The following is a 55,507-nucleotide window of genomic DNA, read 5'->3' on the forward strand; positions in this document are numbered from 1 at the left end:
ATCACGGTCGGCAACAATACGATCACGCTGCCAGGGATCGGCGCCTATCTCGCGCAGGCGATTTCCGACAAGAATCTGCACGCAATTGGCTGGGTGATCCTTGCCATGACGGTCGTGATTCTTGCGTACGACCAGTTCATGTTCCGCCCGCTCGTCGCGTGGGCCGATAAATTCCGCATGGAAACCACCAGCTCGGGCAATGCGCCGGAATCGTGGCTGCTCGACCTGATCCGCCGCACCCATCTGATTCACCGTCTGCTGGTGCCGCTCGGCTGGATGTTCGCCAAGGCCGCGCGCGTCAACTTCACGTTGCCTGCGTTTGGCGGCCGCGTTTCCAGATTCCGCAGCGCGAGAAGACGTCGCGCATCGGCGACATTGTCTGGGCGGCCGTGGTGTTGCTCGCCACGGTCTATGTGGTGTACCGCGTGATCGCGTACGTGCGAACCGGCGTGTCGCTCGACGAAGTCTGGCACGTGCTCGTACTGGGGCTGATCACGCTGCTGCGGGTGGTGGTGCTGATCGCGATCGCTTCGGTGATCTGGGTGCCGATCGGCGTGCTGATCGGCCTGCGGCCGGCGCTGGCCGAGAAGGTGCAGCCGATTGCGCAGTTCCTCGCCGCGTTCCCGGCGAACCTGCTGTTCCCGGTGTTCGTCATCGCCATCGTGCGCTTTCATCTGAACCCGGACATCTGGCTGTCGCCGCTGATCGTGCTCGGCACACAGTGGTATATCCTGTTCAACGTGATTGCCGGTGCGAGTTCGTATCCGAACGACTACCGGGAAGCGGCCAAGAACTTCCACATTCGCGGCTGGCAATGGTGGCGTCAGGCGATGCTGCCGGGCATTTTCCCTTATTACGTGACTGGCGCGATCACCGCGTCGGGCGGCGCGTGGAACGCCAGCATCGTCGCGGAATTCGTTCAGTGGGGCGACACCAAGGTTGCCGCGCATGGCTTGGGCGCTTACATCGCGCAGACCACCGCAGCAGGCGACTATCCGAAGATCATTGTGGGCATTGCCGTGATGTCCCTGTTCGTGACCCTGTTCAACCGCCTGCTGTGGCGTCCGATGTTCGCCTACGCTGAAGCGAAGCTCCGGCTAGATTGAGAATTAAAGGCTAAACGCGATGCAAAATCCTAAAGCTGCTATGACCGCCGCGCCGATCCAGACCCCGCCGATGCCGCCGCGCCTCGGTGAGGAGATTCTGCGCGTCAAGGACGTGTGCCGCGGGTTCAACAAGTCGCAGGGCGAGCTGCTCGTCCTCGACGACGCGAATCTGTCGTTGCGCGAAGGGGAGATCGTCGGGTTGCTGGGCCGATCGGGCTCGGGTAAATCGACGCTGTTGCGCATCATCGCCGGTCTGATCGAGCCGACCGACGGCGAAGTCACGTATATGGGCAAGCCGCTCGACGGCCCGGCCAAGGGCGTGGCGATGGTGTTCCAGACCTTCGCGCTGTTCCCGTGGCTGACCGTGCTGCAAAACGTGGAAGCGGGACTCGAAGCACAAGGCGTCGGCGCGAGTGATCGCCGTACGCGCGCGCTGGCGGCGATCGACCTGATCGGTCTCGACGGTTTCGAAAACGCGTATCCGCGCGAGTTGTCGGGCGGCATGCGTCAGCGCGTCGGCTTTGCGCGCGCGCTGGTGGTCGACCCCACGCTGTTGCTGATGGACGAGCCGTTCTCCGCGCTCGACGTGCTGACTGCGGAAACGCTCCGTACCGATCTGATCGATCTATGGATCGAAGGCCGGCTGCCGATCAAATCGGTGCTGATGGTCACCCACAACATCGAGGAGGCGGTGTTGATGTGCGACCGCGTCCTGGTGCTTTCATCGAATCCGGGGCGGGTCGCGGCCGAATTCAAGATCGACCTGCCGCACCCGCGCAAGCGCCTTGATCCGGCCTTCCGCCAGCTCGTCGATGCGCTTTACGCGCACATGACCCGGCGCGCCGAGCCGAAGGCGCCGCCTGCCGGAAATATCCCGGGCACCGGCGTCGGCATGGTGTTGAACCATGTCTCCTCCAACGTGCTGTCGGGCCTGATCGAGACGTTGGCGGGTCCGCCCTATAACGGCCACGCCGACCTGCCGGTGCTCGCCGGCCAACTGCAGCTCGAGGCCGACGAAATCCTGCATCTGGGCGAATCCCTGCAACTGTTGCGCTTCGCCCAGCTCAGCGAGGGCGACCTCGTTCTGACGGACGCCGGCAAGCGCTTTGCCAATCTTGAGACCGACGCGCGCAAAAAGCTGTTCGCCGAACATAGCCTCAACTATGTGCCGGTGTTGGCGCTGATCAAGCGGGTGCTCGACGAGCGGCCCACACATGCCGCGCCCGCCGCACGCTTCCGCAACGAGCTCGAAGACTACATGTCGGAAGAGTATGCCGACGAGACCCTGAAGACCATCGTCTCATGGGGCCGCTACGCCGAGCTGTTCGCCTATGACGAGCAGTCGGAAACGTTCAGCCTGGAAAACCCGCATTGATTGCGTCATTCCGGGGCGCTCGCAAAGTTTGTAGGGTGGGCAAAGGCGCCCTTGCGCCGTGCCCACCATCTAGACCATCAACGTGAATGGTGGGCACGCTTCGCTTTGCCCACCCTACAAGATTCGAAATCATCAGAGCGAGATTCCGGATTCGTGCTGACGCGCGCCCCGGAATGACGCCCTTTCGGACGTCATATCACCGGCTGGAACGAATCCGTGCGCGCCATCGCCCAGGCGTCGCGGTAGCGCGGATCGTCGGTGCCGTCGATCAGCTCGCCGGGACGCAGCGCCGGATAGAGCTTTGCGAACGAGCAGACCTCGGTGGACGATGTGCGCTTCGAGAAGTGAATCGGGCGCAGATCCTGCGGGTGCTCGAGGCCCGCGGCGCCCAAAAGCTCGGCGAGCGCGTGCAGCGTCGAGTGGTGGTAGTTGTAAACCCGGTCGATCTTGTGCGGCACGTAGAGCGCGCGGTTGCGGCTCGGATCCTGTGTGGTGACCCCGGTCGGGCAGCGATCGGTGTGGCAGCTCAGGGACTGGATGCAGCCCAGCGCGAACATGAAGCCGCGCGCCGAATTGCACCAGTCGGCTCCGATCGCCATCGCGCGCGCCATGTCGAAGGCGGTCGCGATCTTGCCGGAGGCGCCGATCTTGATACGGTCGCGCGCCTTGATGCCGATCAGCGCGTTATGAACGAAACTGACGCCCTCGCGCATCGGCATGCCCAGGTGATCCATGAATTCCAGCGGCGCGGCACCGGTGCCGCCTTCGTTGCCGTCGACCACGATGAAATCGGGATAGATTCCGGTCTCCAGCATCGCCTTGCAGATCGCCAGAAACTCCCAGGGGTGGCCGATGCACAGCTTGAACCCGGCGGGCTTGCCGCCTGACAGCTTTCGCATGTTGGCGACGAATTGCATCATCTGGATCGGCGTCGAGAAGGCCCGGTGCGAGGCCGGCGAGATGCAGTCCTCGCCCATCGGCACGCCCCTGATCTTGGAAATCTCCTCGGAGACCTTGGCCGCCGGCAACACGCCGCCATGCCCGGGCTTGGCGCCCTGGCTGATCTTGAGCTCGACCATCTTGATCTGATCGTCAGCGGCAACGCGCGCGAACTCGTCCGGATTGAAGGAGCCGTCACGATTGCGGCAGCCGAAATAGCCCGAGCCGATCTCCCAGATGATGTCGCCGCCCATCTCGCGGTGATAGGGGCTGAACCCGCCCTCGCCGGTGTCATGGGCGAAGCCGCCCTTCTTCGCGCCGGCATTGAGGGCGCGCACGGCATTGGGGCTGAGCGCGCCAAAGCTCATGGCCGAGATGTTGAAGACGGACGCGGAATAGGGCCTGGTGCAATCCGGACCGCCGATGGTGATTCGGAATTTCTGGCCTGTGGTGGTCTTCGGCGCCACCGAGTGATGCATCCACTCGTAGCCATCGCGATAGACGTCTTCCTGCGTGCCGAACGGCCGCTTGTCGAGCACCATCTTGGCGCGCTGATACACCACCGCGCGGGTGTCGCGGGAGAACGGCATGCCGTCCTTCTCGCTCTCGAAGAAATATTGCCGCATCTCCGGGCGGATTTCCTCGAGCAGGAAGCGCATGTGCGCGGAGATCGGATAGTTGCGCAACACCGCGTGGCTTCTCTGCAAGAGGTCGCGGATGCCGAGCAGCGTCAGCGCGCCGAAGATCAGAAGCGGCACCAGGACGATGTGGAATATCTTCGGGTTGTGATCGAACAGGCCGATGCCGAGCAACAGCGCGGTGACCACAGCGCAGATGGTGAGGACAATGAAGCGGGGCGAGAACGGAAGCAGCAGCGTTTCCATGGCATCCCTCAGGCGATATCCGCCGCGTTATTGTTGCCGGCTGCGAGAGACGGTCCAGCGTCAGACCGATCCCGGCAGGCTATTCCGCGATCGCGGTCAGGATATGACAAGTCCTTGCAAGCGTAACGACTCCCGCGGCGCTAAATCAATCGCTCCGATGGGCAGCCCCTCTTTTTGCGGTGCAACCTGGGAATAAAACCGTCAATGAGCATATCAATGGCCATGGGGCCTCAGCTCGTGCGGGATCTTGCTCTGCTTGAGGCCTCCTTTGGCAAGCCAGTCGTCGGTGCTCTGCCGCGCCCGCTCGATATGCTCCGCCGTGCGCGAGAAATCATAGGGCGAGCCGACCAGGGGGCACAGCGGCGGGACCACGTAGTATTCGATGCCGGGGCCGAGATTCTCGAGCTCGTCGACCAGTTGACGCGCAATCAGCAACGTCAGCGCATGCAGCGCGTTGGCGAGCGCCCCGACCGGCGGTGCCTCGTTGGCGCAGGCGTGCCCGGTCGGCAGGATGATCAGACGGCGCGCGCCCTTCTGGACGGCGATGCGCACCGGCGTGTTGGAGGAGACCGCGCCGTCGGCGAGGTAGTAATCGCCATAATGGACCGGGGAGAAGGCGCCCGGGATCGCGGTCGAAGCGACAATCGCTTCCGCCGCCGGTCCCTTCGAGAACACCACACTGTCACCGGTGATGATGTCGGTGGTGACGATGTGCAGCGGAAGCTTTGCCTCTTCCAGGTTGCGATAGGGGATGTGGTCGTTGATCAGCTTGCGGATGCCGTCATGGGTAATGAGGAAGTCGCGCCGCCAGAGGAAGCCGAGCAGCGTCCACCAGGACAGCGGGAAGACGTCGTCGCGCTTCAGGCCGCGCCAGATGTTGGCGAGCCGCTCGACGCCCGCAATCGTCGGATCGCTCGCATAGAAGGCGCCGTTCAGCGCACCGACGCTGGAACCCACCACCATGTCGGCGGTGATGCCGCGCCGGGCGAGCGAATCCATCATACCGACCTGGACCGCGCCAAGGCTGCCACCGCCCGCGAATACGAAGGCAGTCTCTATCGATGGATCGACAGATGACGACAACGCGCTCACACTCCCCTGGCCGGCGCGTCGTGCTGCGCCGTTCCAGGAGCTTATAGCAGCGGGAAAATGGGCAGCGCCACTCTCACCACCGTCGTCCCGGCCAAGCGAGCCCTTGCGGGCGCGAGCCGGGACCCATAACCACAGGCCATGATCGTAGGGAAGCTCGGAGCCACAGCACGGCGCAACAACTGCCGCCTGTGGTTATGGGTCCCCGCTTTCGCGGGGACGACCGTAGAGACTACCGCTCTACGAACGCCTTTTCGATCACGAAATGGCCGGGCGTGTTGCCGGAGCCTTCGACGAAGCTGCGGGCCTCGAACATCTGCTTCAGCTCTTCCAGCATCGCCGGGCTGCCGCACATCATGATGCGGTCGATGTCGATATCGAGCGGGCCCTGGTGCAGGTCGCTGAAAAGCTGGTTGGAGGTGATGAGGTCGGTGATGCGGCCGCGATTGCGGAACGGCTCGCGCGTCACTGTCGGATAGTACAGGAGCTTCTCCGACAACAGCGGACCGAACAATTCATCGTCGCGCAGTTTTGCGACCAGCTCCTCGCCATAAGCGAGCTCGGAGACCTGGCGGCAGCCGTGCACGAGCACGATGGTCTCGAAGCGGTCGTAGACATCGGGGTCCTTGATCAGGCTGGCAAACGGCGCGAGGCCCGTGCCGGTCGACAGCAGCAACAACCGCTTGCCCGGCAACAGATTGTCGGTGATCAGCGTGCCGGTCGCCTTGCGGCCGACCAGAATCGTGTCGCCTTCTTGGATCTTCTGCAGCCGCGAAGTCAGGGGACCGTCGGCCACCTTGATCGAGAAGAACTCGAGCTCTTCTTCGTGATTGGCGCTCGCCATGCTGTAGGCGCGCAGCAGCGGCCGGCCCTCGATCTCGAGGCCGATCATGGCGAACTGTCCATTCTGGAATCGGAAGCCGGTATCGCGCGTGGCGCGGAAGCTGAACAGAGTGTCGGTCCAGTGACGCACGGCAAGAACTTTCTCTCGATAGAACGCGCTCATAACTTTTATTTTTCCGATTGGGTTAAGGTTGGAGGGATCAGATCGTCCAGCCCGAAAGAGGTAAAAACCCCTGATAATCCTTGCGATTTCGGCGTTTCATCTACGTGAATTTCTCAAATAATCAACCCCACATTCGCGTGTGGTCGGATCGATCAAATGCATGTCGCTTCAATTCGGTAAACGGTTCGAACCATGCTAATTCCCGACTGAAATGAGCAATTAACTTTCCGCATCAGACGGCCATGCAGCACATCATTCCGTGCCCGAAATCACAGACCACCGATGCCTGACGGCGAACGCATTTTCGTGAACGCGATCCGGGCCTATTGCAGGGCGCGCGGCATCGTCTGCGAGGTGAGCCAGCAGGGCTGGCTCATCGTCATGGCGCGCGGCGGCGAGCGCCGCTTCGCGTTCGGTTATGACGTGGGGCTGAACAACGCTATGGCGCACCGGATCGCCAACGACAAATCTGCGACTGCAGAGGTGCTGGCGTTCGCCGGCATCGACTGTGTCCCGCACACGCTGTTTCTCAGCCCGAAGCTCGGCGAGCATGTGGCGAGAGCGGACTCGCGCGAGGCGATGCTTGGCCTGTTGCGGCAGTATCCTGATGGTATCGTGGTCAAGCCCAATGAGGGCACGTCGGGCCGATCCGTTTGCCGCGTGAGGACCGAAGCCGAACTCGATCAAGCCGCAAGCGAAATTTTCTCCGCGCATCTGAGCCTTGCGATCTCGCCCTATGTCGAGATCGCGGAAGAGGTGCGCGTGATCCTGCTCGATGGTGCTCCGCTTGCGGTCTATCGCAAGGAGCGCATCTCGGACTGGCGACACAACCTCGATTTCGGCGCGCGCCCCGTTCTCCTTGCGGACGGAGAAGCTCGCGACGCCTGCGTGGCGGTTGCGATCAAAGCCACCGATGCGATTCGCATCCGCTTCGCGTCGATCGACGTCGTTCGGGTCGGGCAAAGCTGGCGCGTGCTTGAAGTCAATTCCGGCGTGATGATGGAGGCGCTCGGCAGGCTCCATCCCGGGTTGGTCTACCAAGCCTACGCCGCGGCGCTGGACAAGGTGTTTGAGTGATGTGATGTAGTCAGTCGTAGGGCTCACTGTATCTATCATCACCAATGGAGAAAGCATGAACGCGAATGTCAATCGGCAGATCCTGCTGGTGGAAAAGCCGGCGGGCAAACTCGGACCGGAGCATTTCAAGCTGACCAACGGCGCGATTCCGGAGCCGAAAGACGGCGAAGCGTTGTTGCGCGTGCGCTACATCTCGCTCGATGCCGCCAACCGCGCCTGGATGCATGGCGCGACATATCGCTCCGCCATCGAAGCCAACACGGTAATGGCGGGAGGTGGCATTGCCGAGGTGGTGTCGTCGAAAGCGCCGGGGCTTGCCGCGGGCGATCTCGTGTTCGGCGACACGGGTTGGCAGGATTACGCCGCCGTTCCCGCAAAGCACCTCACCCGGATGCCGAAGATCGAGCCGATGACGCATCTGCTCTCCATCTACGGCGTCGCGGGACTGACCGCCTATTTCGGCCTGCTCAAGATCGGCAAGCCCAGGAATGGCGAGACCGTGGTTGTGTCAGCCGCCGCAGGCTCGGTCGGCTCGATCGTCGGCCAGATTGCCAAGATCAAGGGGTGCCATGTGGTCGGCATCGCCGGCGGCAAGGACAAATGCCGGTGGCTCACCTCCGAGCTCGGCTTCGATGCCGCGGTCGATTACAAGGACGGCGCGATCTTCAAGGCGCTGCGCGCCGCCGCGCCCAAGGGCATCGACGTCTATTTCGACAATGTCGGCGGCGATATCCTGGAGGCCTGCCTGCCGCTGATGAACAATTATGGCCGCATCGCCTGCTGCGGCGCGATCTCGCAATATGACGGCGCACCGTCGGCGCACGGGCCGCGCGGCGTGCCAGGCCTGATCGTGGTGAAGCGCCTCGTCATGCAGGGCTTCATCGTGATGGATTTCATGGCGCAGCGCGACAAGGCGCTGGCCGACCTGCAGGCGTGGACATCGTCGGGCAAGCTGAAAGTGCAGGAGGACGTCATCGACGGTCTGGAAAACACGCCGAAAGCGCTGATCGGGCTGCTCGCCGGCGACAACCGCGGCAAGCGCATGATCAGAGTGTGACAAAGCCGTTACGCTCTCTCCCGCAGAAGACGCTTGCGGGAGAGGTGAAAAGCGGACGAAGATGCGGCCTGCGCGGGTTTTTCTTTCAGCGTTTTCCAGATTCTGATTCAGGCGAAGCGGCGGCTTCGGAAAGAAGCGGGAATGAAGATGACCCAGAACAGACAGACAGCGTTGCTTGTGTTGGCTGCCACCTTCGCCCTATCGACGCCGGCGTTCTCGCAGGCGCCAAGCCAGGCGCAGCGCGACGCAATCAAATCGAAGTGTCGCTCCGACTATATCGCGCATTGCTCCAGCATTCCGCCGGGCGGTGCGGCCTCGCTGCAATGCCTGCAACAGAACATGGCAAGCCTGTCGGCTGCTTGCGCAACCGCAGTGAAGGCCGTGGCGGCGCCTGCCGCGGCCAAGGCGGAGCCCGCCCCTGCTGCGGCGAAGGAGGAGCCGAAGGAGACCAAGTCCGAGCCGGCACCCGCACCAGCGCCTGCTGCTGCAGCGCCGGCAAACGCGGCTGCCGAGCCCGCGGCCAAAAGTCCAGCCAAGGCCGCCGTCGCAACACCAGGCAAGCCGACCAGCGCCCAGATCTCGGCGGTCCGCGCCAACTGCCGCTCGGATTATCCCAAAGTCTGCGCCGGCGTGCCAACCGGCGGCGCCGCGGCCTTGCAGTGCCTGGCGAAGAACAGAGCCAAGCTCTCGGCTGCGTGCGGTAACGCAGTTGCGGCTGCGGCGGGCGGCAGCGCGGAGCCAGCAGCGACCACCGCCGCGCCAGCTACCGCCAATGCAAACCCGGCAGCGGCTCCCGCCGCCGCAACTCCAGCCACCGCTGCGCCAGCAGCCGCTCCGGCGCTGGTGCTCCGCCCGCTGCGACCGCGCGAAGTCTTGTTCGTGATGCGCTCAGCCTGCGGCGCCGATGTACGAGCGCTCTGCGCCGGCGTGCCCGCCGGTGGCGGGCGGATTATCGAATGCCTCGCCTCGCAAGCGGCCAAGCTGTCGCCGGCGTGCCGGAACGTGCTGGGACAGTTCGCGGCGCGCTAGGGATTGCCCGCGCATCCGGCGCTGCACCTGACCGAATAAGCTGAGCCGCTCAAGCGTGGAATATTTTTCCCTCTGGCGCGGACGCCGCGCCGGAGCTAGGGTAGCATCCAGATAGTAAGTATACTGTCAATTATGGGAGGCAACCCTTGCGCATCGCGGTGATTGGCGGCGGACCCGGCGGGCTCTATTTCGCCTATCTCTGGAAGCGGCGTCACCCGGACGCCGAGGTCGATCTGTTCGAACAGAACCCGGCCGACGCGACCTGGGGCTTTGGCGTGGTGTTTTCCGACCAGGCGCTGGAGTTTCTGCGCGCCGACGATCCCGACACCGTCGACGCCATCGCGCCGCGCATGGAAAGCTGGAAGAACATCACGCTCAATCTGCGTGGCGAGAGCGTCGAGATCGACGGCGTCGGCTTCTCCTCGATCGGCCGGCTGGAGCTGCTGACGCTGCTGCAGGCGCGCGCCCGCGCGGCCGGCGTCGCCGCGCACTACGAGACGGTGGTGCAATCGGCCGATCAGTTCTCCGGTTACGACCTGATCGTCGCCGCCGACGGCCTCAATTCGCTGGTGCGCCGCACGTTCGAAAAGGAATTCGGCGCATCCGTCACGACGTCCACCAACAACTTCGCCTGGTATGGCACGACAAAAACCTTTGCAACGCTGTCGCAGACCTTTGTTGCGACCGAGCGCGGCAGCTTCAACGCCCATCACTATCGCTATTCACCCGCGATGAGCACCTTCCTGGTCGAATGCGATGCGGCAACCTGGAACGCGTACGGTTTTGCCGACATGTCAATCGAAGAATCACAGGCAATCTGCGAGCGCGTGTTTGCGAAGACACTCGACGGCCACAGGCTGGTGTCGAACAAGTCGGTGTGGCGCAATTTCCCCTGGATCTGGAATGAGCGCTGGTCGCACCGGAACATGGTGCTGATCGGCGACGCCCTACATTCGGCGCATTTCTCCATCGGCTCGGGCGCGCGGCTTGCGATCGAGGACGCCATTGCGCTCGTGAAGGCACTGGAAACGGAGGCCGATACTCAAGCGGCGCTGGCCCGCTATGAGAGCGAGCGCAAGCCGATCGTGAAGAAGCTCGTCACTGCCGCGCGCACCAGCGCCGACTGGTACGAACACTTCCCCGACCATATGAAGCTGGACCTGATGGACTTCGCCCATAGCTACATCACCCGTTCCGGGCGCATCGACGACGCGCGGCTCAGCGCAATGTCGCCGCAATTCATGGCGCGCTACGAGGCGTCGCGAAAGATGGGAGCGCATCATGGCGCATGACATCCGCGATGGTGTTCCGCAAGACTGCCCCGGCGCCCGCGAGATCGGCTTTGCGTTGCCGGAGCGCTACAATGCAAGCCGCGTTCTCTTTGACAATCTGTCCAAGGACTTCGGCGACAGGCTCGCCCTGACAGGTCCAGCCGGCACGCGAACCTATGCCGGGCTTTGCGCCGACGCCTGCCGCTGGGGCAACGGGCTCGCCTCGCTCGGCTTGAAGCGCGACGACCGCGTGCTCTTGTTCCTTGACGATACGCCCGCCTATCCGGCCGCCTTCTTCGGCGCGGTGCGCGCCGGCTTCGTGCCGCTCCTGATCAACACGCTGACGCCGCCGGATCTCCTGCAATTCTATCTCGCCGACAGCGGCGCGACGGTTGCCGTGACCGAGGCCGAGTTTTGCGCGCGCTTTGACGCGGAGGCCTGCAAAGACACAGGCTTGCGCACGCTGATCGTCGTCAATGGCGAAGTCGGCGCGCATGCGGCGCCGAACGCCATCGCAGCCGAACCCTGGCTAGCAGGCTTTGGCAGCGAACTGGCCGAGGCCGATACGCATCGCAACGAGATGGCATTCTGGATGTATTCGTCGGGCTCGACCGGCCGTCCCAAGGGTATCGTCCACCTTCAGCACGACATGGCCTATAGCGATGAAGCCTTCGCCAGGAACGTGCTGAAGCTGAAACCCGGCGACATCTGCTTCTCAGTGCCAAAGGTCTTCTTCGCCTATGGCTTCGGCAATTCCATCACCTTCCCGTTCTCGGCCGGCGCCGCCACGCTGCTGCTGCCGGGCCAGCCGAAGCCGGCCTCGATCTTCGAAGCGATCGGGCGCTTCAAGCCGACGGTCTTCTTCGGCTTGCCGACGCTCTACACATCGCTGACGAAGGCCGATGGCGCGCGAGAGGCCGATTTCTCCTCGCTGCGCATGTCGGTGTCCGCGGCCGAGGTGCTCTCCAGCGAAGTCTTCAACGGCTGGAAGCAGCTCACCGGCCTCGAAATCGTCGAAGGCCTTGGCTCGACCGAGGTGCTGCACATCTATCTCTGCAATCGCGAAGAGAAGAAGAAGCCCGGCGCCGCGGGCCTGCGCGTGCCCGGCTACGAGATTTTGCTGAAGGACAAGGACGGCCGCGAGGTCGGCGACGACGAGGAAGGCATTTTGTGGGTGCGCGGTGATTCCGCCACGCCGCTGTACTGGAACCGGCCGGACAAGTCCGCCGAGACCATCCGCGAGGACGGTTGGATTTACACTGGCGACCGCTTCGTGCGGGATGCCGAAGGCTTCCACTTCTTCCGCGGCCGCGCCGATGATCTGATCAAGATTTCTGGCCAATGGGTCTATCCGCTCGAGGTCGAGCTGTGCCTCGCCGAACATCCCGAGGTCCGTGAATGCGCCGTCTACGCCGCCGAGCTGCCGGACCGCCGCATGACGCTGAAGGCGGTGGTGGTGATGAACAACAGCGGCTTCGACGAGAGCACTGCGACGCGGCGGCTGCAGGATTACGTCAAGGCCAAGCTGCTGCCGTACAAGTACCCTCGCGAGATCAGGTTCATCGGCGAATTGCCGAAGACTGGAACGGGCAAGATCGACCGGCAAGCCGTGATGCGGATGTGACGGTACGGCGCGCCGGCAAACTCGCTGTCGTCCCCGCGAAGGCGGGGACCCATAACCACAAGCGGTTGTTGTTGGCTGCGCTGTCAGCTCCAGCCGTCGCAAAAACAACCGCCTGTGGTTATGGGTCCCGGATCGCGCTCGGCTTCGCCTCGCTTGTCCGGGACGACAGCGGAGTAATTAGCGCACCTACCCCTTCAGCCCCGTGCCGCCATAGAGCCAGGCGAGATCGCCGTACCAATCCTCCGACGACTTCGCGCCCATGATCGCGTTGCGCAGGCGGGCGTGCTCGCCGTCGGGGTGATAGATGTGCTCGCCGATCGCGCGCGACAATAATTGCACCCGCGCGGTACGCGGAAAGCGCTGCGCGCGATAGGCATCGAGCGCCGCGGCATGATCGTCTGCATGCTGCGCCAGCATGTGCGACAGGCACACCGCATCTTCCATCGCCTGGCAGGCGCCTTGCGCGAAATATTGCAGCATCGGATGTGCGGCATCGCCAAGCAGCGCGACGCGGCCATCGATCCAGCGCATCGTGGGATCGCGGTCGCACAGCACCCAGAGCCGCCAGTTCTTGCCGTGCCGGATGATGCTTTGCGCCCGCTCATGCACGTGGCGGAAGCCCTGCATCACCTCCTGCTCGGACACCGGCTTGCCGGCAACCGGCTCCGGCGCGTCATTGTGATAGGTGACGACGAGATTGAACACCTTCCAGCCCGAAAGCGGGTAATGCACGATGTGGCATTTCGGGCCGGCCCACAGCGTCGCCGCGTTCCAGCGCAGATCGTCCGGCATCTGCTCGGTCGGGATCACCGAGCGATAGGTGGTGTGACCGGAAACGCGGGGCGGTCCGTCCGCGGTGACCTGCTTGCGCACGTTCGACCACAGCCCGTCGGCGCCGATCAGGAGCGAGCCGGTGACGTGCTCGCCATTCGCAAGCCGCGCAGTCGCCGAGGAACCATCCTGGTCGTAGCCGACCACCTCGCTGGAAACGCGCAGATCGATCAAGTCACTGTCGCGGCAGGCTTTGAGGAACACGCGATGGAGATCGCCGCGATGCACGACGGCGTAAGGGTTGCCAAACCGCGCGCGAAAATTTTCCCCGAGATCGACATGGGTGATCTCTTCGGCGGTGAGCGCATCCATCAGCCGGAGCTGGTCGATATAAACGGCCATGTTGCGCGCGGCTTCGCCGACGCCGAGATAGTCGAAGGCATGAAACGCATTGGGCCCGAGCTGGATGCCGGCGCCGATCTCGCCGAGCGAGGAGGCCTTTTCCATCAGGATCGAGCGAAAGCCCTTTTGCGCGAGGCCGAGTGCAGCAGCGAGCCCGCCGATGCCGCCGCCGGCGATCAGGATCGGCCGTTCGCGCACGCCCGTCATAAGCCCGATTTCCCGAGATGTTCGAGGGCGTCCTCGGCGCGCAGCGGCACGCGGGACGCCTCGTTGTTGAGGTCGACGAGCTGCGACAGCAGCGCCATCAGCGCCTTGCGGTCGCCTGCTTTCAGGGGCTGCAGCATCCGCACCTGGGCGCGATCGACCGACGGAGCGATATCGCGCAGGATCGCCGCACCCGCTTTGGTCAGATAGAGCAGTTTCACGCGCTTGTCGCCGGGCGACGGTTTGCGCTCGATCAGCTTCTTCGCCTCCAGCCGCTCGATCACGTTGCCGAGCGTCGAGCGGTCGAAGGCGATCACGGCGGAGAGCCGCGTCGCGTCGATGCCGGGATGGGTGTGGATCGCGATCAGCGCCGCATATTGCACGGGCGTCAGGTCGAAGGCCCTGCACTCCTCGACGAAGAGCGCGACCGCGATCTGCTGCATGCGGCGGAAGAGATAGCCGGGCGCGGTATAGACCGCGTCCATGGTGATCGGCTTCGAGTTATTCGGCATCGGCCTGCTTGTCCGGAGCGGCGTCGGCAAACGCCTTCATCGCTTTCGCCGCGGCCTCTGCCTTCAACAGCCGCGGAAAGGCACTGACGTCGACGCCGAAGCGCCGCGCATTGGCAAGCTGCGGCACCAGGCAAAGATCGGCGAGCGAGGCCTTGTCGCCGAAGCAGAATGGACCGGGCTCGCCCGCGATCAATGTCTCGCAGGCCGAAAGGCCCTCGCGGTTGGCCCAGGCGGCCCAGGCCGTCACCTGGTCCGCGGGCAGGCCGAGCTCGCGCAGGCGCGTCAACACCTTGAGATTCTGAACGGGATGGGTGTCGCAGGCGATCGCCTGGGCGAACGCGCGGACTTTGGCGCGCTGCAGGGGATCTCGGGGCAGCAGCGGCGGCTCGGGATGGATCTCGTCCAGCCACTCGATGATGGCAAGGGACTGGGTCAGCACTTCGCCGGCGTCGCTTTCCAGGGCCGGCACAAGGCCCTGCGGGTTGATCGCAAGGTAGGCCGGCGCACACTGCTCTCCTTTGCGCAAATGGTGGGACAGGTGCTCGACGGCCAGCCCCTTCAGATTCAGGGCTATCCTGACCCTGTAGGATGCGCTGCTGCGGAAATAGCCATGCAGCTTCATCGGAACCTCCCCTCACGGCAAAATGTTTGCTCGTCATTCCGGGGTGATGCGCAGCATCGAACCCGGAATCTCGAGATTCCGGGTCTGGTGCTTCGCACCATCCCGGAATGACGTCATTGGATATCAGCCAGTCAGTTGACGCTATCCATATTGTCAGTATGCTGTCAATCTAGCGAAAGAACAAGCGGGAGGCCGCCATGGAAGCCGTGTTGAAGACGCCGGAGCGCGAGGCATTCTACAAGAAGATCGACGGCGAAAGCCTCGCTGCGCTGTGGAACGTGATGGGCGACATCATCACGCCGGAGCCGAAGAGCGCCTGCCGGCCGCATCTGTGGAAGTTCGACACGATCCGCGACTACATGACGGAAGCGGGCAAGCTGATCACCGCCAAGGAAGCCGAGCGGCGCGTGCTGATCCTGGAGAACCCGGGCCTGCGCGGCCAGTCGAAGGTCACGACCTCGCTGTTTGCCGGCATCCAGATGGTGATCCCCGGCGACGTCGCGCCCGCGCATCGGCACAGCCAGTCGGCGCTGCGCTTCATCCTCGAGGGCAAGGGCGCCTACACCTCCGTCGACGGCGAGCGCACTGCGATGGAGCCCGGCGACTTCGTCATCACGCCGTCGATGACCTGGCACGATCATTCCAACGAGACCAACGAGCCGATGTTCTGGCTTGACGGGCTCGACATTCCGATCGTGCAGTTCTTCGATGCTTCGTTTGCCGAGGGCTTGAAGGAAGACCAGCAGAAGATCACCAAGCCCGCCGGCGACAGCTTTGCCCGCTATGGCCGCAACCTGCTGCCGGTCGACGAGAAGCGCAATTCAAAGACCTCGCCGATCTTCAACTATCCCTATCACTACACCCGCGAGGCGCTGGAGCAGGCCCGCGCGCGCGACGAATGGGATGCATGCCACGGGCTGAAGCTGAAATTCTCCAACCCGGAGACCGGCGATTTCGCGATGCCGACTATCGGCACCTTCATCCAGCTCCTGCCCAAAGGCTTCAAGACGGCGCGCTATCGCTCGACCGATGCCACCGTGTTCGCGGCGATCGAGGGCAAGGGCCGCACCCGGATCGGCGAGAAGACCTTCGATTGGGGCCCGCGCGACCTGTTCGTGGTGCCGAGCTGGCACTGGGTCACCCACGAGGCCGACACCGACGCGGTGCTGTTCAGCTTCTCCGACCGTCCGGTGCAGCAGAAGCTCGATCTGTTCCGCGAAGACCGCGGTAACGCTTAAGCTTTACATCGCCGTCATTGCGACGGGATCGTAGGGTGGGCAAAGCGAAGCGTGCCCACCAATCAAGACGCCACTCACACGAAAGACGGTGGGCACGGCGTAAGCGCGCCTTTGCCTACCCTACGATTCTCTCGCGTACCGTCATTGCGAGGAGCGAAGCGGACGAAGCAATCCAGACAGCGTGCGCGGTCAGAGTTCCGGATTGCTTCGCTTCGCTCGCAATGACGTTCATCGCCAGTGCAAGAGCCGCGTCTCAAGCAAATTGATCAGCTTCCCGACCACGAGCCCGAACAGCGACAGGATCACAACGCCGGCGAGAAGCTGATCGGTCTGCATGAGATTGCCGGCCTGCAGCACGAAGGCGCCGATGCCGTGCTCGGCGCCGATCATCTCGGCGCTGACGACGAGCAGCAGCGCGATCGAGGTCGTGATGCGGAAGCCCGCCAGGATCGACGGCAGCGCACCGGGCCAGATCACCCGGCGCACGATGGTCGAAAACGGCACGTTAAAACTCTGCGCCATACGGATCAGATTGCGCGGCACCGCATCGACGCCGCTGTAGACCGAGATCGCGGTCGAGAAGAACACCCCGAGCGCAATGGTGGCGATCTTCGGCTCCTCGCCGATCCCGAGCCAGAGGATCAGAAGCGGCAGCAGCGCGATTTTCGGTATCGGAAACAGCGCGGAAATGAAGGTGATGCCGACGGCGCGCGCGTGATTGAAGAGCCCGATCGCAAAGCCGACGGCAATGCCGGCAATGGTGCCGAGCACCCAGCCGGTTCCGATCCGCATCAAGGATGCCGACAGATGTTGCCATAGCGCGCCAGAGACCGCGAGCTGCCAGATCGCTTTCACGATCGCAAGCGGCGTCGGCAGGAACAGCGAATTGACGAGGCCCGCGCTGCCGGCGGCCTGCCAGACCGCAAGCACGGCGAGCACCGCGACCCAGCCGGCATGGCGGCTCGCCCGCGGCGCAAAGCCGCCGCCGCGGAAGGCAACCGGCCGCACGGCTGCCTGCTGTTGCGGCTCGGCTGCGCGGTCAAGCATGCTGCACCTCGCGTTCGGCATCGATCGCTTCGTTGCGGATCAGCGACCACAGCTCGTTCTGGAGCGTCAACAACTGGCCGCGGGCGTCGATTGCGCCGCGCTCGGCGCGACTCATGGTGACCGGCACGATCTCGCGCACCCGGCCAGGCCGGCGCGACAGCACCACAATGCGGTCGGCGAGCCGCACCGCTTCCTCGAGATTATGCGTGACGTAGATCGCGCCCATCGCGCCGTCGGCAAGCAGGCGGATGAAATCCTCCAGCAGCAATTCGCGCGTTTGCGAATCCAGCGCGGACAGCGGTTCGTCCATCAACAGGATCGCCGGCCTGACTGCCAGCGCGCGGGCAATGCCGACGCGCTGGCGCATGCCGCCGGAGAGTTGCTTTGGATAGGTGCCGCGGAAATCGGAAAGCCCGGTCCGCCGCAGCGCGTCGTCGACCAGCCTACGGCGCTCGGTCGCGCTGAGCGGTGTGTGCAGCAGCGGAAACTCGACATTGGCCTCCACCGTGCACCAGGGCAGCAGCGCAAAATCCTGGAACACGAACGTCAGCGGATTGAGGCTGCCGGCAGGTGGCGCGCCCCGCGATTTCGCCACACCTGAGGTCGGCTGCAACAGCCCGCCGAGGATCGAAAGCAGCGTGCTCTTGCCGCAGCCCGACGGCCCGACAATTGCCACCACCTCGCCCGGGCTCACCGTGAACGACACGTCGTCCAGCACGTCGAGCGCGCCGAAGCGATGGTTGATATGGTCGGCGATCAGGTCCATTTGGTTTTCGTCACCTTCGCGACTCTTTCATCTCGTCATGCCCGGGCTTGACCCGGGCATCCATCAACACAAGAAGAATCCTTCCTTAGCGATGGATGGCCGGGTCAAGCCCGGCCATGACGAAGGAAACAGTGTCAATCCGCCTTCACGAAATCCTTGTCGATGACGGCGTCCGCGCCAAAACCCTTGTCGACAAAGCCCTGGCTCTGCAGCCATTTGATCTGGTTGTCGACATTCTTGACGTCGAGCTTGCCATCGGGATCGATGTAGGCGCAGTTGCCGACCACACGCTCGACCGGGAGATTGGTGTATTTCGCGATGATCTCGAGCAGCGGCTTGGTCTTGTCGTTGATGGCGGCCTTGCCGTCCTTTACCGAGGCCAGGATCACGTCGTGATATTCGCGGTCGGCGCGCGCCAGCACAGTGAGCAGCTTGGTCACCAGCGCCTTGTTGGCGAGCGTCTTGGGCGAAGCGAACACCGCGCCCAGTTGCCACGGCGTCTCGTCACCGACCCAGCCCAGAAGCTTTGCGCCACCGCTGTCCATCAGCGCGCGCGCCGTTGAAGCCGGCAACAGCGCGGCATCGACGGTCTCGCCTTTCAGGGCTGCTGCCGCATTCGAGAGCGATTGCAGCGGCACGATCTTCACGTCCGCGAGCTTGAAGCCGTATTTATCGGCGAGCAGCCCCAGAGAATAGTGGAAACTGGAGCCCACCTGCGTGACCGCGACGCGTTTTCCCGCGAGATCCTTCGGCGTCTTCAAGCCGGCCGCATAGGCTTTGTTGCTGGCGAAATAGCCGATCAGCGGATAGCCGGCCTTCTCGCGGCTCATGCCGCCGATCACCTTCAGCGCGCCCTTGCCGGCGAGATTATAGAGCCCGGCCGTGAAGGCGGTGATGCCGAAATCGACATCGCCGGAGGTGGTCGCAACCGCAATCGGCTGTGCGGCGTCGAAGAATTTCAGCTCGACGTCGAGACCGGCCTCGCGGAAATAGCCCTTCTCCTGGGCGATGAAGACCGGCGCCGACGACGACAGGCGGAGCACGCCGATTTTTGCTTTCAGCGGCTCGTCGGCCCACGCCGCGTGAGCCACCATCAATGCCAGAACACCAGCCAGCGCCGCGCGCGCCCAACCCCTCATCCGCTTCCTCCGTTTCGACTACAGGTCTTTCGACTACAGGCCTTGCGGGACGGGTTGATCCCGCCCGATGAATGCGCCCTGCTGTTTCAGGGCGCGCTGCAGCCCTTCTATCGCAATGTCGCGCGGAACCCTATTACCCGAAAGCGCAAGTGAAGCGGCCGTGCCCGCCGCCTCTCCCATCGCAAAACAGGCACCGGAAACGCGCGCCGCCGACTGGCCCTCATGGGTCATGGACGCGCAGCGCCCGGCGACCAGGAGGTTGTCGATCTTCTCAGGCACCAGCATGCGATAGGGCAGTTCATTGTAGCCGCGCGACGCAGGGATCGGCGGAAACTTGAAGATCACGTCGCCCGCGACATGCGCTTCGATCGGCCAGCCATTGACGCCGATGGAGTCCTCGAACGAGGCACAGCCGAGCACGTCGTCGCCCGAGAGCTGATAGCCGCCGACAACGCGCCGCGTCTCGCGGATGCCGAGCTGCGGCGGCAAATCGACGATGTAGGATTTTTCAAAGCCGGGCACCGTGCGCAGGAATTGGAAGGCTTCCACCGCCTGGCGGCGGCCGTCGATCTCGCCGCGGGTGAGATCGTCGGGCTCGAGCCCATTGATGGCGCTGCCGTCGCTGCGCTTGAGCTGCGTGAAATTCACCCGCCACTCGATTTGTGAACGCTGCGGCCGCACGATCGCCGCCTTGCGCGGAAACGTGTGGGTGCCCTTCGCCTCGGCCTGCTCCATCAATTGAGGAATGGTGCGCCAGGCTTCCCCAGCTTTGGCGGAATCGATGTTGTTGAGGCGGAACATCATCGAGGGGTAGAGCATGTGGCCATGGCTGTCGCCGACCTCGAACGGCGCACCGGCCCAGGCCGCGAGATCGCCGTCGCCCGAGCAATCGATGAAGATGTCGGCGCGGACCGCCTGACGACCCGCCTTGGTCTCGACGAACAGCGCATCGATGCGCGCTTCATCCTGCATCGCCACGCCTGCGCCGAGCGCGTGAAAGAGAACATCGACTTTGTGCGCGGCGAAGAGATCGTCGGCCGCGATCTTGTAGGCTGCGGTGTCATAGGCCTGCGCAAGGATCCTGCCGAGGATCAGATGCGGCTTGTTCAGGCCATCAAGCCGATCGATCCGCGCGAGCAGATCGGAAGCGATACCCTGCACAACGCGATGCATCCCGCCGTGGACATTGGCATGCAGCCCGCAGAAATTGGTGACGCCAGCGGCCGTCCCCATGCCGCCGAGGAAGCCATAGCGCTCGACGAGCAGCGTGCGCCGGCCAGCACGCGCCGCCGCAACCGCCGCGGCAATTCCCGCCGGCCCACCGCCGAGCACTGCGACTTCATATTCGCCGTAGATCGGGATTTGGCGTGTGGGTTCTTCGATCGTCTTGCTCGGCACGTTGCGGTTCCCGGTCGCTGCAGGCTACAGCCGGGTTAGGGAATTTTGGCTGCCACGCCAAGGGCAACCGCGCTGCGAAAAATCAAGCCTTCCCCCAATTCGCGGCGCGCTTTTCGGCGAATGACGCCAGCCCTTCAGAGGCTTCCTTGGTCTGCCGTTTGGCCGCGTGCATCTTCACGAGCCGCGCATAAGCGGTATCGTCGACGGCCATGCCGCCGAACGAACTTTCCATGGCGAGCGCCTTGGTTTCAGCAAGCGCCACCGGGCCGTTCGCGAGCAATTGATCGACCATTCTGGCGCCGGCTGTTTCCAGCTCGGCCAGCGGCACGACCTCATGAACCAGCCCAATGCGTCGCGCCTCTTCCGCGCCAAAGCGCTCACCGGTGAGCGCATAGCGGCGCACCTGGCGCACGCCGATGGAATCGCAGAGCTGCGGGATGATGATCGCGGCCGTCAGGCCCCAGCGCACCTCGGTGATTGAGAACAGCGCATTGTCGGCCGCGATCACCACATCGCAAGCGGAGACGATGCCGGTGCCGCCGCCGAAGCAGCCGCCCTGCACCAGCGCCACCGTCGGGATCGGCAGGCAGTTGAGCCGTTGCACCGCCTCGAAGGTGGCACGCGACACCGTCTCGTTTTCATCCGCCGATTTCGGCCGCACCGCATTGATCCATTTCAAATCCGCGCCGGCCTGGAAATGCCGGCCATTGCCTTTCAGCACCACGACGCGGAGCTGCGGCTTCTTGCCGAGCTCGTCCATGGCCGCCAGCACGCCATGGATCAGGCCGGCGTCATAGGCGTTGTTGACCTCGGGACGGTTCAACGTGACGGTTGCGACCCCGCGCGCGTCGAGGTCCCACAAGACGGGATTTGACATGAATGTTTCCTTCGCGGACGAATGCTATTCCGCGGCGTCCAGTGTGGTCTTGCCGAGCGAATTGTCGACGACGACAGGCGTCTCGAAGAAGCTGATCTCGGGTGGGCTGCCATAGCGCTCGGCGATCATCCTGCGCCATTCGGAATTATAGACGCGCTCGGCGGCCTCGCGGCTCTCCCAGAGATAGCAGCCACCACCGGTGCGGCTTTCGGCATCGAACAGGTAATATTTGCGCACCAGCCCATTGAGCCCCTGATATTTCGGCGCCGAGCCACGAAAGAGCTCCGCCGCCTTGGCGGCATCGATATCGGCCGGCAGCTTGAAGCGGACGATGGCGGTGATCATAGGTGGTCCTCCCTGTGCGCGTGACACGAGCGGTTGCGCCTTGCGCAAGTCTATCGGAAACTGGCGCGATCCTACTACCCCTGACAGGACATCCACACGATGCGGATATGCATTTTCGGCGCAGGCGCCGTCGGCAGCCACTTTGCGGTGCGTCTGGCGCTCGCCGGTCACGAGGTTTCCTGCGTGATGCGCGGGCCGCATCTGGAAGCGGTGAAATCGCGCGGCCTCACGCTGCGCGTCGGCGACGCAAGATTTAACGCGAAGGTGAGTGCGTCCGCCGATCCGGCCGCGCTGGGACCGCAGGACCTCGTCATCTCGACATTGAAGGCGACCAGCGTCGCGAGCCTTGCGAGTGGTCTCAGGCCGCTGCTGCGCGACGACACGCCCGTCGTCTTCGCCCAGAACGGCATTCCCTGGTGGTACGATATCGGCCTATCGGCCGATCATCCCGCCACGCCCGATCTTTCCTTCCTCGATCCCGGCGGCGCATTGCGTGCCGCGATCCCGAGGGAGCGCATCATGGGCGGCGTGATCTTCTCGTCGAACGAAGTGATCGAGCCCGGGGTGGTCGCAAACCTCTCGCCGGACCGCAACATGCTCGTGGTCGGCGAATGCGACGACCGCGCCAGCGACCGCATCGCGAAGCTGCGCGCGGTGCTCGAAGGCGCCTCGATCGCTTCCGCACCGCCCCCGCAGATCCGCGAGACGATCTGGGCAAAGCTCCTCACCAACATGTCGATGTCGGTACTCTGCCTTTTGACCGGACAGACGGCGCGCGCGGTGCGCGACGAGCCGGCGCTGCAGCAGGTGATCCCGCGCCTGCTCGATGAAGCCAATGCCATTGCTCAAAGCTGCATTCCCACCGTCAAGCGCGTGACGCGGTCGGGACCAGCGCCGGAGCACAAGCCCTCGATCCTGCAGGACTACGAACTCGGCCGCGCCATGGAGATCGACGTCCTGGTGCGCGCGCCGGCGGCGTTCGCTCGCGCCGCGGGGCTATCGACGCCGATGCTCGATCTGATCGCTGGGCTTGCGATGCAGAAGGCGCGGGACAAGGGACTCTACAAAGCAGGATAAGACGAAGGGCGGAAACCGAACATGCACATCAGGGACAAGGTCTGCGTCGTCACCGGCGGCGCCAGCGGCATTGGCGAAGCGACCGCGCGCGCCTTTGCGCAAGCGGGCGCCCGCGGCGTGGTGGTTGCCGATCTCAAGACCACGCGCGCGCATCTTGCCGAAGTCGCGGGTGACATCGATGGCCTCGCCGTCACCGCCGATGTCGGCCAGGAGGAAGATATCAAGGCGCTGATCGCCGCAGCCGAAGCCAAATATGGCGCGATCGACGTTTTCTTCTCCAACGCCGGCTTGTCGCGCAAGGGCCAGGAAACCGCCTCCGACGCCGACTGGGATGTGAGCTGGCGCGTGCATGTGATGAGCCACGTTTTCGCGGCGCGCGCCCTGGTGCCCAAGATGCTGGCGCGCGGCTCCGGCTATCTCGTCAACACCGCGTCCGCCGCCGGACTGCTCGCCTCGCTCAACTCGATGCCTTACGGCGTCACCAAGAATGCGGCAATCGCGCTCGCCGAGCATCTCGCGATCCAGTACGGCGATCGCGGCATCCGCGTTTCCGTGCTGTGCCCGCAATCGGTGCAGACTGGCATGACGACCCCGGGGCCGAGCGCGGCACGGGTCGACGGTGTGCTGCAGCCTCACGAAGTCGCGCGCATCGTGATCGAGGCGATGGAAGAGGAGCGCTTCCTGATCCTGTCGCATCCGACCGTACAGGGCTACTTGGAACGCAAGGCCTCGAACCGCGACCGCTGGCTTTCCGGCATGCGCCGCCTGCGCGACAGGATCTATGGTTCGCCGGGAACGGCTTGATCGACGTCTTCCACTCAGAGCGGTCGCAAGCCGAGGCGACCGAACAGCTTGCCGTCGGCCGCGTCGCCGGGATTGCCGGCAGTCAGCAGGGTGTCGCCGACGAAGATCGAATTCGCGCCGGCAAAGAAGCACAGCGCCTGCATCTCGTCGGTCATCGCCGAACGCCCTGCGGAAAGCCGAACAAACGACGTTGGCATCATGATCCGCGCAAGCGCGACGACGCGGACGAACTCGATCGGACCGATTGGATCGGAGGCAGCCAACGGCGTGCCCGGGATGGGAATCAGCATGTTGATCGGCACGCTCTCCGGCGGCTCCGGCAGATTGGCCAGCGTGACCAGCATAGCGATGCGATCTTCCTCGCTCTCGCCCATACCGAGGATGCCGCCACAGCACACTTTCATTCCGGACTGCCGGACATTCTCCAGCGTATCCAGCCGATCCGCGAAGGTCCGGGTCGAAGTCACCCTGGGATAATACCGCTCGGACGTATCGATGTTGTGGTTGTAATAGTCGAGACCGGCCGCGCCCAAACGATCGGCCTGCTCGCAATCAAGCATACCCAAGGTCATGCAAGTCTCGAGCCCCAGCGCCTTCACGGCGCCGACGATCTCCACGATGGCATCCATGTCGCGCGGTTTCGGATTGCGCCATGCCGCACCCATGCAGTAACGCGTAGCGCCGCCGGCCTTCGCCTTGCGCGCTTCGGCAACGATCGTTTCAACGTCCATCAGCTTCGAGGCGGCAAGTCCGGTCGCGTGATGCGACGACTGACTGCAATAGCCACAATCCTCGGGACAGCCCCCGGTCTTGATGTTGAGAAGGCGGCTCAATTGCACGCGATTGGGATCGAAGCGCTGCCGGTGCAGGGAGTGCGCGCGGAACAGGAGATCATTGAACGGCAGCCGATAGATGGCGCCCGCGCTCTCGCCGGTCCACCGCGCGGGCTCCTCCGCCACTGTCTGTTCCGTCACGTGAAGCATGCACTATTCTCCAGTAGTTCCGTTTTGCGGCGCGACCATTGCACGCGCCGCAGCAGGCGCCAAGTTGCATGCCGACTTTTTCGTCAATTGATTCGGATCAAATGCGCACGGCGTCGCCTGCGCGACAAGATCCGACGGCGAACGAATGTGACTCAAACGATCGCGTCGGCCAGATCCTTCATGGTCGGCACCAGGATGTCCGGCGGATACGGCGTTTCCTCAAACGGACGCGAGCGGCGGTCGATGAAGGCGGCGCGCATGCCTGCCGATTTCGCGCCGATACAATCGAAGGCGTGATTGGCGACGAACAGGATCTGATCCATTTTTAGCCCGAGCAGTTCGGCCGCCTTGGTGTAGGTCGCAACATGCGGCTTGAACGAACCGGCTTCCGCGACCGAGATGACGCGATCGAAGGTTATCTTGTGATACTGCTTCGCCGTCTCCAGCATATCGGGGTCGCCGTTGGAGAGCACGACGAGCTTGTACCTCGTGTGAAGCTTCGCTAGCGCCGCCGGTACTTCCGGAAACGGCTTCAGCTTCTCGATCTCGCCGACGAGCGTGCGTACCTCGTCCTTCGTATAGCGGATGCCGGCGCGATCCATGACATGGGCGACCGCGCGATGGCCGATCTCGCGATAGGGCGTGTGCTCGCGATGCAGGAGCGCATCAATCATTGAATTTTCGAAATGGGTGCGGCGCCACCAGGTGACGAAGGAATTGGGATTGCCGTTCCAGCCCTTCGCCTTCAGAAAGGGGGTGGCGATCGCCACCAGCCCGCCCTGCATGTCGACCACCGTGCCGTACTGGTCGAACATGCAGACCTTCACATTGTTCTTGATGACATCGACGCTCACCGCGTTCTCCTCTTCTTATTTGGAGTTGATCGTATCGCACCACGCGACGAACGTATCCAGCATTTCCGTCATCACGTCGCTGTCCTTGCGCCCGGAGCGCGCCGGCACGTGAAAGGAATGATCGGCGCCTTCGATCAGGTGCAGCGTGGCGCGCGCGCCGAGCTTCTTGATAACGGGCTTGAGCAGATCGAGCCCGGCGAGCTTGTCGCCCGTGCCCTGCAAGAACAGCATCGGGACTTTCACGCCGGCGAGATGATCGGCACGCTCGCTGGAGGGTTTTCCGGCAGGGTGCAGCGGAAAGCCGAAGAAAGCGAGCCCCTGCACGCCATCGAGCGGCGCCTTGGCTTGCGCTTGCGACGTCATGCGCGCGCCAAAGGATTTGCCGCCGGCGACAAGCGGCAAGCCGGGATAATATTGCGCGGCGGCCGCGACCGCTGCACGGACGGCGGCATGCGCGATACCGGGCGGGTCGGGCCGCTTGCTGCCCTTCTCCATGTAAGGAAACTGGTAGCGCAGCGTCGCAATGCCGCGCTCGGCGAGGCCTGAAGCGACCGCCGCCATGAACGCATGCGTCATGCCGGCGCCCGCGCCATGGGCGAACACGAAGCCCGCGCGCGCGTGCTGCGGCCGCGTCAGCAGCGCGGAGACTGCACCCGCGCTACCAACCTCAATCTTGAGTGGTTCAGCCTCTTTCATCGCATCATGCCGATTTGGTGGGCCAGAGATATTCGAGCACCTGGCGCAGCGTCGCCATGATCTCGCGCCGGCCCTCGCCGAAGGCCCCGAACTTTCCTTCCAGCGCCAGCTTGGCAAAACCGTGCACCGTGGACCAGGCCACCGTGGCGGCGACCTTCGCCTGTTTCGCCGTCATGCCGGGCGGATGCGACGCCAATTCTTCCACGACAATCTCGAACTCGCGATGCGCCGCCTTGATCGACTGACGCAAACGCTCGTCGTCGGCGACCAGCCGCTTGTTCGAGAACATCATCTGGAACCGGCCGGGATAGGTCAGCGCGAAGTCGACATAGGCGAGGCCCTGGGCCTGCAGCTTCTGGTGATCGGTGCCCTTCTTCGCCGCCGCCTGCTTCAGCGCGGCTCCGAGCGCGTCATAGCCGCGGATCGCGACTTCCGTCAGAAGCCCCGGCGCGTTGCCGAAATGATGCGCTGGTGCGGCCGGCGACACGCCGGCGCGGCGCGCGGCCTCCCGCAGCGTGAAACCCTCCGCACCCTGCTCGGCCAGAATCTCCTCGGTCGCGGCGATCAACGCCTCCTGCAGGTCGCCGTGATGATATCCGCTCTCCGCCTCCGAGGGAGCACGGTTCCGTTTGTCGCGCGCAAGCATCGTCGCCTTTTTCGCCATTCTTAACTTGACACTGTTTAGATCGCGCCTATTGTAGACTTAACATTGTTAAGATTATCCTCTTCGCCCTCGCGTTTCGGGAGATGATACGTGCCGGATACTCAGGATAACACCGCGCCAAGCGGCGTAAAGCGCCGTCATCTGGTCGGCGGCGCGGCGCTCGGGATCGTTGCCGGCGCGGTGGGCGGCCTTGCCGGCGGCGTCGCGCTGGGGCAGGCGGCGACGCTGCCGCAGCAGAAACCCAGCGGCAAGCGCCGCTTCGAGAACAAGGTCGTGCTGGTAACCGGCGGCACCAGCGGCATCGGCCGCGCCGCCTCGCTGATGTTTGCGGCCGAGGGCGGCAAGGTCGCGTTCTGCGGCCGCAACATCGAGCGGGGCAAGCAGGTCGAGGATCAGATCCGCGAAAACGGCGGCAGCGCGATCTTCATCCGCGCCGACGTGCGCAACGAGAGCGAGGTGAAGGCGCTGATCGACCACAGCATCGAGACCTACGGGCAGCTCGATGTCGCTTTCAACAATGCCGGCATCTCCATCGAAAAGCCGCTGCATGACTATGCGGCGAACGAGTGGGACGACGTCATCAACACGGATTTGCGCGGCGTGTTCCTGTCGATGAAGTACGAGATTCCGCACATGCTCGAGCGCGGCGGCTCGATCCTGGTGACGTCGTCCTCGAATGCGATTGCCACGACGGCAAAGCGCTCGGCCTATTCGGCGGCGAAGCGTGGCCTCGTGGGGCTCGTCCAGGCCGCGGCGCTGGACTATGCGCAGCACGGCATCCGCGTCAACGCGCTGATCCCGGGCACCACGGAGACGCCGTTCATCCGTCGCCTCGCCGGCATGGAGAATGCGCCCGACGCGGTCTGGCACGTGGCGGTCTCGCAATGGGCCAAGACCCATGTGCCGGGCCTGCAGCGCGTCGCAACAGCGGAGGAAATTGCGGCGTTCGCGGTGACGCTTGCCTCCGACGACCATCCCTACACCACCGGCGGACAGTTCGTGATCGATGGTGGCAAGACCGCGCATGCGGGCTAGGCGCGTGGGCGCGCGGAAGAAGCGTCGCCAACGTCCAGCGGCGCGAGGCAATCCTCAGGGCACGCCTTCGATCGCGGGCCTGCGAAAACCCATCGCCAGCCACGCCAGCAGCAATTTCAGCATGAACTTGCCGGAGAGACCGCGATAGTTGGCCATGTCTTCCGGCAGATCGACGCCGTTGGGCCGCTCCGCGGTCATCATCCGCATGGTCGGCTGCGGTAAGCCGCCGGGAACGCGGTTGCGATAGACTGTGAGCCAATGCCCCCTCGTGAAATCGAGGAACATGGCCGTGTTGCAACATCGCGCATTCATGCGCCGGGTTGGCGATTCGGGTTTGAGCCGGTGCTCTTCCAGATGCTCGCTGCCGCTCACGCAACGCGCGCGGTCCTTCCGATAAAGGACGTAGTCGGTGCCACCATCTCTACCGAGAACTTCGTCGGCGCCCGGCAGCGCCTGAAGCCGCCGACCGACCTCCTGGCAGCTTGTGCAATAGCAGAGGCCGCGCAGGATCGGCGCGCCTGATATCTCCAGCCTGACCTTGCCGCAGCGGCAAGCTGCCGAGATGGTTCTGTCTCCACGGGACATGCTTGACTCGTTCCGCACCGCAGGCGCCCGACACGGCACAGAGTACGCGTCGGGCTACCCGGCTCTGCTCGCCCTTTAAAATTGAAGTGGCGATCCCGGCATGACTCGAACATGCGACCTACGGTTTAGGAAACCGCCGCTCTATCCAGCTGAGCTACGGGACCGACGGCCCGCTCATAGCAGAGCGGAGGCCCGATCGCCAGTGGCTCGCGGCCTCTCGCCCCGACCGCGCAACAGAGCGTTGCGGCCAAGTCGGCCTTTGCCGCCCCCGCTATTTCTGCTCGGCGACGTGCTTCAGCACGAGCGTGGAGAGCTGCGTGACCAGCGCGCGCAGCCGCGCATTTTCTTCCAATAGCCTGATGACGTCGTGATCGATATCGGTATCGAAACCGTCATCGTCCCCAAAACGCGATGGGTGAAGGGCATTACCCTTTGCCAGCGGATACGCGCCCATGACCGATACTCCTGAGATCGAACTCCGCCGAGCCCCGATTCGATAGGGTTCCAGCATGCCCTGAGTCGGCGTCGAAATTTGGACCGTCTGGTGGGGAAATTGAAGCGAAGGCGTGCTATCCTGTGGCCCGCTGACGCCCCGACTTTTCTGAAGGCAGGACGATGGCGAATTCAGGCGATTTGACCGGTGGGACTCAATCTCCACCTCGCGCCCGCAAGAGACAGAGTTCCGTGCTTCTGGTGGTCGCCGCCGGCTTGCTGCTGTTTGCCGTCACGGTGGGCGTCGCCTTCGTCCTGCTGCGTCCGGTCACCTTGAAAATCGCCGTCGGGCCTGCGGGCAGCGACGACGCGCAGATCATCCAGGGCCTGGCGCAGAATTTCGCGCGCGAGGGCAACGGGGTCCGGCTTTCCGTGACGACGACCGCAGGTCCCGTCGACAGCATCAAGGAACTCGCTAACGGCAATGCCGGACTCGCGGTGGCGCGCGCCGACGAGGAGATGCCTGAGGGAACCGAAGCGGTCGCGATCCTGCGCAAGAATGTCGTCGTGCTCTGGACGGCCGGAGCGCCGAAGGGCACCCCGCGCAGGGGCGCCAAGTCGAAGGTCAAGTCGATCAGCGACCTGCCTGGTCATCGCGTCGGCGTGGTCGACCGGACGGATGTGAACGCCAGGATGTTCCGCGTCATCCTGAAGGAGTCGGGCGTCGATCCCGACAAGGTCGAGGTCGTGCAATTTGGCCCCTCGCAGATCAACGACATGCTGAAGGACGCCTCCCTCAGCGGCTTCGCGGTCGTGGGTCCGATCGAGAGCAAGCTGGTCTCGGAGGCGATCGTCGGCACCGCGCGGCTGCGCGGCGAGCCGACCTTCCTGCCGGTCGACGTGTCGGAGGCGATTGCGGCGCGGCATCCGCTCTATGAGTCCGAGGAGATCCCGGGCGGCTCGATCACCACCTCGCCGGCCCGCCCGGACGACAAGGTGGAAACGATCGGCGTCGATCATCTGATCGTGGCGCCGAAATCCTTGTCGGAGACGACGGTCGGCGCGCTGGCGCGGCAGATCTTTACGGCAAAGCCTGAACTTGCACGCGAGGTTAAAGCCGCATCCAAGATCGAGAAGCCCGATACCGACAAGGACGCGGCGCTGCCCGCCCATCCAGGAGCCGCCGCCTATATCGACGGCACCGAACGCACCTTTATGGACAAATACAGCGACTACATCTGGGGCGTGGTGCTGTTGTTCTCGATCCTGGGTTCGGCGACGGCCGCGCTGCGCCACTTCATCCGCCGCGACGAGCGCAAGCTCAACATCCTGCACCGCGAGAAGCTCGTGGATGCGATCGCGCGGGCGCGGCGGATCGATACCATCGAGGAGCTCGACGCGCTGCAACGCGAGGCCGACGAGATCTTGCGTGAGACACTTGATTGCTACGACGATGGCGCGATCGACGAATCCGATCTTGCGGCTTATCACCTCGTGCTGGAGCAGTTTCATCACGCGGTCGTGGATCGCCGCGCCGCGCTTGGCGGGGCGCCCGTCAACCTGCCGCGAATGCGCGCGGGATAGTTTCAGCCGGTACTATTGCTGCGCGGGACAGCCCGGAAGATGGAACAAGGCGGCAAGCCCGCAGGGCGAGGTCAGCATCTTGTCCCCGTCATGACCGACGCCTTCGACGTCCCACACCCTGTGATGGGCGTGCCGTCGAGCGGCAGCGTGCCCTTGTCGCCGACTGCAAGGCGACCATCGGCCACGACCTTGACCGGCTGCTTGTGCGGGTCATGCCTTCGCTCCATTTCCGACACCAGCATCACCGCTCTTGATGCCGAGATAGATCTCCTGAACCTGCGCGTTCTGTTCGAGCTCCGAAGGCTTGCCTTCAAGCACTGTCCGGCCGGTCTGCAAGACATAAGCATAGTCGGCGATGTCGAAGGCGAGCTCCAACGACTGCTCGGCGAGCAGGAGCGTCAGGCCTTCGTCGTGCAGGCGGTGCAGCGTCTCATAGAGCGTTTCCACCACCGCCGGCGCCAGGCCGAGGCTCGGCTCGTCCAGCATCAGGAGTTTCGGCTCACTCATCAGCGCGCGGCCGACCGCGAGCATCTGCCGCTCGCCGCCCGAGAGCGTGCCGGCGAGCTGGTTGCGCCGCTCCTTCAGCCGCGGAAACAGCGCATAGACGCGCTCGAACAAAGCCGCCGCGCGCGAGCGATCCCTGAGCGACGTGGTGCCGAGGCGAAGATTCTGCTCGACCGTCTGCGACACGAAGAGCTGCCAGCCTTCGGGCGACAGCGCGAGCCCCTTGCTCACGATGGCATAAGCAGGCTGCCGGATGATCGCCTGCCCCTGCCATTCGATGGCGCCACCCGACGGCGACACCAGGCCCGCGATCGCATTCAGCGTCGTGGTCTTGCCGGCGCCGTTGGAGCCGACCAGCGCCACGACCGAGCCGAGCGGCACGTCGAGCGAGACGTCGGCGACCCCGATCAAATCGCCATAGCGCACCTCGAGATGGCGGATGCTCAAGCGCTCCATCAGGCCCGTCCCCTGCGCTTGCCGTGATTGCGGCCGAGATAGGCCTCGATCACGCCCTCGTCCTTGACGACATCCTCCGGCTTGCCCTGCGCGATCACGTGGCCCTGGTTGAACACGATCACGCGCGCGGCGAGCGTCATGATCACCTCCATGATGTGCTCGACAATGACAAGCGTGATGCCCATGCCGTGGATGGTGCGCAGCAATTCGACAGCACGCCGGATCTCGACGGGTGTCAACCCCGCCAGCGCCTCGTCGAGCAGCATCAGCCGCGGCTGAAGCGCGAGCACGCGCGCGATCTCCAGCCGCTTGCGGCCCGGCGTGCCGAGAATACGCGCGCGCTGATGCCGGACATTCGACAGGCCCGTGATCTCCAGCACCTCGAGCGCCCGCCTGCGCGCATCGGAGCGATGCGCGTGACGCAGGTAAGCGCCGACCTCGACATTTTCCAGCACGCTCATGTCCTCGAACGTCGCCGGCACCTGGAAGGTGCGACCGATTCCCGCGCGGGCGTGAACATCGGGCGAGGCACGGGTGAGGTCGACACCGTCGAAGCTGACCGTGCCCGCGGTCGGCACGACGTCGCCGGCGAGGCAATTGAAGAAGGTCGACTTGCCCGCGCCGTTCGGACCGATCAAACCGATGATCTCGCCCTCGTTGACGGTGAGATCGGCATTGCGCACGGCAAAGAAGCTGCCGAACGCCCGCGACACACCCTTGGCTTCAAGCAGCATGGCGCGCCCTCCAGCGGATCGAGAGGTGATGCCAGAACTCGTAAAGCCCGCCCGGCTCGAAGCGCGCCAGCAGAACGATGATGCCGCCATAGAGGATATAGGTGAGGCCGGAGCCGCCGCCGCCGAACCAGGTGTTGGTTGCGGCCTGCAACGGCACCAGGATCAGCGCGCCGACCAGGGGCCCAAACAGCGTGCCGGCGCCGCCGAGCGCAGCCGTGATCAGCATCTGCACGGAGACGAGCAGGCCAAAACCGCTCTCGGGATCGATGAAGCCGGTCTTGATCGAATAGAGCGAGCCCGCGACCGAGGTGAAGGCTGCGCTCAGCATCAACGCTTTCAGCTTGGTCTGCCGCACCGGCACGCCGAGGCTCGCAGCGGCGCGCTCATTGGCGCGAATCGAGCGCAGGTAGGAGCCGAAGCGGCTGCGCTGCACCTCGAAGGTAATGTAAAGCACCACCGCGAGCACGCCGAGGAAGATGTAGTAGTAAGGCAACTCGCCGCGGAACGTGAGGTCCCACCAGCCGCGGCCCACCGCAGGCCCCTGCAATCCGATGGCCGCGCCGAGATAATCCACGGTGCCGACATAGATGCGGATCAGTTCGGCGACCGCGATCGTGGCCATGCTGAAATAATGGCCGCGCAGGCGAAAGGTCGGATAGCCGATTGCAGCGGCCAGGATCACGCTCAGCCCCATCGCGATAGGGACGCCGATCACCGGCGGCCACAGGCCATGCTGATAGACGAGCAGCGGCACATAGGCACCGATGCCGAAGAACATGCCATGACCGACCGAGACCTGGCCGGCATAGCCGCCGACGATGTTCCAGGCCGAGGCGGAGATCGCCGCCAGCAGCACGGCGACGCCGATGTCTTGATAGAAGGGATCGTTGAGAACGAAGGGAAAGAGGATCAGCAAAGCCAAAAGGGCGGGGATGGTGATCTTCACGCGTTCCCCCTAAGGCGGTTGCTTTCTGCTCCAATCAAGCCGCACGACGGTATCACCTCTCCCCGATGGGGAGAGGTCGGCGCCAACGGGTCCGCGCGAAGCGCGGCCCGATGACAGGCTCCGCGCCGGGTGAGGGGCCGCAGGTCCCACGAGAGAGCCGAACCCCTCACCCGGATTGCATCTAGCGATGCAACCCGACCTCTCCCACAAGGGGAGAGGTGAACCGCTCGCGTCTCGCCAATTTTACGTGGGAACGTCATGCCTAGATCTTGCCCATGAGACCCTGCGGGCGAAGCCACAGTAGCGCGGCGAACAGCGCGTAGACCACGATATCCTTGTAGATCGGACCGAGCCAATAGGCCGACAGCGCCTGCAAGAGCCCGATGATCAAGCCGGCATAGAGCGCGCCGGGCACGCTGCCGAAGCCGCCGAGCGTCACCACCACGAACGCGGTCAGCCCAAATGTTTCGCCAACCGACGGCGACCACGGATAGGACATCGCCATCAAGGAGCCGGCGATGCCGGCGCTCGCCGCAGCGAGACCCCAGGCCAGCGCCTGCATGCGATCCGGGCGGATGCCCATCAGCATCGCGGCATTGCGGTCCTCGGCGACCGCCAGCAGCCGGCTGCCGACAAAGGTACGCGTCAAGAGCAGATGCAGCGCAACGGTGAGCACGATCGCGACCAGGCCCGCCAGGAGCTGGGCGCCCGGCACCAGGATCCCGCCGATATTGTAGATGCCGAAGGTATCTTGCGGCAGCGACACGATGTTGGCGGAGAACACGTAGAACGCGGTGTAACGGAGCAGCAGCGCAAGCCCGAAGGTCGAGAGGATCTGCGCCATCATCGGCCCGCGGATCACATGGCGGATCAGCGCGAAGTAAATGAAGATCCCGATCGTGGCGAGCGCGCCGGCGGCGAGAAAGCTGAACACCGTGGGCCCGCCGCCGAGCGAGGTGACCACGACAAGCGCGACATACATTCCGAGCATTACGAACTCGCCATGCGCGAAATTGATGAAGTTCATCATCCCCCAGATCAGGGTCAGCCCTGCCGAGAACAGGGCGTAGATGGCCCCGAGCAGGAGACCACCGACGATGACCTGCATCAGCAGCATGGCGCGCTCTCAGGTTCGGGCTTGGGTTCGTGCAGGAAATAATCCGGCACTACTTCCAGCCCTTCATCGGCCATTCGAGCTTTGTCTCGGCCGCGCTGTCCGGCCAGACCAGCTTGTAGGCCTGGTCCTTGAGCTGGATCAGATAGGTCGCGGCCAGGATGTTCTGCCCCGTCTGGTCGAACTTGATGCCGTTATAACCCATCATGAGCTGGGCGGGCTTGAGGTCGGTCTTGGAGAGCGCCTCGCGGATCTTCTCCGGATCGGTCGAGCCTGCGCGGTTGATGGCTTCGCCGAGCGCCAGCATGGCCTGCATGTTGCGCGCGCTGGTGTCGTCTAGGTCGCGGCCGGTCTTGGCCTTGTACATCTCGTTGATCTTGTAGGTGGTCGATCCCGGCTTGCCGATGTCCCAGGCGCTGCGGTTCATCGCGCCTTGCGCGATATCGTGCACCGCCGGGATAAAGGACGGATCGGAGAAGCCGGAATCGTCGCCGATCACCATCGGCGGCAGATAGTCGAGGTTATGCATCGTCTTCATGTAGAGGATCGAGTCGGAGGTGTAGCTGATGAAGATGATCGCGTCGGGCTTCTTCTCCTTGAGCTGCAACACCTGCGGCCCGACGTCGGTGGCATTCGCGCTGTAGGGAATGCGGAGCGCGACGTTGATGTTGGACTTCTTGGCCTCCGCCTCGACCGCATCTGCCACCGAGGTGCCGTAGTCGGTGTTCTCGTTGACGATCGCGATCGAATTGATGGTCTTGCCCTGCTTCTTCATGTCGGCGAAGAAGCGCATATAGGTCGCGGCATAGTCGCTCGCGATCGGGGTAACGCGATAGACCCATTTGAAGCCGCGGCCGGTGATGTTCAGCGCCGCGGAATCGCCGACCATGAATGGGATGCCGTAGCGCTCGCCGACCGCGGTCGCCGTCAGCGAACAGGACGACTGATAGGCGCCGAACAACACGTTGACCTTGTCCTGGCTGACGAGCTTCAGCGCCTGCTGCTGCGCGACGGAAGGGTTACCCTGGTGGTCGACAAAGACGAGTTCGATCTTGGCGCCGCCAAGGCCAGGCAGGCCTTCTTCCGCGGCAAGCGGAATGTTGGCGAGCTCGGGATGCTTGCCGTTGATGATCTCGGCCGCGACCTCGACCGCGGCCTTGGAGGCCTGGCCCGCCGCCGCGGCGTTGCCGGTCAGCGGAAACAGCACGCCGATCTTGACCGTGCCGGCGGCAAACGCCTGCGGCGCGGCCATCGATGTCAACGCAACCGCGGCGAGCGCCGCGAGCGTGACTGCAATTTTCCTCATCCTGCTCTCCCTGAAATCGCTGTTGTTTTCCGATCGTCCGAGCCTGCTTTCCGCCTTTCCCGGACGCTTACCCGTCAGCCTAGCCTGCCCCAGGTTTTCGGGCATCCTAGCCAAAATGCGTAAACCCCGCGGCCAGCCGTCCTTATTTGATCGGCGAGAAGCGCACCGGCATCACGATCTTGCTCTCCTGATGCATCAGAGCGCCAAGCTCCTCGTTGCGGCGCATGAATTCATGCCAGGCGGGGTCCTTCATCATGTCGGCCCGGCGGCGCTGCCGCTCGTTCAGATCGTCAAAGCCCCAGAGATGGATGACCTGGTTCAGCGTGCCCATTTCGGTCTGAAAGAAGCCGATCAGGTTGCCGAGATATTTAAGCTGCACCGGCAGCCCGTACTCCTCGTAGAGCGCGAGCCATTTCGACATTTTCAGCGGATGAAACGTATAGGTCCGGTGATCGATATACATGCCCGCTCCCACCCGGTTTCGTTCTTGTTGGCGCGCGGCCTGAGCGCCCGCGGCGCAGATTAATTCAGCCCGTTGCCACCGAGTCAACGTGACATCGGAGCGCCGCGAGCGATCACACTCTCGTTCAGGCCCTGACAATTCCGCTACCCGGCAGCGAAGCGATAGTCTATGACCGCGAACGAAAACAACCGGAACAGTTCGATGATGCCCAGAGCCGCCCGCCTCCGCCTGACAAAATTCGCCGCGGCGACGGCTTTTCTGCTACTCGCGCTTCCCGTGAGAGCCGAGGTGCAGACCGATCTCTGGGACGGCAAGCGCGCGCTCGACATCATCGTGCAGCTCCTGAAATTCACGCCGCGCTCGATGGAGACGCCGGGCCACCAGCAGACCATCGATTACATCACCTCGGAATTGTCGAAGACCAAATTCAACACCATCAAGACCCAGCGCTGGGCCGAGCGGGCCGCAGGCAGGACCATGGCGATGACCAACATCGTCGCCCGCCTCAACCCCGACAATCCGCGCCGGGTGATCGTCGCCACCCACTACGACAGCATCATCAAGGCCTATCGCGATCCCAAGAACCCGAATGCGCCGATGCCCGGCGCCAACAATTCGGCGTCCGGCGTCGCCGTGCTGCTCGAGACGGCGCGTGTGATCTCGCTGTTGCCGGACCCGCCAGTCGGCATCGACTTGATCTTCTTCGACGGCGAGGAAGGCGCGATCTCGATGGGCGCCGGCGATCCGAATTTCAGGCCGGTCGGCTCGGCCCATTTCGCCGAGCATCTCTCGGACTTTTATCCGAACGCCAAGCCTGAGAAGGCGCTCGACTTCGACATGGTCTGCGACAGGGATTTGCACCTCAAGCGCGAGCCCTCCTCGATCGCCTCGGCCGGCGCGGAGGTGAAGAAGTTCTGGGACATCGGCATGAAGACCGCGCCGCAAGCCTTCGAGATGACGCGCACGCCCTACACGATCGAGGACGATCACACCAATCTGCAGCAAGCCGCGATCCCAAGTTTCCTCGTGATCGATTTCGAGTACGAGCCCTACTACAATACGCTGCAGGACACGCCCGACAAATGCTCGACGAAGAGTCTCGAGGCGGTCGGGCGGACACTGCTGCAGTATCTTTATTTGCCGTAAGCTAACGTACCTTCTCCCCTTGTGGGAGAAGGTGGCGCGCGAAGCGCGCCGGATGAGGGGTTGCCTCAGCGCATTCGAAATTAGAGATGTGCACCCGCGGAGAGATACCCCTCACCTGGAACGCATCTTCGATGCGTTCCGACCTCTCCCACAAAGAGAGAGGTGAACCGTCATCGCGGTACCAATTCTGCTACCCCGCCTTCTCCGCACGCTGCGCCAGCAGCCTGTCGAACGCTAGCTTGATGGCGTGGACATACTGGTCCTTGTAGGGGAACGCCTCGTTGTGCTCATGCACCAGCATCGAGGCGTTGACCTCGAACACGACGAGATGGCCTTCACCGTCGAGGGCGCAATCGATGCCGAAGAAATCGAGCCCGATGCGGCTCCGGATCGCGCGCAGCGTTTCGATGTGCGCCGGCGTGAACACCGCTGAGGGATTGGCGAGGAACGCCGCTTCCTCCTGTTGCATCCATTCATGATCGGCCATGTCGGTCGAATCATGATGCAGCTTCCAGTCACGGCCGATCGCCAGATGATAGGGCAGGATGTCCTGGCCGGCGAAGATGAAACGGTATTTGCGGAAGTAGCCGTCGCGCGATGCATAGTCGACGTATTCGATCAGGTAGTGATCGCCCTCGCGCGGCCTGAGATATTGCGCGAGTGCCTCGGCATTCTCGACCTTCTCGAAATCGTCGCCGCCATGCGTGCCCGCGGGCCGCACCAGCAGCGGGAACGAAAACCTTGCCTGCGCCTCGCGCACCGCGTCCGAAACATCGCGGCCCGAAGGCAAGCGCAGGATATCGGGAACGCGGCAGCCGGCAATTCCCGGCAACAGGGTGGCGACTTCGTCGCGCGTCGTGCGCCCGACCTTGCCGGGATCGTTGATCACCGGCTTGCCGAGCCACGTGACCAGTCCGGCTGCCATCGGCAGCACGGTTTGGGCCTGGTCGGCATCCGAGATCAGGTTGACGACAAGATCGAATTCGCCGAGCGCTTTGAGATCGGCCTCCGAGCCGTCGAACAGCGCCAGCGTGTCGGTGTCGTAGCCGGCGTCCTTGAACAGATATTCGGCCGGTGTGTTGCCGGCAAACGGCGCATACAGCGCGAGCACGCGAAAATCAGCCGGCGATTTGATCGCGCGCCTTCTGATCAGCGGCTGAATCTGCGCCGCGGCCGCATAGGCCGCCCGCGCCGCGTCGAGATCATCAAGCCTCTGGCGGATGGCGCCGATCCAGTAGAGGCTCTCGGCATCGCGCGGGTTCAGCGCGACCGCCTTGTCGAAATGATCGAGCGCGGCTTCGATCTCGTTGAGCTCATGGCAGGCCTTGCCGAGTTGGTGCTGCACGGTGCTGTCCATCGGCCGCTCCTCGGCGAGCTCCGACAACAGCGACTTGGCGACGACCATCTGGTCGGTCGCCATCAGGGCCTGCGCCAGATTGGTGCGCGTCGGCCAATGCTTGGCGTTGGTCTTCAGTGCCTGCAGATAGAACGCAATCGCGCCCTCGGCATTGCCGCTCTGCATCTGCACATTGCCGAGATTGCACCAGCAGGCGGTCAGGTGCGGCGCGATGCGCAGCGCCGCGGTGTAGTTCAGGCCCGCAAGATCGAGCTGCCCGCGGACCATGTGGGCGTTGCCGAGCTTGGCATGCAGCTCGGCCTTGGTCGCCATGGCCAGATGATTGGAGGTGTCGTTGCCCGCGGCATCGAGCCCACGGCGATAGGCGGCGATCGCCTCATCGAGCCGTCCGGCGCTGTGAAGTTCCTGACCCGCCACAAGGTGTTGCACCATTGGCAGGCGAATCATGTCTTCGGCGGAAGGCGTTGTGGCGGTGGGGCTGAAGGTCACGGCAATCACTCATCGCAGGGATCGGTTAACCATGACGAGCAGTGGTAAACAAAACCCTTCCAAATCAGGCAGGGCGCCATCTGGTGTGCACTAAACTTCCGTCATTTCCCAGAATAGCCACGCGGCGGACGAATCAGCCGGCCTTGGTGTAAGCCGGGCTGGTCGACTGATGGGAACCCCTCATGAACGCACGCAAGAGCACGGCCGCCCTGCCTGAGCTGGCAACGGGCGCCTGGGCGCCGCGTCTTGCACAGGAACAAAGGCTGAAGGAGCTGGACGCGCGGCTGGCGCAGCCTGCAGGCGATACAATCAACACCGAGATCGAGCGCGCAGTGCTGCTCGCCGCGCTCAACCGGCATCAGGAGGCGCAGCAGGCGTTTGTCGGCATTTTGCGCCGCGCGCCAACCCATTTCGGCGCGCTCAACGAGTTCGGAAACCTGCTCACCAGGATGGGCGCGATCGAAGCTGCGTGCCGCGTTTATGCCGAGGCGATCCTGCATCATCCCGACAATCCGCTGGCGCGGGTGAACCTTGCGAACCTGCTGCTGCGCGCCACGCGCTATGCGGAAGCACGCGAACACTACGAGCTCGCGCTCAAGGCCGACCCTGACCATGCCGAGGCGCATCAGGGGCTGGGAGCGGCGCTCGCCGATCTCGGCGACCGCGCCGGAGCGCGCGAGCACTTCAAGCGAGGATTTCGCGGCCACGCGGTCTCGACGCTCCCCTATCGTGGCGACACGCCGCCAATAAGATTGCTGCAGCTCGTCTCCTCCGGCGGCGGCAATATCCCCAGCGGGCTCTTTCTCGACGATACGCGCTTCCTCACCACCGTCGTCGTTGCCGATTATTTCGATTCCGCGACGCCGCTGCCGTCGTATCAGCTCATCTTCAACGCGATCGGCGATGCCGATCTTTGCGAGCCGGCGCTTGAAGCCGCATCGCGCATCGTCGCCGGCGCCACCGTGCCCGTGATCAACGATCCCCGCGCAGTCATAAAGACCGGGCGCATCGGCAATTCCGAGCGCCTGCGTGGCATCGCGGGCGTACAAACCGCGCGCACGGTTGCGATCGCGCGCCACGTGCTGGCCGGCGCGGAAGGCGCTCGCGCGCTGGCGGAGCAGGGCTTCTCATATCCCCTGCTGTTGCGTTCGCCCGGCTATCACACCGGGCGCAATTTCATCCAAGTTGAAACAGCCGCCGATCTGCCTGCGGCAGCGCAGAGCCTGCCCGGCGAGGAATTGCTCGCGATCGAATATCTCGATGCCCGCGGACGCGACGGCAAGGCGCGAAAGTTTCGCGTGATGATGATCAGCGGAAGGCTCTATCCCTTGCATCTTGCGATCTCGCAAAGCTGGAAGGTGCACTACTTCACCTCCGACATGGCCGATCAGCCCGACCATCGCGTGGAAGAGATGAAATTCCTTGAGGATATGCCGGGGACGCTTGGCGCAAGGGCGATGCGCGCACTCAAAACGATCCAGGCGACGCTCGGCCTCGACTACGCCGGTATCGATTTTGGTCTTGCGCCGGACGGCGGCCTGCTGCTGTTCGAGGCCAACGCCACCATGGTGATCGCCAAGCCCGGCCACGATGCGCATTGGGCCTACCGGCATCGCGCCATCGACCGCGTGCTGGAGGCGGTGGTTGCGATGCTGATGGACAAAGCGGCGTGAGGAGCCGCGCGAAGCTGACATCACCTGTACACGACAGGAAGCCTACCCTATCCGCTTGGCCGCCGACACCGCGACGCAGATGCGCGACAAGTCCGAAATGCGGCGCGGGTCAAGCAAAAAGCGTCTCATCCACATCCCAAAATTGCCACTGTAGGAACCAGCACGCCGCAAAATGGTAACAATTCGTGGCAATCGTGGCGCCGCGCTTCGTCGGGCAACGGAGCGCCTCGCTGGGGAACTTTGTCTGTGATTGCATCGCGTACCGCGGCGATTGTTGTCGCCGGCTTCGCAACTGTTATGGTGCTGCACCTTTCGCGCGTATCCGCGCAATGGTGGCATCGTGCGCCGGCCGATTTCGAGGAATGCGCCGAGGCGGCCAACAAATCCGCGACACAGGAAGAGAAGACGGCGGCGCTCGCCCAGTGCAGCTCGAAATTCGCCGGCCGCCGCAAGCCCGGCGGTGGCTACACCTATTACGACTTCATGCAGGACCGCAGCTTCGACATCGCCGGTCCTAATCCGACGCCGGAAGAGCAGAAATACATCGACGAGCAGTACTCGCTCTATCTGGAGAAGCAGCGGCGCAACAACATCGCCGCCGCCTTGGCCAAGCAGCAGGAATTGCAGATCGAGCAGGCGTCGCTCAAGAGTGAGATCACCGGCAAGATCCCGGTGCCACAGGAGCGGCCCAAAGTGCTGCAACAGCCGCAAACCGCCGGCGAAGCGAGGCCGCGCCTGCGCGGAAATACCTGCCCGCGCCACACTTTCTCCTGCGAATGGCCGCGGCTGTCGGCAACCGTCAACGACTTGAAGCGGCTGTTCTCGTCTTCGCCCGGCAGGGCGAAGAAGGGTTGACGCGAAAGTCAGGCGGGACTTCTCAATGCTTCCGCTTGACGTGACGCCGCCGTGCCGCCCACGCGGTCGGCGCAGGGTCGACGACCGATGGGGTCGCCGCTATCGCCTTGCGGCTCTCCTGTAGCCGTGCGTCATAGCCCGGCGATGGCACGACGGTCGGCGGCGCGGCGACAGCCGGCGCGACTGCACCCACCATGAGCAAGGCCGCTGCGGCGGAAGCTGTCCATAGCCGATTCATGTTGCGCCTCCCACGATGCCCTGCGGATAGCATCGCCTTATCGATGGCAATCTTTTAAAGCCAATTCAAGGCTTCTGCCCTGGCGGGCTTTCTTTATCCTGGTGGCGCCTGCCTTGCGTCCCGGCGGGGCGCGCCTTGTAACCGTCATGACCCGTCAGTATGTTTTTGCCCGCGGGGCTCAAGGAGGCAGCAATGGGTTTACTTGATGTCATCAACGGCATGCAGCAGGGCCCGCGGGGCTCGAGCACGCCGAGCACGCAATCCTCCGGCGGCATGTCGCCGATGACCATGGCGATCCTCGGCCTGCTCGCCTGGAAGGCCTTCAAGCATTTCACCGCGACCAACCCCGGCGCGAGCCCCACGCAGGCGCCGGCGCCTGCGCAGGTCCCTTCAGTGGGCGGTACGGGCGGCGGCGGAGGTCTTGGCGACGTGCTGAAGGGACCGCTAGGCGGCATTCTCGGCGGCGCTGCAGCGGGCAGCGTGATCTCCGGCGGGCTCGGCGACCTGCTCAAGCAACTGCAACAGGGCGGCCATGGCGACACCGCCAATTCCTGGGTCGGCAATGGGCAGAACAAGGCGATCTCACCCGGCGATCTCGCGAGCGCGCTGGGGGCCGACCAGATCGACTCGCTGGCTTCCCAGAGCGGCATGTCGCGCGACGATCTGCTCAACGGCCTCAGCCAGTATCTGCCACAGGTGATCAATCATCTGACGCCGGACGGACGGCTGCCGACGGACGACGAGGTATCGGGCCGGCTTTGAGGGGCACGAGCCAGAGTTGATCTTACGTAAGGGAGCACATCATGAGCCTCGGCGGCCTTATCTACATCATCATCGTCGGCTTCGTCGCCGGCATCATCGCGCGCTTTCTCTCGCCAGGGCCGAACAATCCGTCCGGCTTTATCCTGACCACGATCCTCGGCATTGTCGGCGCGTTCCTGGCGACCCTTATCGGCCAGGCGATCGGCCATTATGGCCCCGGCCAGGGCGCCGGCTTCATCACCGCCACCATCGGCGCGCTGGTCGTGCTGTTCATCTGGAACCGGCTCGTCGCGAGCGGCGTGATCCGGGATTATAATAGATAGAGGCGCGTTAGAGCGTCATTGCGAGGAGCGCAAGCGACGAAGCAATCCACACTATCTCCGCGGCGAGATTTCTGGATTGCTTCGCTTCGCTCGCAATGACGGACCAAGCCGTCACTGAGCCAAATGCATCCCCGCGTCCATGCGCACCAGCTCGCCGGTCATGTTGCTCGACGCCGGCGTGGCGAGGAAGCACACGACTTGCGCGATATCGTCCGCCGACGAAGCGACCTTGAGCGGCACGCGCGCGATCACGCTGTCGCGGACCTGCTTGGCGCCGGCTTCGCCCCGGCCCTTGGTGAACCAGGGCGTGTCGATATAGCCGGGACAAACCGTGTTGACGCGGATGAGCGGCGCCAGCGCGCGCGACAGCGACAGCGTCATGGTGTTGAGCGCGCCCTTGCTTGCGGCATAGGCGACCGACGAGCCGCCGCCCGAAATGCCGGCGACCGAGGAGACGTTGACCACCGCCGCCGGCTTGCCTGTCGCCCTGGCGCTGGCTTCCAGCAGCGAGCGCGCCGCGCGCACCATCTGGTACGGTCCGATGGTGTTGACGCCGAAGATGCGCTGGAAGTCTTCCGCCGAAAGCTGATCCAGCTTGTCATGGGCGACATGCTTGGTGGTGCCGGCATTGTTGACGAGCGCGTCGAGCCGACCCCAGGGCGCCGCGGCGGCAACGATCTTCTTGCAATCCTCGTCGCGCGACACATCGCCCTGGACTACCAGGACCTCGGCAGCGCCGGCCTTGCGGCAGGCTTCCGCAGTCGCTTCCGCCTCGTTCTTGCTGTTGGAATAGTTGACCACGATGCGCGCGCCGCCCCTGGCCAGAATACTGGCGGTCGCCGCGCCCAGGCCCGACGCCGAGCCTGTCACGATCACGCACAAGCCATCCTTCGACATCCGTTTCCTCTTGTTGTTTTGAACCGATCCGACCTCGGTCGCGCTGTACCATACCACGGGGCGAAATGCGAAACTCCGCATCACGGAATGGATGCCCATCATGCCAGCCCCGCAGGCGTGCATACCGACATCTGCCTTGTCAGGGGGGTGGCTTTTCCCCATCATCGGGCGCAAGAAGAAACGGCGCCGCCCGCCTTTGCTCGCGCGAGGGTTTGCGGACACGCCAGGCCAACTATGGCCCCGCCATACAAGATCGAGGAACGCCGTGTCGGAGAGTGAGAACATCGTCGTCGAGACCGCCGAGAAGATTTTTGGCGATCTCGCCGACGCCCAAACCATCAACCATGACAAGGAAGGCAAGTGGAAGGCGCCGCTGTGGCGTGCGCTGACGGAGGCCGGCCTGCCGCTGTCGTGGGTGCCGGAAGATATGGGCGGCGCGGGCGCCTCACTGGCCGAAGGCTTTGGCGTGCTGGGTGCGGCCGGACGCTTCGCCATCGCTGTTCCGCTCGCCGAAACCATGCTGGCCGGATGGCTCCTGGCGCAGGCAAAGATCTCCTCGCCCGAAGGCGAGATGACGGTCGCGCCCGCAAGCCCCAAGGACCGTGTCACGCTCAATGCCGACGGCACCCTCACCGGCCGCGCCCGCGGCGTGCCTTTTGCAAAAGCCGCCAGGCACATTGCGGTGCTGGCGCACGGCGCGAATGGCGTGTCGGTCGCGCTGGTCGAGGCGAGCAAACTGCGCATCGAAGCCGGCCTAAACCTCGCCAACGACAATTCGGACACCGTGACCTTCGAGAAGGTCACGCCATCAGTCGTCAAGGCCGCGCCAAAAGGCTGCGACCAGGCGGCGCTGATGCTGATGGGCAGCGTGGTGCGTTCGCTCCAGATCGCGGGCGCGCTCGAATCGATGCTCGATATCAGCGTGCGCTACTCCAACGAGCGCATCGCGTTCGAGAAGAAGATTTCAAAGTTCCAGGCGGTGCAGCACAACCTTGCGAAACTCGCGGGCGAATCCGCAGCCGCGCTCGCTGCTGCCACTTCAGCCGCCGACGCCATCGCAAGCAACGCATCGTTCGATGACGACGCGGTGTTCCTCGAAGCGGTCGGCGCAAAGATCCGCTGCTCTGAAGCGGCCGAGAAGGGTGGCGCCATCGCCCACCAGGTGCATGGCGCGATCGGCTTCACCATCGAGCACATCCTGCATCGCTTCACGCTGCGCGCGCTGTCCTGGCGCGACGACTTCGGCTCGGAGAGTTTTTGGGCGGTCAAGCTCGGCGAGCGCGTCGCAGCGCGCGGTGCCGATGAATTGTGGCCGCTGGTCGCCTCCCGCTAAAGCGCGATGATTTGAGGATGAGTCATCGTCGCGCTTTAGCTTATTGTTTGCGCATGATCTTTTCGGAAAACCGCTTCACACTTTTCCGGATCATGCGCTAGAGCCGAAAAACGAGATTTGAGAGACCGAGAACGATCATGACCGCAGCCCTTCGTTTCGACCCGATCCGCCTGCCGGAGAAATGCGTGCAGCTCCGTAAGGAAGTGCGCGCCTTCCTCGCCGAAGAAATCGCCGCCGGCACCTTCTCGCCGTTCAAGGTGAACCGCGAGGACACCGACGTTCCCGCTTTCTGCCGCAAGGTCGGCGAGCGCGGCTGGATCGGCATGACCTGGCCGAAAAAGTATGGCGGGCATGAACGCTCGTTCCTCGAGCGCTACGTCGTCACCGAGGAGATGCGGGTCGCCAACGCGCCAACCCGGCGCTTCTTCGTCGCCGACCGCCAGAGCGGGCCGGTTCTCCTGAAATATGCCCCCGAGCACATCAAGATGGACATCCTGCCGCGCATCTGCCGCGGCGAGCTCTGCTTTGCCATCGGCATGAGCGAACCGAACTCCGGCTCGGATCTGTTCGCGGCAAAGACGCGCGCGACCAAGACCGACGGCGGCTATCTCGTCAACGGCACCAAGATCTGGACCTCGTCGGCGCATATCGCCGACTACATGATCGCGATCTTCCGCACCTCACCGCCGACCAAGGAAAACCGCCGCCACGGCCTGACCCAGTTCCTCGTCAAGATGAAGCAGCCGGGCATCAAGGTGAACCCGATCGGCCAGATCACCGGGCAATACGAGTTCAACGAGGTCGTCTTCACCGACTATTTCGTCCCCGATGATCATGTGCTGGGCGAGATCGACGGCGCCTGGAAGCAGGCGACCAGCGAGCTTGCCTATGAGCGAAGCGGGCCAGAGCGTTTCCTCGAAACCTATTACGTGCTGACCGAGCTCGTGCGCGCCGTCGGCAACAAGCCGGATGTGCGCGCGGCCGAAGGCATCGGCCGCCTGGTGGCGCAGGTGCACACCATGCGCCGCATGTCGGTGTCGGTTGCCGGCATGCTGCAGGCCGGCAGGGAGCCGGTGGTGGAAGCCTCCATCGTCAAGGACATCGGCACGGTGTGGGAGCAGCAATTGCCGCACCGCGTGCGCGATCTCGCCGCCTTTGTCGAGGAAGAGGCGAGCAACCGCGACACGCTGGAGAAGCAATTGTCGTTTGCGATCAAGACTGCGCCGAAACTCACCATCCAGGGCGGCACCACCGAAGTCCTGCGCGGCATCATCGCGCGCGGGCTGGGCTTGCGCTAGCTGATGAGTCCGAAGGTCGCGCGGCAGCCTCTCTCCACCTCTCCCATAGGGAGAGGTCGCGCCGAAGGCGCGGGTGAGGGGTTACGCTCCATCGATGGACCTGACGCCCTCACCCGGATTGCATCTGCGATGCAATCCGACCTCTCCCTCCGGGAGAGGTGAAGTACTTCCGCCGCGGCGAAACCTGAATTCACGGAGATCATAGATGAGCAAGTACACTGATATCGGCGTCGAGAAGCACGAGCACGTCGGCCTGATCGAGATCCGCCGACCGCCGCTGAATTTCTTCGACGTCGCGCTGATCAACCAGATCGCGGATGCGCTGGAGGAGTTCGACCGCGACATCGAAATCCGAAGCTCGGTGCTCGCCGCACAAGGAAAGGCGTTCTGCGCCGGCGCGAATTTCAACGATCCGGCGCGGAAGGAGCAGGAGCAGCGCGCCAAGACCGATCCGGCCTCCAACCTGCCGATCAACCATCTCTATGTCCAGGCGGTGCGCATCTTCCGCAACAAGAAGCCGATCGTCGCGGCCGTGCATGGCGCCGCCATTGGCGGCGGGCTGGGGCTTGCGGTCTCGGCGGATTTCCGCGTCACCTGTCCCGAGGCGCGCTTTGCGGCAAACTTCACCAAGCTCGGCTTCCATCCGGGCTTTGGCCTGACTGCGACGCTGCCGGAATTGATCGGCAAGAACAATGCGGAGCTGATGTTCTACACCAGCCGCCGCGTCACCGGCGAGGAGGCCTATCGCTGGGGCCTTGCCAACGAGCTGGTCCCGCAGGATCAGGTGCGCGCCGCCGCGATGAAGCTCGCCAGCGAAATCGCCGAATGCTCGCCGCTCGGCCTGGTCTCGACCCGCGCCACCATGCGCGGCAACCTCGCCGACCGCGTGCTGGCGGCGACCAACCACGAACTGATCGAGCAGAACCGGCTGCGCGTGACGGAGGATTTCAAGGAAGGCGTGAAGGCGACAGCGGAGCGCCGTGTGGCGAATTTCGTAGGGCGGTGAGGTTGCGAAGAAGTAGGGTGGGCAAAGCGACGCGTGCCCACCATTCTATCGCGTGCCGGGATGCTGCATGGTGGGCACGGCGCTGTCGCGCCTTTGCCCACCCTACGAGTTCGCCCGGAGCGCCGGTGGAGTTATGTCCGCGGCACTACCAGCGCATCCACGATCGTCACGCCCTGCCCTTCCGGGTGCACCAGCACCGGGTTGAGCTCGATCTCGGAAACCTTGGCCCGTAAGCGCGCGGCGAGCACCGACACTTCGGAGATCAGCTTCGAGAGTGCCGCGACATCAGCCTTCGGTGCGCCTCGAAAGCCGCGCAGCAGCGGCGCGGCCTTCAGCTCGCCCAGCATCGTCTCGGCCTCCATCGTACTGACCGGCGCGGGGCGGTAGATCACGTCGCGAAACAGTTCGGTGGTGACGCCGCCGAGCCCCACCATCACCATCGGCCCGAAGGTCGCATCCAATAGCGTACCGATGATGATCTCGACGCCCTTCCTCGCCATCGGGCTCACCAGCACGCCCTGGATCAGCGCCTTCGGCCGATGCTTCTGCGCATTGTCGAGAAGATCGCGATAGGCCGTGAACGCCTCGCCCTTGGTCGTGATCCCCACGCGCACGCCACCGACTTCGCTCTTGTGCGCGATATCGGGCGACTGGATTTTCATCACCAGCGGAAAGCCGACGCGCGCGATTGCCGCATCGAGTGCGTCGCGCTCGGTCACCAGCACCTCGTCCGGCGGCGCGATACCCGCATCGCGCAGCAGCGCCTTGCTATCGGCTTCGGACAGCGTTGGCGCCTTCAGATGCGCCGAGAGATCGCGTGCGGGCAGCGATGCCACTTCCGCTTCCGGCGCGAGCTTGAATCTCGAATAGTCCAGCAGACGCCGCATCGCGACGCCCGCATGGGTCAAACCCGACAGCACCACGACTCCCGATTTGGCGAGCTCGCGCCGCGCGAAATCCGACGGCAGCGTGTAGGAATAGAACACCACCGGCTTGTTCTGCTTTGCGATCACAGGCTTCAGCTCGGCTTCCTTGAACCACATCCGCGTGTCGCTGGAGAGCGACAGCACCACAAGCGTCGCGTCGACCTCGTTGGACGCATCGAACAGCTCGATGCTCTTCTGCAATCCACCGCTGGATACCCCCTGCGCGGTGACGTCGACGGGATTGCCAGCCGCGCCATAGGACGGCATCCATTGCTTGATCTGCGCCTGAATGCCTTGCGACAACGCTGGCACCTGCAGGCCCTGCATCGACACGGTGTCGGCACCCCAGATGCCGCCGCCGCCGGACACGGTGAGCACCGCGACGCGATTGCCCTTCGGCAACGGATTGCTCGCAAGCACGGCGGCAATCGTCACGGCCTCATCGAGATCGTTGGAGACGATGAAGCCGTATTTGGCGAACACGGCATCGTAGGCCGCCGACCAACCGGCCATGCTTGCGGTGTGCGAGGCCGCGGCGCGCTGGCCCGCGCCGGAGCGGCCAACCTTGGTGACGATGACCGGCTTTCGCATCTCCGCGGCGCGTTTCGCCGCAGCCAGAAATTTGTCGACATCGCGGATGCCCTCGATGAACAGCAGGATCACGTCGGTGGAAGCGTCCTGCACCATGCAGTCGAGAAACTCGCCGGCGCCGAGATCGCTCTCATTGCCGGCGCTGACGCAATAGCTGACGGCAACACCCAGCGCCTTGGCGCGATGCTTGATGGCAAAGCCGATGCCGCCCGATTGCGCGACGATGGCGATCCGCTTTTTGGTCGCAACCAGCGGCACGTGGCCCGGCTTGACGTCCACGGTCGGGCTGAAGGTCGCCGCGACCTTCTGCACCTCGCTCATGAACCCTTCGGCATTAGGGCCGGAGATCCGCATACCCGTGCGCCTGGCGATCGCGACGATTCTGTCCTGCATCGCGGCGCTATCGCCGCCCTCCTCCGCAAAACCGGACGAGATGATCACGGCATTCTTGACGCCGACCGCGGCGCATTCTTCCAGCGCTCCGATCACGGCGCGCGCGGGAATGATGATGATGGCGAGATCGATCGGCGCGCCGACTTCGGCGATGGTCTTGTAGCACTTGAGACCGTCAATATCACCGTAGTTCGGATTGATCGGATAAATCCGGCCCGGATATTCGTTCTTGCGCAGCATCGACAGCAGCCGGCCCGGGATTTTCTCGAGGTCGCGGGAAGCGCCGATCAGCGCGATGCTTTCGGGCGCGAAGAAACTGTCGAGCGGATGCGGCATGCGGGGTGTCCTTTTTTATTGGATGAATTGATGCAGCGCGCCCAGTCCCACCCTCGTCATGCCCAAGCTTGACCCGGGCATCCACGTCTTGAACGACATCGCTTGTGGTAAAGACGTGGATGGCCGGGTCAAGCCCGGCCATGACGAACCTCATATGCAATGAATGTCACACGGCGAGGCGGAAGCTGACTCCGCCGATAAAGAATTCGTTGCCGCTCACCTTATACCCCCGCGCCTTCGCCGCCTCGCCAACCTTGGCTACATCGCCGACGCGAAAATCGAGCGCGCTCATGATCTCTTCAGCGCCTTTCACGAAGCGGAGGACACTGTTCGGCAGCTTCAGCTCCGGCGTAGCGTCAGCGCCTTTCGTAACACCAACACCGATGATCCTGCCCCAGTGCGCGGCGAGCCCTGCCGGGTCCGGGCTCTGCATCTCGACGCCGACAATGGCCTGCGTGACATCCTTGCGGATGTGCTTTTGCCAGTTTGGGCCTGCCGGCGGATAGGGGCCGAGCACGTCGTCGCTGCCGTCGGTGTGATTGAACTCGATGAAGGCGGCGCGGCAATCGCGCGGATGCAATTGCATGCCGTGATAGGGCGCATGCGTGATGACATTCGCCGTACGCACGCCAAACGCATTGGCGCGCGCGGCATAGGCGTCGGGATCGTCGCAGCAGAAGATCGCCATATAGCCGCCGCGGCCACCTGTCCTCTCGATGAACCGGCCCGCCGCTGTGCCGTCGCGGAACGGCGCGACTACTTCGAGCAGGATCGTGTCGACCGGCAGCAGCGCGTTCACGAGGCCGTATTTTGCGACGTTACCGTCACGGTAACAGACCTCGAGCCCCATGATGGCGGCAATATCCGGTATCAGAGGCTCAAGATGCGGCGCAACCAGACAGACTTGCCGCAGCCGCATGTAAGGTCCCATGGTCACTGCCCCAGGAACGCCGGCCTGCGCTTCTCGACGAAGGCCTTGGCCGCTTCCTTGTGGTCGGCGGTTTCGCCGGCGCGTGAATGATGGATCGCTTCGCCATCGAAGCAGGCTTCGAGCGACATCGTCTCGGCATTGTTGATGTTGCGCTTGATGTAGCCGAGCGCGATCGACGGCCCCTGCGCCAGCGACATGGCCAATTCACGCGTAGCGGACTCGCATTCGGCATTCCGGCACGACCTTGGTCACCATGCCGAGATCGAACGCTTCCTTCGCCGTCAGCACCGGCGACAAAAGGTAAAGCTCGCGCGCCTTGGCGCTGCCAAGCATCTGGGTCAGGAAATAGGTGCCTCCATAGTCCCCGGAGAAGCCGACCTTTGCAAACGCGGTCGTGATCTTGCAGGATTCGGAAGCCACACGCAGGTCGCAGGACAGCGCGATCGAAAGCCCGGCGCCGGCCGCCGCGCCATCGAGTTGCGCCACTACCGGCTTCGGCATCTGGTGGAGGATGCGCGAGACTTCCATGCCCTTGCGCAGAGTCACCTGCTTGGCCTCGAACGACATCGGCGCGCGGCCGGCCGCCATCGACTTGACGTCGCCGCCGACGCAGAAGGTGCCGCCGGCGCCCTTCAAGAGCACCGCGCGGACCTCGGGATCTTCGGCCGCGCGCCGCGCGGCCTCGACCAGCCCGTGCGTCATGTCCGGGTTCAGCGCATTGCGACGATCTGCACGATTCATGGTGATGGTGAGGAGGCCCTTGTCGAGATGCTGGAGGACCATTTCGTTGGCGGTCATGGTGCGTTGCCCTTGTCGTTGATTGTTATCGATAAATCGTCATGACGCGATCATGCCGCATGCCCCTCTGAGCGGCAAGCTATCGCGCTTATGCGTTTTTCCGCTAAGTGGAATGCACAAAACTGTGCGAGCATGACGCCATGTTCGGATCACGCCTGTCGTCTCGTGGCCTTCTTGCTGCTGCACTTTTCTTCCTCGCTTCGTTTGACGTGGCGCATGCGGCGCCCTGCCAGTTCGAAGAGCAAGGCGAAGGTCATGTCGCTGAAGTGATCGACGGCAAGAGCTTTCGGCTCTCCGATGGAAGCGAGATCAAGCTCGTTGGAATCGAGCCGACAGGCGCGACCAGGGCCGAACGCATCGCGGCGCTGTCGACGATCATCGCGGACAAGGACGTGAGCTTGCGCTGGGGTGACGACACGCCGGACCGCTACGGCCGGCAAGGCGCGATGGTGTTCGTTGCGCCGTCCGGCACGCTGGTGCAGGGCCTCCTGCTCTCGGAAGGAACCGCGCTGGTCTCGACCGAGATCACCGACAAGGACTGCGCGGCCAGCCTTTCCGCCGCGGAGGCCACCGCACGCACCGCAAAAAAGGGAGCCTGGGCAGGTTCGGCCGTCATAAAAAACGCAGAAAGTGCAGACGATATTTTGGCCGGGATTGGGCGTTTTATGCTGGTCGAGGGACGGGTCGTGTCCGTCCACCAGTCAGGGGCTGTGACTTATCTGAACTTCGGACGGCGCTGGACACGGGACTTTGCTGCGACTATTTCAAGGCGCAATGTGGCGGCGGTCGAATCCGCCGGCATGGCCCTTAAGTCGCTCGAGAATCGGCGGATTCGGGTTCGTGGTTGGGTCGAGGCGCACCCAGGCCCACGGATTGAAGTGGTCCGGAGCGGGCAGATCGAAGTGTTGGGCGGAAACTGACCCGCCCGGATAATAACAATAAGAGTAGCTTGACGTGGAAGGGCTAGCGGGACGGCGCGAACTGGGAATGAGCCGCCGGCTTTGGGCTGCGCCGGCTCTGCTGTGGGTGGCAGCAACGCTGGCCGCCTGCGGCGACATGAGCCGGTTCCAGATGGCCAACATTCCGTCGGCCGCGCCCGCGATCAAGCCGAGCCACGCGGTAGTGAGCACGCCGGCCTCCGAAAAGGAGCACGAGCGCATCCTCGCCTCCTATGGCGGCGTCTATGACGATCCCAGGCTGCAGGCCCTCGTGACCAAGACCGTCGACCGCCTGGTCGCGGCCTCCGAGCGGCCGGACCAGGCCTACCAGGTGACGATCCTCAATTCGGGCGCGGTGAACGCGTTCGCGCTGCCGACCGGCCAGCTTTACGTGACGCGCGGCCTGCTCGCGCTTGCCAATGACACATCCGAATTGTCCTCGGTGCTGTCCCACGAGATGGCGCATGTGCTGGCGAAGCACGCCGCCCAGCGCGAGGACCAGGTAAAGCAGGCCGCGATCGTCGACAAGGTTGTCACCGACATGGGCAACGACCCCGAGGTGACGGCTTTCACCATTGCCAAGAACAAGATGGCGCTGGCGAATTTCTCCCGCGCGCAGGAGCTCGATGCCGACAAGATGGGCGTCGGCATCTCGGCGAAGGCGCATTTCGATCCTTACGGCGCGGCGCGCTTTCTCACTTCGATGGAGCGCAATGCGGAGCTCAAGGTTGGCAAGCCTTCGCTCGATCCGCGCGCGCAGGATTTCCTGTCTTCGCATCCGGCAACGCCCGAGCGCGTGGAGAAGGCGGAGGCCGTGGCGCGGCAATATACCAAGCCCGAGAACTCCGAGCGCGACCGCGAGGACTATCTTTCCGCCATCGACAACATCGTTTACGGCGAAGATCCCAGCGAAGGCTTTGTGCGGGGCCGCCGTTTCCTGCATCCAAAGCTCGGGTTCACCTTCCAGGCGCCGGAAAACTTCTCGCTCGACAACACTGCACAGGCGGTGATCGGCGTGCGTGACGGCGGCGCGCAGGCGATGCGCTTCGACGTGGTGCGCGTGCCGGCCGATCAGACCCTGAGCGATTATCTCAATTCCGGCTGGATGGAGAATGTCGACAAGTCGACCACCGAAGACCTGACCATCAATGGTTTCCCGGCGGCGTCGACCACGGCGCACGGCGACCAATGGCAGTTCAAGGTCTACGCGCTGCGCTTCGGCGCCGACGTGTATCGCTTCATCTTTGCCAGCCGCCAGAAGACCACCGAGAGCGAGCGCAACGCGCGCGAGACCGTCAATTCCTTCCGCCGCCTGACGCTGGAGGAGATCCAGGACGCTCGCCCGCTGCGCATCAAGGTCATCACCGTGCAGCCCGGCGATACCGTGGAATCGCTGTCGCACCGCATGGCCGGCGTCGACCACCCGGTCGAGCGCTTCCGCGTGCTCAATGGGCTCGATCCCAAGGCGCAGGTGAAGGTCCGCGACCGCGTCAAAATCGTGGTGGATTGACGGGCGGGGCGTCCTGCGCGACGTTCCATTAAACAAGTAGGGTGGGCAAAGCGAAGCGTGCCCACCATCTCACCACACATCTGAACAGAATGGTGGGCACGGCGCAAACGCGCCTTTGCCCACCCTACGAATTTTTGTCGTCATTGCGAGCGAAGCGAAGCAGTCCAGGCTGTCACCGAGGACGCGGTCTGGATTGCTTCGTCCGCATCGCTCCTCGCAGTGACCAGGCTTTTTAGGCCGCGCGACTTCCGGCCCGCGCAAGAATCAACTACGGCTCACTTTGGAAGCAAAGCAACCGCATCGATGAACCGCCGTGACCGCTGATCGGCCGCTCGCACCTCCAACCAACGCTGGCCCCGCTCCGGCCGCGCTCTACGAAGCCGGTCTTGGGCATATGCAGGCGGGCCGCCCCCTCGAGGCGCAGCTTTGCTGCCGGCAGGCGCTAGCGGTCGACCCCAATCACACCGACAGCTTGCATCTGATGGGGCTTCTCAGCCTGCAGGCCCGGCAATACGACCACGCCATCGCGTGGATCGCACGCGCCAACCAGCAGGACCCCGGGACCGATTATCTGTTCAGCCTGGGGACCGCGCTGGAGAGCCAAGGTCTTCATCAGGAGGCGCTCAAGGCGTTCGACCGCGCGGTGCAGCTCAAGCCCAACGATGCCGAATTATGGGCGAGCCGCGGCAACACCTTGCACAGGCTGAGGAGGTTCGCGGAGGCCGTCAGCGACAACCGCCGCGCGCACGAGCTTGGTCCGGAAAGCGCGGACATCTGCAACAATATCGGCGCGTCGCTGCAATACCTCCGTCGGGACGAGGAAGCGTTGTCGTGGTTCGACAAGGCGCTCGCACTCCGGCCAAACTTCATCATGGCGCTGATCAACAAGGCCTCCTCGCTTGCGCAAATGCGGCGTATCGATGAGACCATCGCGACTTACCGGCAGGTGAAGGCGATCGATCCTGCCAACTCCGAGGCGGAGTCGTATCTGTCGTTGATCTACCTTTTGGTCGGCAATTTCGAGGCTGGCTGGGACTTGTACGGGGCGCGCTGGAACGCGCAGATGCGGCCCGAGTCCTACCCGGATTTCCACCAGCACCTCTGGCACGGCCAGGAGGCCATCTGCGGCAAGACAATCCTGGTTTTCGCAGACGAGGGATTTGGCGATACCATTCAGTTCGCACGCTACATCCCGATGCTGGCCGCGCGCGGCGCGCGAGTCATTCTGTCCGTCGAGGAGGCGCTTCGTCCCGTGCTCTCGGACATGCCGGGTATTGCACAGTGCCTTCCGAAGCCGGCGCCGTCGCTGCCGCCATTCGACCTGCACTGCCCGATCGGCATGCTGCCGCTCGCTTTCGGAACACGGCTCGATACGATTCCCTCGACTGTGCCGTACCTGCCTCCGCCGTCGGAGGCGCGTGTGCATGATTGGGAACAGCGACTCCGCGAACGCGTGGGCCCTGACAGGACGCTTCGGGTCGGCCTCGCCTGGTCCGGCAGGGCGGAACACACCAACGATCACAACCGATCCATTCCATTGCAGATGTTGCGGCAACTTCTCGATGCCGATGCGAGCTTCGTCAGCCTGCAGCGAGACCCAAGGTCCGGCGACCAGGCGTCCCTTCAGACGAGCCGCATCGTCGACCTGACCTCGCATCTCACCGATTTCGCCGAGACGCTGGCGCTCATGAG

General features: G+C 63.9%; 53 protein-coding genes, 1 tRNA gene and 2 pseudogenes (1 of these 56 cut by a window edge). 24 read left to right on the forward strand and 32 right to left on the reverse strand.

All coding sequences use genetic code 11. From position 1 onward, the window contains the following. From VKR55_RS12715 to VKR55_RS12725, 3 genes and pseudogenes are all read left to right on the forward strand, one after another. Positions 1-429, forward strand: a pseudogene (locus VKR55_RS12715) (sulfonate ABC transporter permease); the annotation flags it as partial. Beyond that, positions 393-1,106, forward strand: a complete 714-nt coding sequence (locus VKR55_RS12720) for an ABC transporter permease subunit (RefSeq protein ID WP_324403712.1) — start codon at positions 393-395, stop codon at positions 1,104-1,106. The pseudogene VKR55_RS12715 and the gene VKR55_RS12720, both read left to right, overlap by 37 nt. 70 nt (positions 1,107-1,176) lie before the next feature. Beyond that, entirely contained in the window at positions 1,177-2,481 is a 1,305-nt protein-coding gene (locus VKR55_RS12725) for an ABC transporter ATP-binding protein (protein ID WP_324403818.1), read from the forward strand. 191 nt (positions 2,482-2,672) lie between these two features. On the opposite strand, the gene VKR55_RS12730 is transcribed toward VKR55_RS12725, so the two are convergent. The 3 genes from VKR55_RS12730 to VKR55_RS12740 form a co-directional block, all read right to left on the reverse strand. After that, positions 2,673-4,304: an FMN-binding glutamate synthase family protein gene (locus VKR55_RS12730; protein WP_324403714.1), complete on the reverse strand. Its 1,632-nt coding sequence runs from the start codon at positions 4,302-4,304 to the stop codon at positions 2,673-2,675. A gap of 213 nt (positions 4,305-4,517) precedes the next feature. Beyond that, positions 4,518-5,387: a patatin-like phospholipase family protein gene (locus VKR55_RS12735; protein WP_414642353.1), complete on the reverse strand. Its 870-nt coding sequence runs from the start codon at positions 5,385-5,387 to the stop codon at positions 4,518-4,520. Positions 5,388-5,625: 238 nt separating this feature from the next. Next, the gene (locus VKR55_RS12740; protein WP_324403718.1) at positions 5,626-6,399 is read right to left on the reverse strand and encodes a ferredoxin--NADP reductase; all 774 of its coding nucleotides are present in this window, start codon (positions 6,397-6,399) and stop codon (positions 5,626-5,628) included. 282 nt (positions 6,400-6,681) lie between these two features. Here VKR55_RS12740 and VKR55_RS12745 point away from each other — a divergent pair, with 282 nt between their 5' ends. From VKR55_RS12745 to VKR55_RS12765, 5 genes are all read left to right on the forward strand, one after another. After that, on the forward strand, positions 6,682-7,476 hold the full coding sequence (locus tag VKR55_RS12745) for an ATP-grasp domain-containing protein (protein WP_324403720.1): 795 nt from the start codon (positions 6,682-6,684) through the stop codon (positions 7,474-7,476). Between the two features lie 55 nt (positions 7,477-7,531). Further along, a complete protein-coding gene (locus tag VKR55_RS12750) occupies positions 7,532-8,533 on the forward strand; it encodes an NADP-dependent oxidoreductase (RefSeq protein WP_324403722.1) in 1,002 nt (333 codons plus the stop codon). Positions 8,534-8,674: 141 nt separating this feature from the next. Continuing rightward, complete coding sequence (locus tag VKR55_RS12755; RefSeq protein WP_414642354.1) at positions 8,675-9,562, forward strand: hypothetical protein; 888 nt, start codon at positions 8,675-8,677, stop codon at positions 9,560-9,562. A gap of 146 nt (positions 9,563-9,708) precedes the next feature. Continuing rightward, positions 9,709-10,854, forward strand: a complete 1,146-nt coding sequence (locus VKR55_RS12760; RefSeq protein ID WP_324403726.1) for an FAD-dependent monooxygenase — start codon at positions 9,709-9,711, stop codon at positions 10,852-10,854. Next, complete coding sequence (locus VKR55_RS12765; protein ID WP_324403727.1) at positions 10,844-12,457, forward strand: benzoate-CoA ligase family protein; 1,614 nt, start codon at positions 10,844-10,846, stop codon at positions 12,455-12,457. Before VKR55_RS12760 ends, VKR55_RS12765 begins: the two co-directional genes overlap by 11 nt. A 186-nt stretch (positions 12,458-12,643) precedes the next feature. Here VKR55_RS12765 and VKR55_RS12770 read toward each other — a convergent pair whose 3' ends face one another. The 3 genes from VKR55_RS12770 to maiA are packed head-to-tail and all read right to left on the reverse strand — an operon-like array spanning position 12,644 to position 14,968. Beyond that, entirely contained in the window at positions 12,644-13,837 is a 1,194-nt protein-coding gene (locus VKR55_RS12770) for a 3-hydroxybenzoate 6-monooxygenase (protein WP_324403729.1), read from the reverse strand. Then, positions 13,834-14,346 (reverse strand): MarR family winged helix-turn-helix transcriptional regulator, encoded by a 513-nt coding sequence (locus tag VKR55_RS12775; protein WP_324403732.1) that lies wholly within the window; start codon positions 14,344-14,346, stop codon positions 13,834-13,836. Before VKR55_RS12775 ends, VKR55_RS12770 begins: the two co-directional genes overlap by 4 nt. Beyond that, complete coding sequence (maiA, locus tag VKR55_RS12780) at positions 14,336-14,968, reverse strand: maleylacetoacetate isomerase (protein ID WP_324403734.1); 633 nt, start codon at positions 14,966-14,968, stop codon at positions 14,336-14,338. The genes VKR55_RS12775 and maiA overlap by 11 nt, the downstream gene beginning before the upstream one ends. A 197-nt stretch (positions 14,969-15,165) precedes the next feature. Here maiA and gtdA point away from each other — a divergent pair, with 197 nt between their 5' ends. Continuing rightward, positions 15,166-16,206, forward strand: a complete 1,041-nt coding sequence (gene gtdA, locus VKR55_RS12785; RefSeq protein ID WP_324403736.1) for a gentisate 1,2-dioxygenase — start codon at positions 15,166-15,168, stop codon at positions 16,204-16,206. A gap of 228 nt (positions 16,207-16,434) precedes the next feature. On the opposite strand, the gene VKR55_RS12790 is transcribed toward gtdA, so the two are convergent. The 6 genes from VKR55_RS12790 to VKR55_RS12815 form a co-directional block, all read right to left on the reverse strand. Then, positions 16,435-17,253: an ABC transporter permease gene (locus tag VKR55_RS12790; protein WP_324403738.1), complete on the reverse strand. Its 819-nt coding sequence runs from the start codon at positions 17,251-17,253 to the stop codon at positions 16,435-16,437. Next, positions 17,246-18,019, reverse strand: coding sequence for an ABC transporter ATP-binding protein (locus VKR55_RS12795; protein ID WP_324403740.1), 774 nt, complete (start codon positions 18,017-18,019; stop codon positions 17,246-17,248). Before VKR55_RS12795 ends, VKR55_RS12790 begins: the two co-directional genes overlap by 8 nt. Before the next feature lie 134 nt (positions 18,020-18,153). Beyond that, positions 18,154-19,158: an ABC transporter substrate-binding protein gene (locus VKR55_RS12800; protein ID WP_324403741.1), complete on the reverse strand. Its 1,005-nt coding sequence runs from the start codon at positions 19,156-19,158 to the stop codon at positions 18,154-18,156. A 33-nt stretch (positions 19,159-19,191) separates the two neighbouring features. Next, entirely contained in the window at positions 19,192-20,556 is a 1,365-nt protein-coding gene (locus tag VKR55_RS12805; RefSeq protein ID WP_324403742.1) for an FAD-dependent oxidoreductase, read from the reverse strand. A gap of 82 nt (positions 20,557-20,638) precedes the next feature. Further along, on the reverse strand, positions 20,639-21,433 hold the full coding sequence (locus VKR55_RS12810) for an enoyl-CoA hydratase-related protein (protein ID WP_324403743.1): 795 nt from the start codon (positions 21,431-21,433) through the stop codon (positions 20,639-20,641). A gap of 24 nt (positions 21,434-21,457) precedes the next feature. Then, positions 21,458-21,778, reverse strand: coding sequence for a monooxygenase (locus VKR55_RS12815; RefSeq protein WP_324403745.1), 321 nt, complete (start codon positions 21,776-21,778; stop codon positions 21,458-21,460). Positions 21,779-21,877: 99 nt separating this feature from the next. Here VKR55_RS12815 and VKR55_RS12820 point away from each other — a divergent pair, with 99 nt between their 5' ends. Beyond that, positions 21,878-22,855, forward strand: coding sequence for a 2-dehydropantoate 2-reductase (locus VKR55_RS12820; RefSeq protein ID WP_324403747.1), 978 nt, complete (start codon positions 21,878-21,880; stop codon positions 22,853-22,855). A gap of 21 nt (positions 22,856-22,876) precedes the next feature. After that, positions 22,877-23,659, forward strand: a complete 783-nt coding sequence (locus VKR55_RS12825; RefSeq protein WP_324403749.1) for an SDR family oxidoreductase — start codon at positions 22,877-22,879, stop codon at positions 23,657-23,659. Positions 23,660-23,673: 14 nt separating this feature from the next. Here VKR55_RS12825 and bioB read toward each other — a convergent pair whose 3' ends face one another. From bioB to VKR55_RS12845, 4 genes are all read right to left on the reverse strand, one after another. Next, positions 23,674-24,642, reverse strand: coding sequence for a biotin synthase BioB (gene bioB, locus VKR55_RS12830; RefSeq protein WP_324403751.1), 969 nt, complete (start codon positions 24,640-24,642; stop codon positions 23,674-23,676). A 152-nt stretch (positions 24,643-24,794) separates the two neighbouring features. After that, positions 24,795-25,496 carry a haloacid dehalogenase type II gene (locus VKR55_RS12835; protein WP_324403754.1) on the reverse strand — a complete coding sequence of 234 codons (702 nt, stop codon included), beginning with the start codon at positions 25,494-25,496 and terminating at the stop codon, positions 24,795-24,797. Between the two features lie 15 nt (positions 25,497-25,511). Then, positions 25,512-26,192 carry an alpha/beta hydrolase family protein gene (locus VKR55_RS12840; RefSeq protein WP_324403756.1) on the reverse strand — a complete coding sequence of 227 codons (681 nt, stop codon included), beginning with the start codon at positions 26,190-26,192 and terminating at the stop codon, positions 25,512-25,514. Between the two features lie 4 nt (positions 26,193-26,196). Continuing rightward, positions 26,197-26,856 carry a TetR/AcrR family transcriptional regulator gene (locus tag VKR55_RS12845; protein ID WP_324403758.1) on the reverse strand — a complete coding sequence of 220 codons (660 nt, stop codon included), beginning with the start codon at positions 26,854-26,856 and terminating at the stop codon, positions 26,197-26,199. 90 nt (positions 26,857-26,946) lie between these two features. Between VKR55_RS12845 and VKR55_RS12850 the strand changes: the two genes are divergently transcribed. Beyond that, positions 26,947-27,891: an SDR family NAD(P)-dependent oxidoreductase gene (locus tag VKR55_RS12850; RefSeq protein ID WP_324403760.1), complete on the forward strand. Its 945-nt coding sequence runs from the start codon at positions 26,947-26,949 to the stop codon at positions 27,889-27,891. Positions 27,892-27,945: 54 nt separating this feature from the next. Here VKR55_RS12850 and VKR55_RS12855 read toward each other — a convergent pair whose 3' ends face one another. From VKR55_RS12855 to VKR55_RS12865, 3 genes are all read right to left on the reverse strand, one after another. After that, complete coding sequence (locus tag VKR55_RS12855; RefSeq protein WP_324403762.1) at positions 27,946-28,476, reverse strand: GFA family protein; 531 nt, start codon at positions 28,474-28,476, stop codon at positions 27,946-27,948. Positions 28,477-28,563: 87 nt separating this feature from the next. Then, a tRNA-Arg gene (locus VKR55_RS12860) sits at positions 28,564-28,640 on the reverse strand. 107 nt (positions 28,641-28,747) lie between these two features. Next, positions 28,748-28,930, reverse strand: coding sequence for a hypothetical protein (locus tag VKR55_RS12865; protein ID WP_324403764.1), 183 nt, complete (start codon positions 28,928-28,930; stop codon positions 28,748-28,750). 230 nt (positions 28,931-29,160) lie between these two features. Here VKR55_RS12865 and VKR55_RS12870 point away from each other — a divergent pair, with 230 nt between their 5' ends. Then, positions 29,161-30,492 (forward strand): TAXI family TRAP transporter solute-binding subunit, encoded by a 1,332-nt coding sequence (locus VKR55_RS12870; protein WP_324403766.1) that lies wholly within the window; start codon positions 29,161-29,163, stop codon positions 30,490-30,492. A gap of 71 nt (positions 30,493-30,563) precedes the next feature. On the opposite strand, the gene VKR55_RS12880 is transcribed toward VKR55_RS12870, so the two are convergent. From VKR55_RS12880 to VKR55_RS12910, 7 genes are all read right to left on the reverse strand, one after another. Beyond that, the gene (locus tag VKR55_RS12880; protein WP_324403767.1) at positions 30,564-30,719 is read right to left on the reverse strand and encodes a hypothetical protein; all 156 of its coding nucleotides are present in this window, start codon (positions 30,717-30,719) and stop codon (positions 30,564-30,566) included. Next, positions 30,703-31,452, reverse strand: a complete 750-nt coding sequence (locus VKR55_RS12885; RefSeq protein ID WP_324403770.1) for an ABC transporter ATP-binding protein — start codon at positions 31,450-31,452, stop codon at positions 30,703-30,705. The genes VKR55_RS12880 and VKR55_RS12885 overlap by 17 nt, the downstream gene beginning before the upstream one ends. Then, positions 31,452-32,186: an ABC transporter ATP-binding protein gene (locus tag VKR55_RS12890; protein ID WP_324403772.1), complete on the reverse strand. Its 735-nt coding sequence runs from the start codon at positions 32,184-32,186 to the stop codon at positions 31,452-31,454. Before VKR55_RS12890 ends, VKR55_RS12885 begins: the two co-directional genes overlap by 1 nt. Then, positions 32,176-33,132, reverse strand: a complete 957-nt coding sequence (locus VKR55_RS12895) for a branched-chain amino acid ABC transporter permease (RefSeq protein ID WP_324403773.1) — start codon at positions 33,130-33,132, stop codon at positions 32,176-32,178. The genes VKR55_RS12890 and VKR55_RS12895 overlap by 11 nt, the downstream gene beginning before the upstream one ends. A gap of 262 nt (positions 33,133-33,394) precedes the next feature. Beyond that, a complete protein-coding gene (locus tag VKR55_RS12900; protein ID WP_324403775.1) occupies positions 33,395-34,249 on the reverse strand; it encodes a branched-chain amino acid ABC transporter permease in 855 nt (284 codons plus the stop codon). Between the two features lie 49 nt (positions 34,250-34,298). Next, positions 34,299-35,552, reverse strand: coding sequence for an ABC transporter substrate-binding protein (locus VKR55_RS12905; RefSeq protein WP_324403777.1), 1,254 nt, complete (start codon positions 35,550-35,552; stop codon positions 34,299-34,301). 142 nt (positions 35,553-35,694) lie between these two features. Further along, on the reverse strand, positions 35,695-36,015 hold the full coding sequence (locus VKR55_RS12910) for an NIPSNAP family protein (protein WP_324403779.1): 321 nt from the start codon (positions 36,013-36,015) through the stop codon (positions 35,695-35,697). Between the two features lie 204 nt (positions 36,016-36,219). On the opposite strand from VKR55_RS12910, the gene VKR55_RS12915 reads away from it, so the two are divergent. Beyond that, positions 36,220-37,161 carry a M28 family peptidase gene (locus VKR55_RS12915; protein WP_414642355.1) on the forward strand — a complete coding sequence of 314 codons (942 nt, stop codon included), beginning with the start codon at positions 36,220-36,222 and terminating at the stop codon, positions 37,159-37,161. 190 nt (positions 37,162-37,351) lie between these two features. Here VKR55_RS12915 and VKR55_RS12920 read toward each other — a convergent pair whose 3' ends face one another. After that, positions 37,352-39,007 (reverse strand): tetratricopeptide repeat protein, encoded by a 1,656-nt coding sequence (locus VKR55_RS12920; protein ID WP_324403783.1) that lies wholly within the window; start codon positions 39,005-39,007, stop codon positions 37,352-37,354. A gap of 182 nt (positions 39,008-39,189) precedes the next feature. Here VKR55_RS12920 and VKR55_RS12925 point away from each other — a divergent pair, with 182 nt between their 5' ends. Both VKR55_RS12925 and VKR55_RS12930 read left to right on the forward strand, forming a co-directional pair. Next, a complete protein-coding gene (locus VKR55_RS12925) occupies positions 39,190-40,680 on the forward strand; it encodes a tetratricopeptide repeat protein (protein WP_324403785.1) in 1,491 nt (496 codons plus the stop codon). A 297-nt stretch (positions 40,681-40,977) separates the two neighbouring features. Beyond that, positions 40,978-41,535 (forward strand): hypothetical protein, encoded by a 558-nt coding sequence (locus VKR55_RS12930; protein ID WP_324403819.1) that lies wholly within the window; start codon positions 40,978-40,980, stop codon positions 41,533-41,535. Between the two features lie 22 nt (positions 41,536-41,557). Here the strand turns inward: VKR55_RS12930 and VKR55_RS12935 are convergent, their stop codons facing one another. Further along, a complete protein-coding gene (locus tag VKR55_RS12935) occupies positions 41,558-41,773 on the reverse strand; it encodes a hypothetical protein (RefSeq protein ID WP_324403787.1) in 216 nt (71 codons plus the stop codon). Between the two features lie 192 nt (positions 41,774-41,965). Here VKR55_RS12935 and VKR55_RS12940 point away from each other — a divergent pair, with 192 nt between their 5' ends. Both VKR55_RS12940 and VKR55_RS12945 read left to right on the forward strand, forming a co-directional pair. After that, the gene (locus VKR55_RS12940; RefSeq protein WP_324403789.1) at positions 41,966-42,535 is read left to right on the forward strand and encodes a YidB family protein; all 570 of its coding nucleotides are present in this window, start codon (positions 41,966-41,968) and stop codon (positions 42,533-42,535) included. Between the two features lie 41 nt (positions 42,536-42,576). Further along, positions 42,577-42,858 (forward strand): GlsB/YeaQ/YmgE family stress response membrane protein, encoded by a 282-nt coding sequence (locus VKR55_RS12945; RefSeq protein WP_324403790.1) that lies wholly within the window; start codon positions 42,577-42,579, stop codon positions 42,856-42,858. 111 nt (positions 42,859-42,969) lie between these two features. Here VKR55_RS12945 and VKR55_RS12950 read toward each other — a convergent pair whose 3' ends face one another. Beyond that, positions 42,970-43,755, reverse strand: a complete 786-nt coding sequence (locus VKR55_RS12950) for an SDR family NAD(P)-dependent oxidoreductase (RefSeq protein WP_324403792.1) — start codon at positions 43,753-43,755, stop codon at positions 42,970-42,972. 265 nt (positions 43,756-44,020) lie between these two features. On the opposite strand from VKR55_RS12950, the gene VKR55_RS12955 reads away from it, so the two are divergent. The 3 genes from VKR55_RS12955 to VKR55_RS12965 all read left to right on the forward strand — a co-directional run bounded on the left by VKR55_RS12955 (position 44,021) and on the right by VKR55_RS12965 (position 47,392). Next, complete coding sequence (locus VKR55_RS12955; protein ID WP_324403795.1) at positions 44,021-45,088, forward strand: acyl-CoA dehydrogenase family protein; 1,068 nt, start codon at positions 44,021-44,023, stop codon at positions 45,086-45,088. A gap of 137 nt (positions 45,089-45,225) precedes the next feature. Then, the gene (locus VKR55_RS12960) at positions 45,226-46,386 is read left to right on the forward strand and encodes an acyl-CoA dehydrogenase family protein (protein WP_324403797.1); all 1,161 of its coding nucleotides are present in this window, start codon (positions 45,226-45,228) and stop codon (positions 46,384-46,386) included. 205 nt (positions 46,387-46,591) lie between these two features. Then, a complete protein-coding gene (locus VKR55_RS12965; protein ID WP_324403799.1) occupies positions 46,592-47,392 on the forward strand; it encodes an enoyl-CoA hydratase/isomerase family protein in 801 nt (266 codons plus the stop codon). A gap of 131 nt (positions 47,393-47,523) precedes the next feature. Here the strand turns inward: VKR55_RS12965 and VKR55_RS12970 are convergent, their stop codons facing one another. The 3 genes and pseudogenes from VKR55_RS12970 to VKR55_RS12980 form a co-directional block, all read right to left on the reverse strand. After that, entirely contained in the window at positions 47,524-49,638 is a 2,115-nt protein-coding gene (locus VKR55_RS12970; RefSeq protein ID WP_324403801.1) for an acetate--CoA ligase family protein, read from the reverse strand. A 166-nt stretch (positions 49,639-49,804) separates the two neighbouring features. After that, a complete protein-coding gene (locus VKR55_RS12975; protein WP_324403803.1) occupies positions 49,805-50,569 on the reverse strand; it encodes a VOC family protein in 765 nt (254 codons plus the stop codon). A gap of 2 nt (positions 50,570-50,571) precedes the next feature. Beyond that, positions 50,572-51,367 (reverse strand): annotated as a pseudogene (locus VKR55_RS12980) (enoyl-CoA hydratase). A gap of 140 nt (positions 51,368-51,507) precedes the next feature. Here VKR55_RS12980 and VKR55_RS12985 point away from each other — a divergent pair. The 3 genes from VKR55_RS12985 to VKR55_RS12995 all read left to right on the forward strand — a co-directional run. Next, positions 51,508-52,287: a thermonuclease family protein gene (locus tag VKR55_RS12985; RefSeq protein WP_324403805.1), complete on the forward strand. Its 780-nt coding sequence runs from the start codon at positions 51,508-51,510 to the stop codon at positions 52,285-52,287. A 67-nt stretch (positions 52,288-52,354) separates the two neighbouring features. After that, positions 52,355-53,815: a M48 family metalloprotease gene (locus VKR55_RS12990; protein ID WP_324403808.1), complete on the forward strand. Its 1,461-nt coding sequence runs from the start codon at positions 52,355-52,357 to the stop codon at positions 53,813-53,815. A gap of 313 nt (positions 53,816-54,128) precedes the next feature. Further along, positions 54,129-55,507, forward strand: the 5' portion of a protein-coding gene (locus tag VKR55_RS12995; RefSeq protein ID WP_324403810.1) for a tetratricopeptide repeat-containing glycosyltransferase family protein. Its footprint extends 268 nt past the window's final position; only the first 1,379 of its 1,647 coding nucleotides appear in the window; its start codon is at positions 54,129-54,131; its stop codon lies off the right edge, out of view.

Source organism: Bradyrhizobium sp., from assembly GCF_035309285.1.
Taxonomy (GTDB): Bacteria; Pseudomonadota; Alphaproteobacteria; order Rhizobiales; family Xanthobacteraceae; genus Bradyrhizobium.

Excerpts from the sequence above, each read along its gene's own strand:
- VKR55_RS12725 (WP_324403818.1), top strand. The coding sequence starts at position 1,177 with ATGCCGCCGCGCCTCGGTGAGGAGATTCTGCGCGTCAAGGACGTGTGC.
- VKR55_RS12730 (WP_324403714.1), bottom strand. The coding sequence starts at position 4,304 with ATGGAAACGCTGCTGCTTCCGTTCTCGCCCCGCTTCATTGTCCTCACC.
- VKR55_RS12740 (WP_324403718.1), bottom strand. The coding sequence starts at position 6,399 with ATGAGCGCGTTCTATCGAGAGAAAGTTCTTGCCGTGCGTCACTGGACC.
- VKR55_RS12745 (WP_324403720.1), top strand. The coding sequence starts at position 6,682 with ATGCCTGACGGCGAACGCATTTTCGTGAACGCGATCCGGGCCTATTGC.
- VKR55_RS12750 (WP_324403722.1), top strand. The coding sequence starts at position 7,532 with ATGAACGCGAATGTCAATCGGCAGATCCTGCTGGTGGAAAAGCCGGCG.
- VKR55_RS12755 (WP_414642354.1), top strand. The coding sequence starts at position 8,675 with ATGAAGATGACCCAGAACAGACAGACAGCGTTGCTTGTGTTGGCTGCC.
- VKR55_RS12765 (WP_324403727.1), top strand. The coding sequence starts at position 10,844 with ATGGCGCATGACATCCGCGATGGTGTTCCGCAAGACTGCCCCGGCGCC.
- VKR55_RS12770 (WP_324403729.1), bottom strand. The coding sequence starts at position 13,837 with ATGACGGGCGTGCGCGAACGGCCGATCCTGATCGCCGGCGGCGGCATC.
- VKR55_RS12775 (WP_324403732.1), bottom strand. The coding sequence starts at position 14,346 with ATGCCGAATAACTCGAAGCCGATCACCATGGACGCGGTCTATACCGCG.
- maiA (WP_324403734.1), bottom strand. The coding sequence starts at position 14,968 with ATGAAGCTGCATGGCTATTTCCGCAGCAGCGCATCCTACAGGGTCAGG.
- gtdA (WP_324403736.1), top strand. The coding sequence starts at position 15,166 with ATGGAAGCCGTGTTGAAGACGCCGGAGCGCGAGGCATTCTACAAGAAG.
- VKR55_RS12790 (WP_324403738.1), bottom strand. The coding sequence starts at position 17,253 with ATGCTTGACCGCGCAGCCGAGCCGCAACAGCAGGCAGCCGTGCGGCCG.
- VKR55_RS12795 (WP_324403740.1), bottom strand. The coding sequence starts at position 18,019 with ATGGACCTGATCGCCGACCATATCAACCATCGCTTCGGCGCGCTCGAC.
- VKR55_RS12800 (WP_324403741.1), bottom strand. The coding sequence starts at position 19,158 with ATGAGGGGTTGGGCGCGCGCGGCGCTGGCTGGTGTTCTGGCATTGATG.
- VKR55_RS12810 (WP_324403743.1), bottom strand. The coding sequence starts at position 21,433 with ATGTCAAATCCCGTCTTGTGGGACCTCGACGCGCGCGGGGTCGCAACC.
- VKR55_RS12815 (WP_324403745.1), bottom strand. The coding sequence starts at position 21,778 with ATGATCACCGCCATCGTCCGCTTCAAGCTGCCGGCCGATATCGATGCC.
- VKR55_RS12820 (WP_324403747.1), top strand. The coding sequence starts at position 21,878 with ATGCGGATATGCATTTTCGGCGCAGGCGCCGTCGGCAGCCACTTTGCG.
- VKR55_RS12825 (WP_324403749.1), top strand. The coding sequence starts at position 22,877 with ATGCACATCAGGGACAAGGTCTGCGTCGTCACCGGCGGCGCCAGCGGC.
- bioB (WP_324403751.1), bottom strand. The coding sequence starts at position 24,642 with ATGCTTCACGTGACGGAACAGACAGTGGCGGAGGAGCCCGCGCGGTGG.
- VKR55_RS12840 (WP_324403756.1), bottom strand. The coding sequence starts at position 26,192 with ATGAAAGAGGCTGAACCACTCAAGATTGAGGTTGGTAGCGCGGGTGCA.
- VKR55_RS12845 (WP_324403758.1), bottom strand. The coding sequence starts at position 26,856 with ATGGCGAAAAAGGCGACGATGCTTGCGCGCGACAAACGGAACCGTGCT.
- VKR55_RS12855 (WP_324403762.1), bottom strand. The coding sequence starts at position 28,476 with ATGTCCCGTGGAGACAGAACCATCTCGGCAGCTTGCCGCTGCGGCAAG.
- VKR55_RS12865 (WP_324403764.1), bottom strand. The coding sequence starts at position 28,930 with ATGGGCGCGTATCCGCTGGCAAAGGGTAATGCCCTTCACCCATCGCGT.
- VKR55_RS12880 (WP_324403767.1), bottom strand. The coding sequence starts at position 30,719 with ATGGAGCGAAGGCATGACCCGCACAAGCAGCCGGTCAAGGTCGTGGCC.
- VKR55_RS12885 (WP_324403770.1), bottom strand. The coding sequence starts at position 31,452 with ATGGAGCGCTTGAGCATCCGCCATCTCGAGGTGCGCTATGGCGATTTG.
- VKR55_RS12890 (WP_324403772.1), bottom strand. The coding sequence starts at position 32,186 with ATGCTGCTTGAAGCCAAGGGTGTGTCGCGGGCGTTCGGCAGCTTCTTT.
- VKR55_RS12900 (WP_324403775.1), bottom strand. The coding sequence starts at position 34,249 with ATGCTGCTGATGCAGGTCATCGTCGGTGGTCTCCTGCTCGGGGCCATC.
- VKR55_RS12905 (WP_324403777.1), bottom strand. The coding sequence starts at position 35,552 with ATGAGGAAAATTGCAGTCACGCTCGCGGCGCTCGCCGCGGTTGCGTTG.
- VKR55_RS12910 (WP_324403779.1), bottom strand. The coding sequence starts at position 36,015 with ATGTATATCGATCACCGGACCTATACGTTTCATCCGCTGAAAATGTCG.
- VKR55_RS12915 (WP_414642355.1), top strand. The coding sequence starts at position 36,220 with ATGCCCAGAGCCGCCCGCCTCCGCCTGACAAAATTCGCCGCGGCGACG.
- VKR55_RS12925 (WP_324403785.1), top strand. The coding sequence starts at position 39,190 with ATGAACGCACGCAAGAGCACGGCCGCCCTGCCTGAGCTGGCAACGGGC.
- VKR55_RS12930 (WP_324403819.1), top strand. The coding sequence starts at position 40,978 with ATGGTGCTGCACCTTTCGCGCGTATCCGCGCAATGGTGGCATCGTGCG.
- VKR55_RS12935 (WP_324403787.1), bottom strand. The coding sequence starts at position 41,773 with ATGAATCGGCTATGGACAGCTTCCGCCGCAGCGGCCTTGCTCATGGTG.
- VKR55_RS12940 (WP_324403789.1), top strand. The coding sequence starts at position 41,966 with ATGGGTTTACTTGATGTCATCAACGGCATGCAGCAGGGCCCGCGGGGC.
- VKR55_RS12945 (WP_324403790.1), top strand. The coding sequence starts at position 42,577 with ATGAGCCTCGGCGGCCTTATCTACATCATCATCGTCGGCTTCGTCGCC.
- VKR55_RS12950 (WP_324403792.1), bottom strand. The coding sequence starts at position 43,755 with ATGTCGAAGGATGGCTTGTGCGTGATCGTGACAGGCTCGGCGTCGGGC.
- VKR55_RS12960 (WP_324403797.1), top strand. The coding sequence starts at position 45,226 with ATGACCGCAGCCCTTCGTTTCGACCCGATCCGCCTGCCGGAGAAATGC.
- VKR55_RS12965 (WP_324403799.1), top strand. The coding sequence starts at position 46,592 with ATGAGCAAGTACACTGATATCGGCGTCGAGAAGCACGAGCACGTCGGC.
- VKR55_RS12970 (WP_324403801.1), bottom strand. The coding sequence starts at position 49,638 with ATGCCGCATCCGCTCGACAGTTTCTTCGCGCCCGAAAGCATCGCGCTG.
- VKR55_RS12975 (WP_324403803.1), bottom strand. The coding sequence starts at position 50,569 with ATGGGACCTTACATGCGGCTGCGGCAAGTCTGTCTGGTTGCGCCGCAT.
- VKR55_RS12985 (WP_324403805.1), top strand. The coding sequence starts at position 51,508 with ATGTTCGGATCACGCCTGTCGTCTCGTGGCCTTCTTGCTGCTGCACTT.
- VKR55_RS12990 (WP_324403808.1), top strand. The coding sequence starts at position 52,355 with ATGAGCCGCCGGCTTTGGGCTGCGCCGGCTCTGCTGTGGGTGGCAGCA.